Raw genomic sequence first — 56623 nt, 5'->3', positions numbered from 1 at the left:
CCGGGTTCTTGCCGGGACAAACGGTTCGGGAACGGGTGGGGCGGCGGCTTCCGCCGGTGTCACTCGCCGCACGGGCCGGAGTGGTCGCAGTACGGCTGCAGTTGACTGCTCCCGCAGCCGCACAGCACGGCCCTGCTCTCGGGGTGCGTCCCCTCCTGCGCGTCCAGCAACAGTTCGCCGCGCACGAGCAACTGTCCGGCAGGGGTACGGGTGATGCGAGTGGGCCGGTCCGGAGTCTCTCTCCCGCCACCTGTCAGTTCGTACTGCAGCGCGCCGGAAGGGCAGCGGCGCACCACCTCTGCCAGTCGGTCGGCCGGGGCGCCATCGGGCTGAATCCAGGGACGTGTACTCGTGTCGAAGACCTCGGGGAGGCCGCCGAGGCATTCGGCGGCGTGCAGACAGCGCCGCGCCTCGAAGGTCACGGTGATCTCCGGCGCCTGGTACGCCTTCTTCTGGGGCTTGTCGCTCATACCGGTCCTCCTCGCTCGTCTTCGGCCGGCCGGTTCAGTCGCTGACCTTGCTCCGGGCCTGGTACAGCAGATCGGCGTACTCGGGGTGGCGGCCGATCCAGGCTGCGTAGAAGGGACAGGTGGCCAGCACGCGCAGTCCTGCGGTGCGTGCCTCGTCGAGGGAGGTCCGAACCAGCGCCGAACCGACCCCCCGGCCCTCGAACTCCGGAGCCACCTCCGTATGCAGGAAGGCGATCAGCTCCGGTGTGCGGAGGTACTGCGAGAAGCCCGCGACCTCCGACCACCCGTCCACCCTGGCCTCATAGCGGCGGGCCTCGGGAACGTCGACCACCTTGGCTGTCACTTGTCCTCCTTGGAGAATGTTGTTACGTCCACAAAATACCCAAGCTCAAGTTGATGTGTCAACCTATGATTGAGCGGCCTGAGTCGGACGTATTCCTTGCACAGGGCGGGGGCCAACGCTTCGCCGAGCGGATTCGAGTCGTTCGCCGTGGCCGCCTACCGTGCTGCTCAGTCGCAGTCCTTCTCCAACTGCTCGAGGATGCGGTTGGAGATCTGGGCGAGCATGGCTAGCTCTGCCGGCGTGAGCGGGTCAATGAACAGGCGGCGGACCGCTTCGACGTGGCGGGGAGCTGCGGTTGCGAGGGCATCACGGCCGACGGGCGTGACGGCGACGAACGCCACGCGTGCGTCGGTGGGGCAGTCCTCACGGACGATCAGGCCGCGCTTGGCCATCCGGTTGAGGTGGTGGGACATCCGGCTCTTCTCCCACTCCACGGCCCTGGCCAGCTCCAGTACGCGCAGCCTCCCTCCGGGAACCTCGGTGAGGTGGACGAGTACCCCGTAATCGGCGCTGGACAGGCCCGACTCGGCCTGCACCTCGCGGCCCAGCCGGCCGACGAGCTTGTCCTGCACCCGTACGAAGCTGCGCCAGGCGTGTTGCTCCGCGTCGGTGAGCCAGCGTGATGTATCTGCCATATGCGCTACTGTAGTCGACTTGTTGACGCGTCATCTGACAGTCGCCGCGGATGTTCTGCGGCCCGCGCACTGATGACGGTACGTCCGCGCGCTGATTCCGGGAAGCGGTCGAGCATCGCGCGCAGTTCCTCGGCTCTGACGTTGGCGCCGAAGGGCTCTGTGCCCGGTTCCAGCCGTACGCCTTCGCCGAGCGGTCCGGCGATGACAGGGTCGAAGCCGAAGTCGTCGACGAGCCGCGTGACGGTGGCGAGGTCGTCCTGATCGTCACCGGCGATGGCGATCGCCTTGCGTCCCGGCGTACCCGAGGGCCGGGCCCCGTCCTCGAGATCGTGGTAGCCCATGTGATTGAAGGCCTTGACCACGCGTGCTCCGGACAGGTGTTCCTGCACGATCTCGCTCGACGAGGTGTACGGGTCGGTGAGGTCCTCGCGGATACCGTCGACCTCCCACCAGTAGTTCATCGCGTCGATGACGAGTGCGCCCCGTAGCGCTTCGGCCGGAATGGTGCGGTACTTGCCGAGGGGAAGGGCCAGAACGGTGACGTCCGCCTGCGCGGCGGCCTGCGTGGCGGTGACCGGGACCGCGCCGGGGGTGAGCACCTCTGTGGTGAGGGCGATCTTGGCGGGGTCGCCGGATCCGGCGATGAGCACGCGGTAGCCGGCTGCCAGGGCCAGCCGTGCCAGCACGGTGCCGACTTTTCCCGCACCCAGGATGCCGACGGTGCCCGCGGCTGTGGTGTCCATTGTCTTCTCCGTTCGCGGCGTCAGCCGGCGAGGATGTCGCGGACCATCGGGATCACCTTCGTGCCGTACAACTCGACCGCGCGCAGTCGCGGGCCGATCGGCATTGATCCCGAGGTGTAGATGAGGTCGAACCGGCCGACGCCGAGTGCCTGGACGGCGGCGGCGATCTTGCGGGCGACCGTCTCGGGCGAGCCGATGTAGAGGGAGCCGTGTGCGATCTCGCGTTCGTACTCCTCCCGGCGGACCGGCGGCCAGCCGCGCAGCGCGCCGATGCGGTCACGGATGACCCGGTAGCGGGGCCAGTGCCGCTCCCGGGCCTCCTCGTCCGTGTCGGCGATGAACCCCGGCGAGTGCATCCCGACCGGATGAGCGGTCGTGCCGAACTCCGCGGCGGCGCGTTGGTAGAGGTCGACGTAGGGCGCGAAACGTTCCGGGGTGCCGCCGATGATGGCGATCATGAGCGGAAACCCGTAGCGCGCGGTGCGGATCACTGACTGCGGTGAACCGCCGACGCCGACCCAGGTGGTCAGGTGCCCGGACTCGGTCTTCGGGAAGACGTCGGCGTTGTCGAGCGATGCCCGCGTGGTGCCGCTCCAGGTGACGGGCTTCTCCTCAAGCAGTTTCGCGAAGAGCTCGATCTTCTCCTCGAACAGCACGTCGTAGTCGCTCAGGTCGTATCCGAACAGCGGGAACGACTCGGTGAAGGAGCCGCGCCCGAGAATGACCTCGGCCCGGCCGTTGGAGAGGGCGTCCACGGTCGCGAACCGCTGGAACACGCGGACCGGATCGTCGGAACTCAGTACGGTCACGCCCGACGCCAGACGGATACGGCTGGTACGCGTGGCGATGCCGGCGAGCACCGTCTCCGGAGTCGAGATGGCGAACTCCGGACGGTGGTGCTCGCCGAGGGCGAGGACGTCGACGCCGGTCTCATCCGCGAGAACGGCCTCCTCGACGACCTGGCGGATGGCCGTCGCGTCGGACACGAGGGCGCCGGAGTCGTCCTCCGGCACGTCGCCGAAGGTGTCCAGACCGAAGACGAGATCAGACATGGGTGGGTTCCTTCGCGAGTAGTTGGCAAACCAATGGTGGTGGCATGGGGGAGGGGGAGAGGGGAGCGGAACGCGCGGGCTCGGTACGGGTATCCGTCACACCTGTGTGGCGCCCGTGTGTGTGGCGCCCGTGCGTGCGGTACCTACCGGGCGGCCGCTTCCCGCCCGCCTGCTTCCTCGCTCGCGGTGAGGTCGCCGGATCCGGGCGCCCCGTTCGGAGAGGCCGTTCGCGTCGCGCGCACCGGATGCTTGCTCATGATCGAGAGCCGGTTGAACGCGTTCATCGTGATCGCTCCCCAGATCACCGCGGAGATCTGGTCGTCCGTGAGTTCATCGCGAGCGGCCCCGTAGGCGGATTCCTGTGCGAGGGCGTCGGTCGGGTCGGTCGTCGCCTCGGCCAGTGCCAGGGCCGCGCGTTCCAGAGGGGTGAACACCTCGGTGTCCCGCCAGGCGGCCAGTACTCCCAGCCGCTGTGCCGACTCGCCCGCGCGTATGGCCGCCTTGGTGTGGGTGTCGAGGCAGAAGGCGCAGCCGTTCATCTGCGACACACGGAGGTTGACCAGTTCCATGACGGTGCGGTCCAGCCCGGCGTCGGCGGCGACCGCGTGGACCGCTTCAGAGGTCTGCGTCAGAGCGCGGAAGGCCCGGGGGCTCTGCTTGTCGATGAAGATCCTCCGGGGCGCGGCTCCCGGTGTACGGCTGCTCACTCTGGCCTCCTTCAGGGGTCGTCCATGGCTTCCCCCTGCTAGTCATACGCATGCTGTGGCGACTGTCGTACCGTTCATGGCATTGTAGTTGATGTGACAACTGAAGTGGATGGAAGGGTGGTCCCGGTGAGCAGCGTGGAACTCGAGTCTCTGGCGGTGGCGTGTGGAGCGCTGGTCGACGAGAGGCAGCCGGCCGAGGCGCCCCGGGTCGTGGACAGCGGGAACGTCCGCGTGGCCGACACGCTGTTGAGCCCGGCGGAGCTGGGTTATGTCCACCCGGGCATCGACACCCTGACGTTGGTGAACGAGTCGGACGGTCCGGCGCGGACGATCCTGCTCGGCGGCACTCCGTTCGAGGAGGAGATCGTCATGTGGTGGAACTTCATCGGACGCGACCATGAGGACATCGTCCGGGCCCGAGAGGACTGGGAGGCCTCGTCCGAGCGCTTCGGCGGCATCGAGGAATACCCGGGAGGCCGCCTTGCTGCGCCCGCCTTGCCGAATGCCGTCATCAGGCCACGCGCGAATCCCCCGCGTCGCTGACCTCCCTCCAAAAGTTGACGCGTCATCTTGCCTGCGTTAAATTTGTAGACGCATCAACCAAAGTCTTCGGGTAGGAGCACCAGCTATGAGTGAGCAAAAGGTCATCGCAGTCACCGGAGCGACGGGTGCCCAGGGCGGCGGTGCCGCGCGGGCGATCCTCGCCGACCCCGACTCGGGCTTCGCGGTACGCGCGCTGACCCGCGACCCCGCCTCACCCGCCGCCAGGGAACTGGCCGAGCTCGGTGCCGAGGTCGTCCAGGCGGACTTCTACGACGAGCCCAGCGTGCACAAGGCGTTCGAAGGTGCCTACAGCGCCTTCCTGGTCACCAACTTCTGGGCACACGGCTCGGCGGCCAAGGAGATCGAGGAGATCAACGTCCTGGTACGGGCCGCCAAGGCCGCGGAGCTGAAGCATGTCGTGTGGTCGACACTGGAGGACACCCGCGACCTCCTGCCGCTCGACGACGAGCGGATGCCCGTACTCCAGGACGAGTACAACGTGCCGCACTTCGACGCCAAGGGAGAGGCCAACGACCTCTTCAGCCAAGCCGGCGTACCCACCACCTTCCTGAACACCACCTTCTTCTTCCAGGGCTTCCTGACCCAGATGGGTCCCCAGCGCGGTGATGACGGCGTGCTGACGCTGACCCTGCCGCTGGCGGAGGGCAAGCTGCTCTCCGGCGTGGACGCCGAGGACATCGGCCGGACGGCTTTCGGCATCCTCAAGGGCGGCGAGCGGTTCGTCGGCGAGACCGTCGGCCTGGCCGGCGACCATCTGACCGGGGCGCAGTACGCGGCGAAGTTCGAGGCCGCCCTCGGCGAGCCGGTGCGCTTCCAGTCGGTGCCCTACGACGTCTTCCGTTCCCTCGAGTTTCCGGGCGCCGAGGAGATCGGCAACATGTTCCAGTACTACGGCGACTTCGACCAGGAGTTCACCGGCGCCCGCGACCTGGACACGGTGCGGGAACTCAACCCGGCGCTCAAGAGCTTCGACGCCTGGCTGGCCGCCAACGCCGCGAAGATCAAGGCGAGCTGACCGAGACATGCGGTTCGCGCACGTACGCGTGCCCGGCGACCCACTGAACGCCCTGGCCTGGCCGGCCCGCCTCGTGGGACGTACCCCCCCGTCATATGGCCGCGTTCACCCCCAACCGCTGCTGACGTCGACTGCGTTGCAGGATCGGGTCGGGGACGGGCGCGGCCGCCACCAGGCGCCGGGTGTACGCGTGCTGCGGCCGGTCGCACACGTCGGTGCTGCGGCCCTCCTCGACGATGCGTCCGTGCTGCAGTACGAGGGTGCGTGCCGCGAACTCCTTGACTACGGCGAGGTCGTGCGTGATGAACAGGTACGCGCACCCCAGCGTGTGCTGGAGTTCGGCGAGGAGACTCAGCGCGGCGGCCTGGGTGGTGACGTCGAGCGCGCTGGTCGGCTCGTCGCAGATGATGAGCCGGGGTTGCCTGGCGACCGCCCGGGCGATGGCGATGCGCTGGCGCTGACCTCCGCTGAACTGGGCCGGATACCGGTCGGCCGCGTCCTCGGGCAGGCCCACGCGGCGCAGCAGATCGGCGATGTGATCGCGGACTTCCTGGCGTGATCGGGTCGAACCGGAGAGCAGGGGTTCCGCCAGCGTCCGGCCCACGGGCAGCGCCGGGTTGAGCGACCCGTACGGGTTCTGGAAGATCGCCTGCAGATCGTAGGACAGCAGTCGGCGGGCCCGGCCGGTGAGTCGGGTGATGTCCCGCCCGTCGAGCAGTACGCGTCCGCCGCTGACCGGGGTGAGTCCCAGCACCGCCCTGCCGATGGTCGTCTTTCCCGAGCCGGACTCTCCCACGAGGGCAACCGTCTCGGCCTGACCGACCACGAACGACACGTCCTCGATGACGGTGGTCGGGGGCTTGCGGAAGCCACGGGTCGGGTAGACGTCCGGACTGTGCCGCTCACACCGAGCGGGGCGGCCGACGCGGTCCGGGCCTGGCGTGCCATGGGCCCCCCGGTGACCGGCATCTGCGCGTTCAACGACGAGGTCGCCATGGCTGTGCTGGCCGGTGTGCAGTATCTGGGCCTGCAAGCTCCCCGGGACATCGCGGTGATCGGCGTCGACAACAGCCCCGCCTCGGCGGTGGCCTGCCCACCGCTGACCACGGTCGTCCAGGACGTCGCCGCCGTCGCCGAGCACTACGCGGACTCCGTGACCGCCGCGCTCGCCGGTACGCAGGCCTCCGAGGAACTGATCGAGCAGCACATTCGTCTGGAGGTGCGGGAGTCGGCGTGACGGCCTGATCTCCTCGTGGCCGGGGCAACCGGACAGGGACCGGCCACGATCCCGCGCCCCGGCTGACCTTCCTGTGTCCGCGGACCTCACAGAGAGCTGACGACCATGCCCCTGGATCCCTACCTCGCGCAGCGACTGCACCTCATAGCCGACCTCACGTTCGACGACATCGAGGACCCGGAGGCCGCCGAGCGGTTCCGCCAGTTCGCGGAGGATCCCTCGGAGTGGGTCCAACCCGACGTCACCATCGAGAACCGCGAGATCGCCGGACCGCACGGCCCGGTGCCTGTCCGGACGTACACCCCGCAGGATCCCGCCTCCACGGCCGTACTGTGGCTGCACGGCGGCGGCTTCTTCGGCGGCACCCTCAACATGCCCGAGGCACACATGGTGGCCTCCGAACTGGCGGTGCGGGCCCGGGCGGTGGTGGTGTCCGTCGGCTACCGGCTGGCCACAGGCGGTGTCCGCTATCCCGTTCCGTTGGACGACGTGTGCGCCGCGTGGCAGTGGTTGCGAACCGATCTGGCCGCCGACGCCGGGACCCTGGCCCTCGGCGGCGCGAGCGCGGGCGCGGCCCTGGCTCTGGCCGCGGCCCTTCGGGACGGCGACGACGCGGTGCGGCCGGCTGATCTCCTCCTGCTCGCCTATCCGTTCGCGCACTTCCCCGTCCCGGCGCTGGACGCTGCGACAGCCGCCTACATGGCCACTCTGCCGCCGACGATGCGCTTCACCACGGACAGCATCGAGTTCATGGTGAAGAACTACGTCGGCCGGCTCACCGACCTGCCGCGCGACGCACTGCCGGGAGCGGCCGCGCTGCACGGCCTCCCACCGGTACGTCTCCTTCTCTCCGAATACGACGATCTCCGTCCCTCCGGTGCACTCCTGGCGCGGCAGTTGGCGGAATCCGACGTGGCGGTGACGACCCACGTGGCCGCCGGCATGCCTCACGGCCACCTCAACCGGACCCCGGCACTGCCCGGAGTCGAGCAGTCACTCGACTTCTTGGCCGCCGCCCTGCGGTAGCGCCCCCCTACATCCCGTATATGAGGAGCGGCCCGCTGTCGTGTCAGGGAACAGCGGGCCGCGGTCTGTGGGCGAGTGTACGGAACCGGGCGCGACGGCTCAGGCGCCGACAGCCCCCGCGTACACCTCGCTCATCCTCATGAGCTGCTCCAGCACCTCATCGGGAACCGGCGCGGGCAGGAAGCCGGTGAACTGGCGCATCGCCATGGACGACAGCAGGAGCAGCGCGCCGTCGTTTCCCTCCATGGCTCCATCGGCCTGTTCCCTGGTGAGTCCGGATGTCATCGCCGCCGTCAGAGCGGGGCCGACCGTCGGGTGGGCGAACCACTCGCCGGCCGTGGAGTCGAGGGTGAGCGGCCGCAGTACGTTGTCGCCCTTCAGGACAAGGACGGCGGTGCGGGGTGCCCAGGAACCCGGTGGTGATGCGTCCGTCGCGGGCCCGCACCAGACCTGCGAGGGCCTTGCCCACGTCCGCGCGCTCGGTGGCCGGTGCGATGCCGAATTCGAGGGCGAGCGCACAGCCGGTCTGGGTGGTGCGGGCGTGGTCGCCCCACTTGCGCCAGGCGGCCTCGGCGGTACGCCGGTGCAGGTCCGCGTACCGCTCGGCGTCGTCGGCGTGGCCCAGTTCGCGGGCCGCGTCGGAGAGCAGCCGGGCGCTGTGCGCGACGAACGCGGTGGCGACATACCCGGAGTCGGTGGTGGCGCGCGCCGGATCCTCCGGTGGCGCCGCCGGGTCGAGCACCCGAAGGCGTCCAGGAACCCCCGTACCGCCTCCGCCGGGCCCACCGCCGATCCGCCAGGGTCGAACCCGTGCAGATTCACATACAACTGCCCGTCGGGAAAGGCCCGTTGAGCCCGGCGACCCAGTGCACGGCCAACACGGCCTTGCCCACCCCCGCGCACAGCCCGGACCGGCTTGTGGACGTCGTCCAGCAGACGGGAAGGACCATCAGCGCGCGGCTGCGCGGCCGATGAACCTGCGCCCTCCGGATTGCCGGAGGCAAGGCTTTGATACGGACGTGCCGTCGGTGGTCCGGGAACGAACTCACCGCGCAGCCTCGAAACGATTCACGCCTCCTGCAGTGCGGGGGCAGGGAGTTCGCCCGAGCCTCGGGTGATCAGGTGGGTGGGGACGATGATGGTGCGGGCTCGGGAGCGGTCCCCGTCCAGGCGGGCCAGCGCGGTGGTCGCCGCCGTTCTGCCGAGTTCTTCCGCGTCCTGGGCGACGACGGTCAGGGCCGGTTCGAGGGCCTCGGCGAGTGCCACCTCGTCGAAGGCGACGAGGGCGACGTCCTTGCGCTTGCTGCGGGCCAGTTCGGCCACTGTCCCCAGCGCCATGATGTTGTTGCCGGCGAACAGGGCGGTCGGGGGATCGGCCAGATCGAGGAGCTGGGCGGTCGCGGCCTCGGCGCCCTGTTGGTCGTGGGCGTTGGTGACGAGCGCGCGGTCGAAGGGGATATCGGCTTCCTGCAGCGCGGAGCGGTAGCCGGCCAGGCGTTCACGGCGGGTGTACAGCTTCGGGGGCAGGTCACCGACGAAGCCGATGCGCCGGTGCCCGTGGGCGACGAGGTGGGCGACGCCGTCGTGGGCTCCGGCCCGGTTGGAGCTGACGATGCTGTCCGTGGCGAGGCCGACTCCGGGGCGGTCGAGGAAGATCACGGGCAGTCCCGCCGTACGGTGGGACTTGAGGTGGGAGTGGTCGGCGCCGACGGACGGAACGACGATCAGGATGCTGACGCGGCGGGCGAGGAACTTGTCCGTCAGGGCGCGTTCTCGCTCGGGGGCGTCCGCGGAGGAGCCCATGAGGAGGGTCAGCCCGCGTTCGCGGACGGTGTCCTCGATGGCACGGGCCACAGCTCCGAAGAAGGGGTTGCCGAGGTCGGGAATGACCAGGCCGATGGTGGTGTCCGGGCCGCCGACGCGGATGTTGCGGGCCATGAGGTTCGGCTGGAAGCCGAGCTTGGCCACTGCGGCGAGTACCTGTTCCCTGGTCTGCGCGGAGGCCGGTCCGTCCTCGTTGAGGACTCGGGAGACCGTCTTGGCGCTGACGCCGACTTCGCGGGCGACGTCGGCAAGGGTGGGGCGGCGGTTCGCTGCCATGGAGGAAACCGTCTCCTGAGGGCTCTCGGTTCCGGCCGCGGCCTCGGCCGGGAACTGCGAGAGCGGTGTTGAGCTGTCAGGTGGCCTGGACTCCGGCGGCCTTCGCGGCCTCCGAATCCGCTACGACAGTATCTCCGGCCTCGTCGATGCTGAGCGCACCGGTCATGATGGCGACGACCTCGGCCATGGAGTAGTCGGAGGGCTTGATCACGGCGGCGCGCCGGCCGAGGCGGTGCACATGGATCCGGTCGGCGATCTCGAAGACGTGCGGCATGTTGTGGCTGATCAGAACGACCGGCATGCCCTTGTCCCGGACCCGGCGGATCAGGTCGAGAACCTGGCCGGACTCCTTGACGCCGAGGGCGGCGGTGGGTTCGTCCATGACGACGACGCTGCTGGCCCAGGCGACGGAACGGGCGACCGCGACGGCCTGCCGCTGCCCGCCGGACAGTGTCTCCACCGACTGCGTCAGCGAACGCAGGCCGATCTTCAGGTCGGCCATGTGCTCGGCCGCCTCCTGACGCATGCGCTTCTTGTCGAGCATGCGGAAGACGCTGCCGAGGACGCCGGAGCGGCGCAGCTCCCGCCCGAGGAACATGTTCGAGGCGATGTCCATCGAGGCGGCCACGGCGAGGTCCTGATACACCGTCTCGATGCCGTGGGCGCGTGCGCTCTGGGGACCGGAGAAGGCGATGGGTTCGCCGTTGAGACGTATCTCGCCCGCGTCCGGAGTCACCGCGCCGGTGAGGGCCTTGATGAGGCTGGTCTTGCCGGCGCCGTTGTCGCCGATGACGGCGAGGACCTCGCCGGGCAGCAGGTCGAAGTCGGCGCCGTCGATGGCGGTGACCTGGCCGTACCGCTTGACCAGACCGCGGGCCTGCAGCACGGGCGTGGGGGAGGAGGTGGCGGTCATCGGGCCTTCTTCCGGGAGAGCTGGTCGACGGTCACCGCGAGGATCACCAGGACGCCGGTGATCAGGGTCTGGTAGATGGAGGCGACGCCCATCAGCTGGAGGCCGTTGCGGAACACGCCGACGATGAGGACACCGATGAAGGTGCCCAGGACCGAGCCACGGCCACCGAAGAGGCTCGTGCCGCCGAGGACCACGGCGGTGATGCTGTCGAGGTTGTCGGTCTGCCCGGCCTGCGGATCGCCGACTCCGGTGCGCGAGATGAGCAGCAGGGCGGCGATGCCGTACAGCAGGCCGGCCACGGTGTAGATGCCGATGGTGAGGCGGGAGGTACGGATGCCGTTGAGCCGGGCGGCCTCGGCGCTGTTGCCCAGGGCGTACACGTGTCGGCCCCAGCCGGTGCTGCTGAGCGCGTAGGCGAGGAGGAGGAACAGGGCGATGGTGACCAGGGAGCCGTAGGTGATGTCCGTGTGGCCCAGCGGGAAGGTCTCCCCGAGGGCGGTCAGCGAACCGGGCAGGTTGGTGACCGTCTGCTCTTCGGAGTAGATGTGGGTCAGCGCGAACGCCACGTTGAGCATGCCGAGGGTCACGATGAACGGCGGCAGCGGGATCTTCTGCACCAACAGCCCGTTGAGCAGCCCGAAGCCGCCGCAGACCACCAGGCCCAGCGTGATCGCGACAAGCGGGGGGACGGAGCCCTCGGCCGCCATCTTGGCGATCACGATGCTGCCGAACGCCATCACCGCCCCGCACGACAGGTCGATGCCCGCCGTGAGGATGATCAGGGTCTGGCCGATGGCGAGGGTGCCCACGACCATGACCTGCTGCACGATCAGCGAGAAGTTCCCGCCGGTGAGGAACTGGTCGGTCGAGAAGGAGAAGAAGGCGCAGGCCAGGAGGAGGGCGGCCAGGGGTCCGGTGGTCGGCGCCGTGAGCAGTCTGCGGGCCGTTGTCGGTGCTTTGAGCTCCGAGTACGGCGTTGTCGTGGCTGTCATGCGAAGTCCTTGTCGGAAGACAGATGTCCTGGTCGGAGAACGAGAGCTGTGGCCCCGCCGTCGGAGGACGGGGCAGCGGCCTCGCCGCCGGGACAAGAAGGGCGGTCGTCCCTGGTCGGGGCGGGACGACCGCCCCGCTGAGGGGAGTGGCGGTGTCGTACGGACCTGGGGGCGGCTCAGCCCCAGCAGTTCTCCAGGCCGTAGGCGGTGTCCTTCGACGTGACCCCGTCCTGCGCCTTGTCGGTGATCAGCGTGACGCCGGTGTCGGTGTAACCGGACGCCTTCTTGTCGTCCTTGGCGTACGTGACGACGGCCTTGACGCCCTCGGCGGCCATCTTCAGCGGGTACTGCTGTGACGTCGCGGCGATCTTGCCGTCCTTGACGGCCTGGGTGCCGGTGCAGCCGCCGTCGACGGAGACGATGAGGACGTCCTTCTCGCGGCCCTTGGCCTTCAGCGCGGTGTACGCGCCGAGGGCCGCCGGCTCGTTGATGGTGTAGACGACGTTGATGTCGGGCTCCTTCTGGAGACAGTTCTCCATCGCCGTCTGGCCCTTGGCCTGGTCACCACCGGTGTCCTGGGCACACACGACGTCCTTTTCGGCGGCGCCGAAGCCCTTCAGGAAACCGTTGTGCCGCTGGATGCCGACGGAGACGCCCGGCGCGAGGTCGAGGGCGGCTATCTTCGCCGTCTTGCCCTTCATCGCGGCCTTGGCGTACTCGCCGATCAGCTCACCGGCCTTGAGGTTGTCGGTGGCGAACAGCGCGTCGACCGCGCTCTCCGGCTCGGTCGGGGTGTCCAGGGCGATGACCAGAACACCCTTGGCGCGGGCCTTCTCGATCGCGGGCACGATGGCCTTGGAGTCGCTCGGGGTGATCAGGATGCCCTTCACACCAGCGGCGACCATGTTCTCGATGGCGGTGACCTGACCGGCGTTGTCCCCGTCGAACTTGCCCGCCGCGGTGGACAGTTGGGCACCGTTCTCCTTGGCGGCCTTCTCCGCGCCCTCCTTCATCTTCACGAAGAACGGGTTGGTGTCGGTCTTGGTGATCAGACCGACCTTGACCTCGCCCGAGCCGGAGCCCGACGACCCCGAACCGGAGCCGGACCCGCAGGCCGTCAGGGTGAGTGCCGCGACGCCCGTGACCGCGGCGGCTCGGAGGAGGGACGAGGACGGGCGAGTGGTGCGAGACATGATCGACTCCTGTGGGATAGCGGGCGGCACGGGGGTTTGGGATCAGAGCATGCCGCCCGGGGTGTCATCGTTGACTTATGTCATCGTTGACACTGCCTGGCCAGGATGATGGACTCCGGATCCCGGCAACGTCAATGCCTTCCACTTGTCACAAATCGGCAACGTCCCAGCCGTCGTTGCTGAGCAGCCGGTCAGCGGCGGTGTCGCCGCCGCCTGTTTGCCCGGTCTTTCCAAGCTTTCCGAGCCATCCGAGTTCTTCCCAGCCCGTCCAAGCCCGTCCGAGCCCGTCAGAGCCCTTTCGAGAGGGAGCAGCCCATGAGCCCGCGTCAGATCACCGTGCTGGGAGAGTGCGTCGCGGACGCCTTCACCGAACCGGCGGCAAGCGCCTCGAACGAACTCGCCCTGCGGGTGCTGCCGGGCGGCGGACCCGCGAACACGGCGGTGGCCCTGGCCCGGCTCGGTACGCCGGCCCGCTTCCTCGCCCGTCTGTCCGGCGACGTGTTCGGCCGCCTGTTCCGGGCCCACCTGGAGGCGTCCGGCGTCGACCTGTCGTACGCGGTCGCCGCCGCCGAGCCCAGCACGCTGGCCGTGGCCGAGCTGGATGCGGGCGGGCAGGCCGCGTTCTCGTTCCACGCGCAGAACACGGCCGACTGGCAGTGGACTTCGGCGGAACTGGCAAGAGCGGATCTGTCCGGAACGGCGTGTGTCCACACCGGATCGCTCGCACTGGTCCGCGAGCCCGGCGGAGCGGTGGTGGAGGAGTTCCTGCAGACGGCGGCCGAGCGGGCCACCATCAGCATCGATCCCAACGTCCGGCCGCTGCTGGTGCGCCCCGAGGCCTACCGCGCCAGGCTGGCGCACTGGTGCGCTCTCGCCGACATCCTGCGCCTGAGCGAGGACGACCTGGAACTCCTCCTGCCGGGCACCCCGCCGGAGCAGGCGTGCGACACCTGGCATGCCGCGGGTGTACGGCTCGTGGTGATCACGCTCGGCGCCGGCGGCGCACTGGCCTCACTCGACGGCGAACGGCTGCGGGTGCCCGCGGTGGCCACGCGGGTCGTCGACACCGTCGGCGCGGGGGACTCCTTCACCGCCGGCCTGCTGCACCACCTCGGCGCCCTCGGACTCCTCGGCGGACGACTGACCGCCCTTGGCGTCGACGAGGTCGCGGAAGCCTGCCGGTTCGGCACCCAGGTCGCGGCCCTGACCTGCTCGGTCGCCGGTCCCAACCCGCCGTGGCGGAACCAGTTGGCGCAGCTCACGGACGCCGGTGGCGTCTGAGGGTTCGGGCAGCCGCGCCGGGCAATCCCACCCGAACCGTTGACGCACCAACCGGATTCCGCTCATCATCGGGGCCACTCGATGTCATCGATGACACAAGTCAACGTTGACACCTCTGGTGGGCGTCATGGACGATGACGCCGGCCAGGGTGTCACTCGTCGGCCGGTCCACGCATGAGCCGCAGGTTTCGCCCAGTGGACGGCCACAGCACAGGAGACACCATGAGCTCTGGACGTGTATCCCGGCATGCCCGCACACGAATGATCGCGGCGGTGGCCAGCGTTTGCGCCCTGTCCGCCGCCCCGCTCGCCCCCCAGGCCGCAGCCGCCGGCACCCCGCCGTACTCCGAGGCCTACCGGCCCCAGTTCCACTTCACTCCGGAGAAGAACTGGATGAACGACCCCAACGGTCTCGTGTACTACAAGGGCGAGTACCACCTCTTCTACCAGTACAACCCGAACGGCAATTCCTGGGGCGACATGTCCTGGGGGCATGCGGTGAGCAGGGACCTCGTGCACTGGAAGCAGTTGCCGCTCGCCCTCTCGCACGACGACAACGAGATGGTGTTCTCCGGCAGCGCGGTCGTCGACCGGGACAACACCACAGGGTTCGGTACGAAGAAGAACCCGGCCATGGTGGCGATCTACACCAGCGCCTACAAGGACGGCGGCAAGCAGGCCCAGTCGCTCGCCTACAGCACCGACCGCGGGCGCACCTGGACCAAGTACCAGGGTAATCCCGTCATCGACATCGGTTCCAAGGACTTCCGCGACCCCAAGGTCCAGTGGTACGCGCCGACGAAGAGCTGGCTGATGACGGTGTCGATGTCCGCCGAGCACAAGGTGCGGTTCTACTCGTCCAAGAACCTCAAGGACTGGAATCTGCAGAGCGAGTTCGGGCCGTCCGGTGCGACGGGCGGCGTGTGGGAGTGCCCCGACCTGTTCCCCCTCGCGGTCGACGGGAACAAGAAGAAGATCAAGTGGGTCCTGGTCGTCAACATCAACCCCGGTGGTATCGCCGGTGGTTCGGCTGCCCAGTACTTCGTCGGCGACTTCGACGGCAAGAAGTTCACCGCCGACGCCAAGGGCACCTACACCCCGCCCACCGGCCAGGTCGTACAGGACTTCGAGGGCGCCGACTTCGGTTCGTGGACCACCACGGGCACCGCGTTCGGCGCGGCGCCGGCAGCCGGGGCGGTGGAGGGCCAGGGCACGGTCGACGGGTTCGACGGCAAGGGCCTCGCCAACAGCTTCCACGGGGGCGACGCCACCACCGGCACCCTGACCTCGCGCCCCTTCACCGTCGCCGGCAAGTACCTGAACTTCAAGGTGGGCGGAGGTCGGCACCCGCACGTCGACGGCACCGTCATGGAGCAGGGCCCGCCGCCCGCGGGCACGGTCCTCGCCGACTTCGAGGGCGGCACGTACGGCGGCTGGACGACCACCGGGGATGCCTTCGGCGCCGCGCCGGCCGCCGGCACCCTCCCCAACCAGCAGGAGGTCTCCGGCTTCCTGGGCAGCGGCCTGGCCAACAGCTACCTGAACGGCGACGCCACCACCGGCACCCTCACCTCCCCCGAGTTCACCATCGACAGGGACTACGTCAACTTCCTGGTCGGCGGCGGCAATCACCCCGCCGGCTCCGACAACCCGACCGCCGTCGAACTCCTCGTCGACGGCAAGGCGGTCCGCAGCACCACCGGACAGGACGGTGAGGCACTCAACTGGGCCTCCTGGGACGTCAAGGACCTCGTCGGCAAGAAGGCGCAGATCAAGATCGTCGACGACAACAGCGGCGGCTGGGGCCACCTCAACGTCGACCACATCATGCTCTCGGACACCCAGGCCCAGCCCGTCTCCCAGGAGACGTCCGTCAACCTCGTCGTCGACGGCAAGGTGGTCCGCAGCGCCACCGGGTCCAACAGCGAGACCCTGGACTGGGCCTCCTTCGATCTGCGCCCCTACGCCGGCAAGCAGGCGCAGATCCAGATCGTCGACATGAACACCGCCGGCTGGGGCCATCTCCTCGCCGACCGGTTCACCGCCGCCGACACGGCCGCGAAGTCCGTCGTGCAGCGCGCCGACTGGGCCGACTACGGGAAGGACTACTACGCCGCGGTCTCCTGGGAGAACGCGCCGGGCGGCAAGCGGTACATGATCGGCTGGATGAACAACTGGGACTACAGCGGCGCCATCCCCACGTCCCCCTGGCGCGGCGCACAGAGCATCCCCCGGGAGATGGCCCTGCGCACGGTCGACGGTCGCATCCGGTTGACCAGCCGACCCGTGAGCAGCGTGGCGTCGCTGCGGCGGCAACACCCGGCGTCCGCGGCCGGCGTCACCGTCAGGAACACCTCCCGGCCTCTGATCGGCCCCGCGGCCCAGGGCAAGGCACTCGACATCGAGGCGACCTTCTCCCTCAAGGACGCCGACCGGTTCGGTCTGAAGGTGCGCGCGGGCGCGAACGGCCAGGAGACCGTCATCGGCTACGACACCACGACCCAGGAGCTGTACGTCGACCGCACCCACTCCGGCGCCGTCGACTTCAACAGCACCTTCCCCGGCGTCCAGACCGCACCCCTGAAGCCCGAGAACGGCAAGGTGAAGCTGCGGATCCTCGTGGACTGGTCGTCCGTCGAAGTCTTCGGCGGCAGCGGCGAGGTCTCGATCACCGACCAGATCTTCCCCGACCCCGCCGGCCAGGGAGTGCAGGTCTTCGCCGAGAACGGCTCGGTGAAGCTGGACCGGGCCGTCGTCTGGCACCTCGGCTCCGCCCACAAGTGACGCCCAGAGCGTACGACCAAATCCGACGACCACCTCTGATGCCCCCGACCGACAAGGACACATGACCATGAAGAAGACCCTGCTCGCCGAGTTCACCGCCCGCGAGGGAACGCAGGACGAGGTAGCCCGCATGATCGGGGACTACGCCTTGAAGGTGCGCGAGGAGGAAGGCAACATCGCCTTCGACGTCTACACCAAGGCAACCGCCCCACGCGCCTTCTGGATCTTCGAGGTGTACCGGGACGAGGACGCCTTCCAGGCGCACCTGAACGCCCCGTACGGCGGCCCTTTCAACGCCGCCCTCGTTCCGCTGATCGAAGAGGACGCCTCCGTGCTGACGTTCCTGAACCCGCTGGCCACGAATTCGTAGCGAGCCGTTGACATGGGTCCCCACCGGGGCGCAGTCGTATCCCGCACTCACTTGCCAAAACGATTGGGCACCTCATGGGCGGGCGGATCGGGATCAAGGACATGGCGCCAGCCGCCGGAGACGCATCGCCGGGCCCGACCCGGTCGAACCGGGGCAGGTCAGCCGCACCTTCGACCTGACCGCCACCCTGATCCCCGACCCCACGGGGACGACCGGCCTGCGTCTGGTCACCTCCGCGGACGACACCGAGTACCTCGACGTCAGTCTCGACCCCACCGCCGGCCGGCTCACCGTCGACCGCGGCCACGCCTCACTGGACGTACGGGCACGGACAGGCGCGTACAGCCTCGCCTGCCCTGCCGCGAAGGAGCCCGGCACACCGGTCGAACTCCGTGTCGTCGTGGACCGTTCGATCGCCGAGATATACCTCGCCACCGGGCAGGTCCTCACCCTCAGGTTCTACCCGGTCGGCGACAGACCCTGGCGGCTCCAGGCTCACGGCACAGGCTCAGGCGCCGGCGACTTCACCGTCGAGGCGTGGGACCTTGACCCTGGCCGAATCCATCAGCAACCACATCTGTAGTAGAGCCCGGTTTCCGACCGCCCGCCATGAAGCCGGGCCGGATCTCCGCCGAGATCCGGCCCGGCCCGGTGCCGGAGTGGGTCGACTAGCCGATGACCCGGCCCAGTTCGATCCGGTCGATGTTCGGGGCCCACGTGCTGGCGTTCCCGAACGTCACCTTGTTGGAGCCCGCCTTGAGGTCGACGGGGACGCCCAGCGTCCAGTAGTCGTCCCAGCCCCAGGTGTTCTTGAAGGTGAGCTTCCGGGGGGCGGCCGTCCCCACCGTGAGGTCCGCCGTACGGGACATGATGTCGGTGTTGTAGGAGTGGCCGTTGTCGCGCCGCTCGTTGTGTGCGTAGCTGACGACCAGCATGTAGCGGCCCGACTTGGGCGCGTCCACCGTGAACTCGGCGGTGCTGGCGGCGCTGTTGCCGAGCCAGCCGATGTAGGAACCGGCGGAGGCGTAGGCGGAGTCGACGAGCTTGGCGCCGCCCGAGAGGGTGGCCGAGGCGCCCTCGTAGGAGAGGGTGCCGGCGGTCGAGCCGTTGCCCGAGACGTCGAGGGAGCGGACCGAGGCGCCCTTGGCCGTCATCGCGACGCGGTTGTTGCCCGCGACCAGGTACAGACGCAGGGCCTTGCCGGGCACCGCCGTCACCTTCTGGCCGTGCAACTCCAGCCGCACCGGCGCCGAAGCTCGCGACACCACCGAGTAGTAGCCGTCGCGCGGTGCGTAGGCGTCGAAGACCGCCTTGTCGCCGGAGCGCAGGACGAGGGAGCCCGTGCCGACCCCGGCGGACGAGGAGTAGTCGTAGGACGGCCGGCCGCTGATGTCGGCGAGCGTGGCCTCGTACGACGCCGAGGGGACGGCGCTCGTGCGGGCGGTCAGGTCGATGCGGTCGAGGGTGACCTCGGTGTCGCCCTTGGCCAGCGTCAGCACGTGCTTCCCGGCCGGGAGGTCGACGGTGACGTCTTTCTTGGCGCGGTAGGTCCAGTTCTCGGTCGAGGGATAGGAGACCGTGAGCGGGGCCTGGCCGTCGATCGAGAGCTTCTGCGTGGCCGGCGTCCCGGACTGGTTGCCGTACAGGATCGCCAGGTCGTAGGTCCCGGCCGCGGGCACGTCCACCGTGAAGTCGACCTTGCTGGTGGCCTGGTTCAGCGAGCCGACGTCCTTCGTCCCGGAGGCCGCGTAGCCGTTGGCGTTGCTGACCGTGCCCTGGGTGTAGACCTGGCCGTCGGTGATGGCCGCGTCCTCGGCCTCGTACGACGCCGACCAGGGGACGGACACGGCGGACGGGGTGCCGGAGCCGCCGGGGGTGAGGACGATCCGGTACGCGGACATCTTGTGCAGGCCGCGCAGCGGGACGGTCACCGTGCCGTCGGCCGCGACCTTCACCTTCGTACGGGCGAGGACGCGGGGCGTCGCGTGCTGTCCCTCGTAGCCGGACCAGGCGGCCTCGGCGACGGTCGCGGTGACCGTGCGGCCGAAGGCGGACCGGGAGACGTTCTGTACGACGACGTCGGCGTCACCGGCCGAGCCGCCGAGCAGGACCTGCGCCTGGCGGCGCTTCTTGTCGTAGGAGGCCAGACCCTGAAGGGTGTCGATGGTGTTGGCCTGCGGCGGGGTCACCTGGACCGTGTTGCCGGTCAGTCCCGCGTACCAACGGAAGAACCACCAGCCGCCGTTGGGGATGTTGCTGCGCACGACATTGCCGTCGAGGTTGCCGGCCGCGTCCCAGTACGCCTGGTTGGCGTACACCTTGTTCCGCTCGAACATCGAGACCCACTGGGCGAGTTGGCCAGGAACGGACAGGTCGCGGCGGTTGGCGTACTCATCGATGTTGATCTTCAGAGGTGCTATGCCGAGTTGGCGTTCGATCGATCGGTAATTGTCGTAGTTTCCCTGGAAGTTCTTCAGCGAGCTGGAGTCCAACTCGTGCCAGGTCATCACCTGGGGCAGGACGTTCTCCCGCTTGGCGAAGGCGAGGAAGTCGGTCAGCAGACGCGGGTGGTAACCGGACTCGTTCGGGCCGGCGATCCTGGCGTCCGGGTCGATCGCGCGGATGCGCTGGTACACCGTCTTCCAGTCCTTGAGGAACCGGTCGCGGTTGACCTCGTACTGAGCCTGGTTGGAGGTGCCCAGGTTGTACCAGATCTGATCGGGCTCGTTGAAGGGGATGTAGACGAAGTGCTCGCTGTTCGGGTCGGCGGCGACCTCCTTGACGATCTTGTCGACCTTGGGGAGGTAGTCCTCGATGCCGAGATCCTCGTACGGCCACTTCGCGTAGATGTCCTGCATCATCACGTTGATCTCGCCGCCACCGTTGCGGAAGAACGACTTGGAGACGGTGAGCGCGTCCCCGTTGGGATGCTGGGCGCCGCCCTCCGGCTTCTGCGAGATGCTGGTGATCTTCAAGGGGGCCAGCATGGCGTCGCTGGGCACGCCGTCGTCGCTGAGCCCGTACAGGGTGCCGTTGGCGCCGAGCGTCACCGGGCCCTCGGACGCGGCGAGGTCGACGGTGACGCGCTGTGGGTCGGCGGCGGCCGCGGGCCCCGCGGCGGGGAGGGTGCCTGCCATGGCGGCTGCTCCAAGTACGGCTGTGGCAAGGACAGTTGCGGTACGTGATCTCGTGCGGGCTCGTGTGGGGGTGGGGGTGGGGGTGCTCACGCTGAGGGACCTGAAGGTCATTTGACGGCTCCACTGGTGATTCCGGACACGATCTTTCGCTGGGCCACCAGGAAGATGGCGACCATGGGCAGGCTCATCACCACGACGTACGCGAAGACGAGATGCCAGTTGTTGAGGTAGAGCTGGGCGCTGGCGACCTTGTAGAGGTTGAGCGGCAGGGTCGCCTTGTCTCCGCCGCCGAGGACGAAGAAGGCGTAGAAGATGTCACTCCAGGCGTAGAGCATCACCATGATCGTCGCGGTGGCGATGACCGGCCTGAGCAGCGGCAGAATGATCTGCCGGAAGATCCGCAGCGGCGACGCGCCGTCCATCCGCGCGGCCTCCTCCAGCTCCACCGGGATGGCCCGGATGAAGCCGGTCATGAAGAAGATCGACGTGGACAGGTACATCCCGGTGTAGACGGCGATCATCCCGGGCCGGGTGCCCGCGAGCCCCAGCTGCCGGAGCTCCATGACGATGGTGATGACGGCCGGCGGCAACAGCAGTCCGCTGATGCAGAGCGCGTACGCCGCCGAGACCAGCTTCGACTTGCGGCGCGCGAAGACCCAGGCGGCGCCGGCCCCCAGGATGAGGACGAGAGCGACCGAAGGCACCACGACGAGCAGGGAGTTGAGGAAGCCGTGCAGCATCTCGCCCTGGTTGACGGCCTCTTCGTAGTTGCTGCCCGGCTGCCAGTGCCGCGGCAGGTCCAGGTTCGGGGTGATCGCCTCGGCCTGCGGCTTGGCGGAGGTGACGGCGACCAGCCACAGCGGGACGCCGACGGCGAGCCCGGCGAGCAGCAGGACGAGCGCCGGACGGCCGTACCGCCAGACGGGGTTCACGGCGGACACGCGATTTACGGCGGACGCGGGATGTGCGGCGGTACTCAAAGCAGTTGCTCCCTTCGGCGCAGTCCGATGACGAGGGGGATCGCGACGGCGACCACGACCAGGAAGAGGACGAGGCTCATCGCGGAGGCCTGGGCGTACAGGCCCTGTCCGAAGATCCGGAACATGTAGATGTTGAAGACCTCCGTGGAGCCCGCGGGCCCGCCGCCCGTCGTGGCCTGCACGATGTCGAAGGTGTTCATCGAGCCGATCAGCGCCGTGGTGACGTTGAAGGTGAGGGCGGGCGCCAGCATCGGCCAGCGCACCGACCAGAAGGTCCGCCACGGCCCGGCGCCGTCGCACTTCGCGGCCTCCAGCATCTCGCCGGGGATGCCTTTGAGGCCGGCGAGATAGATCAGCATGGACAGGCCCATCCACTTCCAGCCGTGGATGACGGTGACCAGGATCAGCGTCCAGCTCGTCGAGCCGAGCCACGGGATGTCCGTACCGAGCAGGCCGTTGACGGCGCCGTCCTGGTTGAACAGGGACTGGAAGACATAGCCGGTGGCGAGCGCGGAGATGAGCACGGGCAGGAAGAAGACGGCGCGGAAGAACCGGTTGAACCGGCTGTCCGCCTCCAGCAACAGCGCCAGCCCCAGCCCGAAGCCGTTCTGGAAGACCGCCGCCAGCAGGGCGTAGAGCAGGGTCGTGCGGATCGCCCGCAGCAGTGAGCCGTCGTGGGCGATGGTCGTGAAGTTGTCGAGGCCGGTGAAGGCGATGTCCGGGTGGTACGAGGACCAGTTGGTGAACGGGTAGTAGAAGTTGAGCAGGTTCGGCACCAGGAAGAACGCCGCGAAGACGACGATCGCGGGGAGGGCGAACCACCAGGGGTGATGGACGGCGGCGCGGGGCAGCCGTCCCACCTTTCCCGCCCGGCCCTTGGCGGGCGCCGGTTTCTGCGTGCGCGTGCGTATGGCCGTGTCCGCCATCGGAAAATCCTTGCCGGTCGGGTCGGTCGATCCAGAAGCCGATCTAGAGGCCGATCGAGAAACTGATCCAGAGGCCGGTCTAGAAGCCGGTCTAGAAGCCGGTCTAGAAGCCGGGCGCGGCCTGGGCCTTGGCCACCTGTGCGAACTGGTCCTGGATTGCCTGCGCGACCTGCTGGGGACTCTTCTTGCCGTAGAGCATGTCGGCGAGGTACAGGTGGGTGTCGGGCGCGACGATCGCCTTGGCCTGGAAGACACCGATGGCCGTGGGCAGCGCTTTGACCTGGGCCATCGACGCCTCGGGAAGGCCGGCGGGGGTCGGGACGGACGGCTCCACGGACGGGATCTTCATCGCCTTGATGTAGTCGGCGTAGTCCGGGCCGAGCCAGAAGGCCAGGAACTGACGGGAGGCGTTCTGCCGCTTCTCGTCACCGGTCTTGAAGGCGACGACGCCGTTGGTCTGGTCGGGCGAGTACAGGCCGGTGGCGGAGGAGTTGGCGACCGGGAACCAGCCGATCTTCTTGTCGATCTCGGCTGTGGAGTACTTGGCCTGCAACTGGCTCTGGAACGAGGTGACGTTGAGGACCATGCCCGACTCGCCCTTCCAGAGTGAGTCGGCCTGCCCGGTGAACGTGCCGGTCTTGTAGTTCTTCTGCGCGAGCCCGGCGTCGAGCAGCTTCTCCTTGTACTTCTTGATGGCGCCGACGACGACCGGGTCGGTCCACTTCACCTTGTTCTGGTTGAGGTCGGCCCACCACTGCTTGTCGAGGTCGGTGAGCTGGACCTGCATCTGCCACTGCAGCGGCCACTTGTCGCCGCCGGCCTCGTAGAAGCCGGCCGCGTCGGTCTTGTCCGTGACGGTCTTGCCGAGGGCCAGCAACTCGTCGTACGACTTGGGGAAGTCGGCCTCGCTCAGCCCGGCTTTCTTGAAGACGTCCTTGTTGTAGTAGACGCCGAGCATGGCGGGGCTGGTGACGATCGCGGCGTACCGCTTGTTGTCGATCGTGCCGAGCGACCTCTCGGTGTCGCCCAGCTTCGACACCCACTCCTCCCCGTCGAGGGTGAGGAGGTTCTGCTTCGGCTGGATGAAGGGCAGCGTGGAGATGGACGGCTGCCAGAACATCAGGTCGGGCTTGTCGCCGGAGGCGAGCTTGGTCGGCACGTTCTGCTCGTACAGGTCGGGAATCGCCTGCGTCTCGACCTTGGCTCCGGTGGCCTTCTCGAACGCGTCGATGACCTGCTTGGGAGCGTTGAGGGTGTTCTGCGCGGTCCACATGGTCAGCTTCACGCCGTCCAGGCGGGCGGTCGGGTCGACCTTGGTCTGCTTGGCGCCCGAGTCGGCGGACGAACCGGAGTCGCCGGCGGTGGGGTCACTGCAGGCGGTGGCGGACAAGGCGGCGGCGCATATGAACGCCAGCGCGGGGAGAACTCTTCTCGTCATGACGTGCCTTTCGCGAACGGGCTCGGACAGGCGGATCGGGAGGCGGTCCGGCTGAGGAGGTGCGAGTGGTCGGTGCGGGTGGAGCAAGTGGGCGAGCGGTGCAGGTGGAGCGGGAGGGGGTTCAGCCGCGTTCGGGCGGTGGCCCCGAGCTCTCCCGCACCACCAGTTCCGGTACGGAGACGGGGTGCGGGGCGATCTGCGCCGACTCCTCCAGTACGCCGTGCAGCAGGGCGAACGCCGACCGCCCGAGACCGGTGAAGTCCAGGCGTACGGTCGTCAGCGACGGGGTGAGATAGGCGGAGTGCGGGGCGTCGTCGAACCCGGCCACGCTCACCTCGCCGGGAACCGCGCGGCCCGTCTCGTGGAGGGCGCGGATCACCCCGAGCGCCAGGTCGTCGTTGCCGCACAGGATCGCGGTGACGCCGGCGTCCTTCGCGAGTTTCAGGCCCGCCGCGTGACCGCCCGCCGGGCCCCAACTCCCTTGTACGGGGCGGGGTTCCGGTGCTCCCGCCTCCCTGAGCGCCTGCCGCCAGCCGATCGTTCGGGCGCTGGTGCGGCGGGTGCTGGACGGGATGGCGACGTAGTGCACGGTTTCGTGGCCGAGGGAGAGCAGATGGCGGGTCGCCTCGTAGGCGGCCTCGCGGTCGTCGGCCCACACCCAGGGGCGGTCGCCGTCGGGTGGGCTCGCGGGGGTCTCGACCACGCCGACGACCGGCAGTTCGGCGGGGACGGCGCCCAGGGCCCGTACACCGGCCGGATCGTATGCGATCACGATCAGTCCGCCGCCCGCGTCCGCCGCCCGCTGCACCTGGGCCGCGATGGCGGCTTCGTCGGCTTCGTCGGTCGATTCGAGCACCCCGACCCCGACGCTGTACGCGGCGGCGCGGGCGGCCTCCTCGATGCCCTGGAGGATCGAGGCGTAGCCGTAGTGCGTGGTGTTGGAGGTGAGCACGGTCACGGCACGGCTGCGTCCGCTGGCGAGGGCGAGAGCGGTGGAGTTCCGCCGGAATCCCAGTTCGTCGATGGCGGCGAGCACCCTGTCGCGGGTCGACGGCTTGACGCTGGGGTGGTTGTTGATCACCCGGGAGACGGTCTGGTAGGAGACTCCGGCCGCGGTGGCGACATCCCGGATGCTCACTGAGCGTCTTGTGTGACCGGTCACATTCATGCCAGGATTGTGACCGGTCACATGAAAGTCGTCAAGAGACCGTAACCATCAATTCACGCGGCAGAAGCAGACCGTCGGCCCAGACGGCATCGGGAGGGGAAGACGTTGACCGGTACGTCCGATTCGGCGGGCACGGCCCTCCGCACCACCACTGAGCAGCACTTTCTCTGGGGTCATCGCGCCCTGGAGGCCGAGTTCGCCACCGGCGCCGACGGGGCCCTGCGGCTGATCCGGCTGACCCGCCCCCACACCCAACCCCGTTCCGACGGGGGAGCCGGCGCAGGCGAACCCGGGCCCGAACCCGGACCCGGACCGGACGCCCCCCTCCACCTGGTTGAGCTAACCGCCCTCGGTCACGGCAGCGGCTGGTCGGGCCCCCGCTTCACCGGTACGGCGTTCGGCGCCCGGCTGCGGCACCGGGGTCACACCACCCGGGAGGCCGACGGCTGGACGTACCTGACCGTCGAACTCCACGATCCCGTCAGCGCGTTGACCGCCTTCGTCGAGCTGTCCTCGCCCGTCGGACTGCCCGTGCTGCGATCCCGTGTCCGCCTGCGCAACGAGGGGGAGGAGCCCCTCGTCGTCCAGTCCGTCAGCAGTCTGGTGCTCGGTGCCCTCCCTTCTCCCGACGGCCTCGACGTCCACCGTGCCCGCAACGACTGGCTGGCGGAGTGCCGCTGGCACGCCGAGCCGCTGCGCGACACCGTCACCGACATCCACGTGGACGTGCACCAGCACGACAGCCGGGCGGCACTGACCCTCACCGGACGCGGCAGCTGGCCCACTGACGGGCACCTTCCGATGGGCGCCCTCACCGAACGCGACGGCGACCGGGCCTGGTTGTGGCAGATCGAATCCCCGGCCGGCTGGCGCTGGGACCTGGGCGAACGCGACCACGGCACGTATCTGGCGCTGAACGGACCCACGGACGCGGAACACCAGTGGCGGATCCGCCTCACGCCCGGCTCCGAGTTCACCACCGTGCCCGGCGTCCTGGCCCTCGGCCGCGGCCTGGACGACGCCTTCGCCGCCCTGACCTCGTACCGACGCGCCGTACGCCGCCCGCACCCGGACCACACCACCCTGCCGGTCGTCTTCAACGACTACATGAACACCCTGATGGGCGACCCGACGACGGAGAAACTGCTGCCGCTGATCGACGCGGCAGCCGCGGCCGGGTCCGAGTACTTCTGCATCGACTCCGGCTGGTACGACGACAGCACCGAGGGCTGGTGGGACAGCGTCGGCGAGTGGCTGCCCTCACCGCGCCGCTTCCCCGACGGCGGGATCCGGGCGGTCCTGGACCGGATCAGGGAGCGCGGCATGGTGCCCGGCCTCTGGCTGGAACCGGAGGTCGTGGGAGTGCGCAGCCCGGTCGCCGCCGAACTTCCCCCGGAGGCCTTCTTCCAGCGGGACGGCGTACGCATCGCCGAACAGGGCCGCCACCAGCTGGACCTGCGGCACCCGGCCGCCCGCGCGCACCTCGACAAGACGGTGGACCGCATCGTCGGCGACTGGGGCGTCGGATATCTCAAGCTGGACTACAACATCGTGGTCGACCCCGGAACCTGCGCGCCCGGGGACATCGCGCCGGGAGCCGGCCTCCTCGGCCACGCCCAGGCATACCTGGACTGGCTGTCCGAGGTGCTGGACCGGCACCCGGGTCTGGTGATCGAGAACTGCGCCTCGGGCGGGATGCGGATGGACGGGGCCACGCTGGCCGTCACCCAGCTCCAGTCCATCAGCGACCAGCAGGACCCCCTGAACTGCCCGCCGATCGCCGCCGCCGCGCCGACAGCGGTCCCGCCCGAGCAAGGCGCCGTATGGGCCTATCCGCAGCCTGGGTTCGACGACGACCTGATCACCTTCACCCTGGGCGGGGCGCTGCTCGGCCGGATCCATCTGTCGGGCCACCTGGACCGGATGTCGGAGCACCAGCTCGCCCTCGTACGGGACGCGGTGACCGTGTACAAGACACTCCGCGGCGATCTCACGGAGGCCGTCCCCTTCTGGCCGCTCGGTCTGCCGGGGTGGACGGACGAGTGGCTGGCCCTCGGCATGCGGGTGCCCGATTCCCGTACGTCGTACCTCTCGGTCTGGCGCCGCGGCGGAGAGACGGAACTCCGCCTGCCGATGGGCGACTTGGCGGGCCAAGAGGTCCGTACGGAGATCATGCACCCGTCCGCTGCGACCGCCGGCTCGGCGGTCTGGGACGGGGCCGGACTGCGGGTGTCGCTGCCGCGTACGCCCGCGGTTCTGCTGATCCGGCTCACTTCGGGGTCGGGGTCGGGGGCATAGGGATGGCATGCCGTATGGACGTGATCCGCGCCGGCCTCGGCGAACAGCGGATCAGCGCCGAACTGCCGCGCGGCCGGCCGCAGGTCACCTGAAGCCCCGTGAACCGCTCCCGGACCCAGCGTGTCCACGGGGCTGTGACGTATGACGTGATGGCACCGAGGGCGGCTCGTGCCGCGGGTGTCAGGTGGAGGAGAGGGTCCAGAGCGTGGCGTGGTACGGGCCGTTGGGCGTCGAGGGGTCGGTCGCTGCCGTGGCGCTGCTGCCGGTGACGGAGCCGTGCCGGTCGACATCGCCCGCCGTGGCGTAGAGGCCGCCCAGGGTGGGCAGTTGCGTGAGGCGGCGGGTGTCGATGCGGTAGACGTAGCAGTAGGGGCCGGGGAAGGCTTCCCCGACGACGAACTGGCCGCCGACACCGTCGATGCCGGTTCTGCCGGGCCCTGGGCCGAAGGGCGTCATGGTCTGGGTGTTGAGGTCGTAGGCGTATGCGGCAGGGCGGTTACTGGCGACGACGGTGTGCCCGGTGACGAGCGGTTGGTAGGACATCTGCGCGCCGAGGTCGGTCCAGGTCCGGGTGCGGATGTCGTAGGCGAAGCCATGGGTGGGAGGCAACTCGCCGGTGTCGCTGCTCGGTTTCGGCTGGGTGATGCCGACGATCGTGTGTCCGTTGAACGAGGTGGCCTTGCTGTAGACGCCGCCGTGGGCGCCGACGTCCGTCATGACGCGGGTGCGCAGGTCGTAGACGAAGGGCTGGCCTCCGTCGTACATGGCCCCGGGTACATTCCAGGTTCCCGCGACGAAGCGGCCCTGGGAGATCCCGATCGGGCTGCTGACCCCCGCCGGGCCGGCCGGGGTGCCGAGGTCCGTCATGACGTCGGTGCGTATGTCGTACACGAAGGCGTGCGTGCTCTGGTTGCCGGGTGTCCTGGCTTCGCCCACCACGATATGGCCGCTGATGGCCCTGACCTGGCTGTCGGTGCCGCCGAAGGTGCCCAGCGCCCGCATGTGGCCGGTGCGCAGGTCGTAGACGAACCCGCGCCGGTTGCCGTCGGCCAGCGTGGCATTGCCGATGACATAGCGGCCCTGGACGGCGACCGCGCTGCTCGAACTGCCTCCGAGTGTGCCGAGGTCGGTCATGACGTGCGTGGAGCGGTCGTACGCGAAGGCGTGCCAGTCGGTGCCGCCGGCGGCGGTCTCGGAATTGCCGACCACCGTGTCGCGATCGAGTGCGACTCCGCGGCTGCCGCTCCCGCCGAGGGTGCCGAGGTCGACGGCCGTGTACTGCGGTGGTGACGGTGGCTCGGCGGTGTGCGCGAACGCCTGGCCCGAGCCGAGTACGAGCAGTGCGAGCGTGACAGCGGTGGCTACGGCACGGGTACGTAATCGTCTGGATCTCATGGAGCCCCCTGCGATCGGAATGCGTGGACATGCGAACTCGCGGCCACGGGGAACGGGCGAAGGCCGTCGCCGTTCACCCCGTGATCTTGTCCTTGCTACCGTCCGGCTGATTCGGGCAATCATCGGACCGCTGAATGTACGGAAATACTCATCCGCACGACGATCGGCCGCACCTGTCCCGGACGTATGTTCGGTACCAGTCGGCTGCGACGCCACCTGGACGCAGGCTCGCGTCCGTCGGCCGGCGACGAACTCTGTCTGCGTGACGACACAGGCGACGGCCACTGCCTCACCGGCAACTCGCAAGCGGTATGCGGAGTCCGTCCTGAAATGGGAACCTGCCCTCGGGAATGCTCTCCGGGGGAGGCGGCCGCAGTGGCTGTCCGCGGCGGCCGCCTCCCGGGAGTGTGACGTCAGCTGATGCGGTGCACTCGCTGGCTCGTCAGCTCATAGCGGGCGCCCACGATGGACAGGGCGCCCGAGTCCACCTTGGCGGCGAGGTCGGGCTCCGCGGCGAGGCGGGACCGGATGAGCCGTATGTTGGCATCGATCGTCGCGTCGATGCGGGCGTCGCCGTCCTTGCTGTGATCGATGGCCGGGCTGATCTGGTCGGCCAGGTACTGGATGTGGGCGGGCAGTTTCTCGCCCGACCCGTCCGCCTGGACCGTGGCCTTCACGGCTCCGCACGACTGGTGGCCGACCACCATGAGCAGTGGGATCCCCAGTTCGAGCACGCCGTACGCGAGGCTGCCGAGCACGGCCTCGTCGAGGACCTGGCCCGCGCTGCGTATGGTCATCAGGTCGCCGAGGCCCTGGTCGAAGACCAGCTCCGGAGGTACCCGGGAGTCGATGCAGCCGAGAATGAGGGCGAAGGGGTGCTGACTGGTCGTCAGTGCCTGCCGGACGGCGGGGGACTGGTCGGGATGCTGCTGCCGAAAGGTGCGCCAGCGGCGGTTGCCGGCCGACAGCTCCCGCAGAGCCTCCTCGGCAGTGGTCGGCCGCTTTCGCGGAGTGGCGAGGTGGGGTGCGGCGGCCGCTGGTTCGGCGCCGATGGCCAGGCCGGCGCCGAGTGCGGCGGTCCCGGTGAGCGCGGCGCGGAGGAGGGAGCGCCGGGCGGGGGGTGTCGCGCCGGAGACCGGGGCGACGGGTGCTGTCCGCTGCGGGCGGACGGCTCTGTGGGGTGTGGGGTCAGAGTTCACGGAAGGGAACGTATGTCCGACCCGACGCTCCCCTGTTCTGGTTGCTGAATCATGATCGATTGTTGAATCATTCTTGGCGGCTCCAAGGGCAGCTCTTGGGTGGCGCTCAAGTGCTGTTGGTGCATTGATGATTGACGATCCAGCAGCCTTCGTACGAACGAGTTGATTCGTCAGGCGGGGCGATCAGGCGCTTTTCGCCGCGTTCGGCCTCGACGTCCGTCCAGCGGTCCGTGGGCGGGACCGGGGTCCATCCCTCGGCGACCAGTCGGCGGGGCCCCGAGTGCCGGCGTCGAGGTCGCCGCGCACGCCGCTGATGGTGAGCGGGTCATCCCGGTACTCCACCACCAGGACAGTTTCACCTGCCGCCCGTTCGTCCCGGGGTCGCAGGAGCCAGGCGAACCTGTGCTGACGCAGGCCGTCCTCGCCGAGCGTCTCGTCGCACAGATCGAGTACGTATGCCTCGTCGCTGTCGCCTCTGGCCGTGCCGCTCGATGATGCCAGGCGAGGCGGGACCGGCCCGACTTCCTTCGCGAGTGGCACCGACTACCGCCAGGGGTGAGGGTGCCCTGTTGATCGCGCAGTGCGCGACAGCGCAGCGGTGTGTACCGCTCGCACTTCACCCTCACCACCGGGAACGCCGGCAGCCGACGACTACGGGCCCGCTGTGTCACAACGTGACGGACCAGAGGAGACGGCCGCGCCAATCACCTTTGGCGGCGGCTCCTCGTCGTCGGCTGCTCTGCATGGCCGGCTCCTCCAGGAGCCGGCCATAGCGCAGCGTCAGTACTGCTCGGTCTCCACGAAGCTCCCGTCCGCGTCGTTCTCCGCGCCGAAGGCGTCGGCGGCGGCGGTCGGGTTGAATCCGGGCGGGCTGTCCTTCAGGGCCAGGCCCATGTCGGCGAGCTTCGCCTTGACCTCGTCGATCGACTTCGCACCGAAGTTGCGGATGTCGAGCAGGTCGGCCTCGGAGCGGGCGACGAGCTCGCCCACGGAGTGGACGCCCTCACGCTTGAGGCAGTTGTACGACCGGACGGTGAGGTCGAGCTCCTCGATCGGCAGTACCAGATCGGCGGCGAGGGCGGCGTCCGTGGGGGACGGGCCCATGTCGATGCCTTCGGCGTCGATGTTGAGCTCACGGGCAAGCCCGAACAGCTCGACAAGCGTCTTACCGGCAGAAGCCATGGCGTCCCGGGGGCGCATGGCCTGCTTGGTCTCGACGTCGACGATCAGCTTGTCGAAGTCGGTGCGCTGCTCGACACGCGTGGCCTCGACCTTGTACGTGACCTTGAGAACCGGCGAGTAGATCGAGTCGACCGGGATACGCCCGATCTCCTGGCCCACCTGCTTGTTCTGCACTGCGGAGACATAGCCGCGACCGCGCTCGACGGTCAGCTCGATCTCCAGCTTGCCCTTGCCGTTGAGCGTGGCGAGGACGAGGTCGGGGTTGTGCACCTCGACACCGGCCGGCGGCGCGATGTCGGCGGCGGTGACGAGACCAGGGCCCTGCTTGCGCAGGTACATGACCACGGGCTCGTCGTGCTCGCTGCTCACGACGAGCTGCTTGATGTTGAGGATGAGGTCGGTGACGTCTTCCTTGACGCCCGGCACGGTGGTGAACTCGTGCAGAACGCCGTCGACGCGGATGGACGTGACAGCCGCACCCGGAATCGAGGACAGAAGAGTCCGACGAAGGGAGTTGCCAAGGGTGTAGCCGAAGCCCGGCTCCAGCGGCTCGATGACGAACCGGGAGCGGAACTCGTCGACGACTTCTTCGGTCAGGGACGGACGCTGAGCGATCAGCACGGGGTGTTGCCTCCAGTGGTTTGGCGCCCGCTATGTGACGCCGTAGACCCTACGAAGGGTACGCGCGATACAAACGATACGGCCGCCGAAGGGGTCGAACCGACCCTGAGAGCTGTTGCGCCACCTGTTCGGACCGACGGCCGTTTGCCACGAGCGGAGGAACATGGTGGGAGAGCGGAGGCGCCGTGCTGCAGAGCTTGCGTCGCCGTGGAGGGTGAAACTCGCCTACACGGTGTCCCTGAGGCGCAGACTGCACACCAGGCCCGAGCTGGGCGGCCTGGAGATCGACACCGCACGTCTCATCGCCGCCGCCTGCCGGTACGGGCCCGTTTCGTCGTCGGTACGACCAGTCCGGTCGCCTCTGTGGGTGGTGAGGTACCGGGCATCCTGGTGCGGGCGGAGAAGGACGGCACCGAGTTGACGGAGGAGACCGGAGTCCCCTGCGCGTCGGTGAACGGCCGGATGCGCGCCTGTGGCCACGACGGGCACCGCGCGGCGCCGGCAGCGCTGACCTGTGCGGCACATCACCCTGTCCGACGGCCTGCTCAGCCCACTGATCGCAGACGGCGGTTCCGCTTCTGCCGGCCTTTTGGGCGGCGGGGGCTACCGGACGTCGACGTAGTCGGTGACCCGGGTGCTCCTCAGGTACCGGTCTCCGGTCTGGCGGTCGAAGGCGACGGCCCAGGTGCCGTCCTGTTCGGCGGTCTCCATGCCGACGAGGTGGCCGTGTCTGTCGACGCCGAGATCGCTGACGAAGCGGTACGTCGTGGAGCCGCGGGGCCGGAAATAGAGGGCGGGGGAGCCGTTGCTGAGCGGCTTCCAGGTGGTGCCGTCCTTGTACTGGAGGGTGCCGGCGAAAGTGATCGGACGCGACTTGCGGACCGGGTCGGGAGAGGCGCGGAAGCCGGTGATGCGCGTGGCGTAGCGGTAGAGGTGTTCCGGTTTGGTGGCGCTGGTCGCCAGGTCGGGGTTGCCGTTGAAGCGGGCGCGCCAGTAGGCGTTGTTGACCGGTGTGGTGAACGTGCGGGCGAACGTCTCCGGGAGTTGGGGCTTGTTGTAGCGGATCTTGACGGGGAGGGTGACGGCGTCCTTCCACCCGCTCTTGCCGTCCTTGGAGTACTGCAGGGTGACGGTCGGCCTGGTGGGCCAGTGCGCCCGTGGATCTTCGTAGGAGACGGAGCCGAAGACCTTGAGAGACGAGTCGTCGTTGAGGAACGCACTCATCTCGATCTGGGTGATATGGGCGACGTGGAGGCTGAAGGGCTGGGTGGTGACCTGCTGGAAGGGCAAGCCGCTGCTGCCGGCCACGAGTTGGGCGGCCGGTGCGGCGTTGGCCGACGAGACACGCAGTGTGTAGGAGCCATGGCTGTCGGTGGTGGTCTGGCCGGCTACGAGGTCGGCGAGACCACCCGAGCCGAGACCGAAGAGTGTGATCGTGGTGTGTGCCAGCGGTTGCCACCCGGAGGCGGTCTGGATCTCCGCGCGGCCGGTGACGGTGCCGGTGGTGTCCTGTCTCAGGTCCAGGGCGTGAGTGCTGGCCGAGAAGCGGATTGGCGCCTGCGTGGTGTGCAGGTGCTGCTTGGGCGTTACCACGTCGATCGCCCCCGGGTAGGCGGAGGCGGCCAGGGGGGACGCGGACAGCTCGATGGACGGCTGGGCGGGGACGAAAGCGGCTCTGAAACGGCCGTCGGCCGCAGCGGTCGCCGTCAGCCGGCCGCGCCCGGTCTCGATGTCGACGGGCATGCCGGCGGCGGGAGCGGGGGCGTCGGGCTGACGGGGATCCTCGGCGAGAACGGTGCCGTTGACTGAGACCACTTGGTGGAGGTAGCTCGGCACGCTGGGGGTGGCCGTCAGGTCGGGGATCGTGACGACGGTCCGGTACTCCAGGGCGTACGGGGACAGGGCGCCGGTCACTGTGGCGCCGGAGGCGTCCTGCAGGTCGACGGTCACCCGGTAGTCGCCGAGATCCGCCAGGTGGACAGGCGCCCGCCAGGTGCCGGATCGCGCGTCCTGTCCGGAGTACTGGGTGAAGTCCTCGGTCGACCCGGATTCCGGGTCCCCGGCCGGTGCGTCGAGCGGATAGAAGTGGGCCGTGATGCGAGTGAGGGGACTGTCCGAATGCGCGGTGACGAAGAGCATCCCTGGCTGGCTGTACCAGCCGTCCGCACCGGACAGGACGGGACCGCCGTCCGCGCTGTCCGCCTGGGCCGGGAAGGGGCCCGCGAACAAGGAGGCGGACAGCGCGGTTGCCGTCGCTGCCGCCAAAAAGGTGCTGCGTCTCATGATGGTCCCTCAGAGCCCGGATGACCGGCGGCGATGATGTTCGCTTCGATACGAAAAAATACACAGGAAATACCAAGATCAATCAGGCGTTTGTCATGGAAACGGTAAAACGTCCGAGTGTGGAAATCGCCGCCCGGTCCGGTGCAGCACCTGGGTGGAGCGTGAGAAGCGTGTGTTGCTGGTTGTCCCGTCCCCTAACCTCGTACCTGGAAACGTCAGATGTGATGTGGATCCACGTTGAGGAGTCGATGGTGTTCGGAAGGGTCACGCGGTTGCTCGCGGGCGCCATGACCGTGGCCTGCATGGTGCTCCTCGGTCCCAGTGCGCCAAGCGATGCCCTGTTCGGCAGGTCGCTGCCCGTGAGTGCCGTCAGAGACGTCGTACCGAACCGGGTCATGACGTGGAACATCTGCAACCCCTGCGACGTGAGCAACGTTGACCGGGCAGCGGAGATTGCCGTGCTCGCGCCCCAGGTCATCGGCCTGCAGGAGGCGTGCGTGCGTGACGTCGAGAGGATTCGGGAGTATCTGGAGAGCCTCTACGGGCTGGTCTACCACGTCGAGTACGGGTCGGTTCTGCGCAATTGGAACCGCTGCGGAGGAGTGCCGTGGAGTCCGGGAGCCTTCGGGCAGGCGGTCCTCTCGGCGGCGCCGATGACAGACCGCGTCAACGTGGAATATCCCGACGGCGGATCCGAAGACCGTGGGTACATGGCGGTCACGACCATGGTGGGCGGCAGACCCGTCCGGGTCTTCAACACCCACCTCGCCCAACGACGTCAAGAAACAGTCAGAGCAGACCAGGTGCGCGTACTCGCCGCGGAAGTCGCCCGGCACGATCGCGCCATCGTTCTCGGCGACTTCAACGCGGTGCCGGACTCTCCCGAACTGACCCGGATGTGGACGCTGGCCGCGGACACGGACCCCCAGTGTCGTCCTTCGCCCGCCGACACCTGTGAGCCGACCACCGACTGGCAAAGCAAGTTCGACTACGTCTTCCTGCGGGGCATCGCCCCGCTCAGGCACCGCGTGCAGCTCACCCCGTACTCGGACCACGATCTGCTGTACACCGACCTGGGCCCGATCTAGGCCGTGTGTCGAAAGTGGATCTTGGGCTGTGAATGATCACGGTTCATGGGTCGGGGAGATCTCACGGACGAGCAGTGGGCGGCGCTGTAGCCGTTGTTGCCGAAGGGTGCCAGGGCGGGGCGGCCGCCCGTCTGGCCTCGGCGGCAGTTGATCGACGGCATACGGTTCCGGGGCCGGACCGGTGTGCCGTGGCGGGACGTGCCCGTCGAGTACCGACCCTGGGGCCGGGTGTATGACCTGTTCCGCCGGTGGCAGCGGAACGGTACCTGGCAGCGGATCCTCACCCAGCTCCAGTCCCTGGCCGACGCGAAGGGCGCGGTCGTATGGGACTTGAGCGTCGACTCCACGGTGTGCCGTGCCCATCAGCATGCGGCCGGGGCCCGCAACTAGGGCGACCTGCAGAAGGAACCGCCGGGCGGCATCTTCACCGAGCCCCGTGATCATGGGCTGGGAAGGTCGCGTGATGGGTTCACCACCAAGCTTCACCTGGCAGTTGAGCAGGGTCAGAAGCCCATGTCGATCGTGGTGACGGCAGGGCGGCGCGGCGACTCGCCGCAGTTCGAACCCGTGTTGGAGAAGGTCCGCGTGCCCCGCCTCGGGCCGGGCCGGCCACGCGTCCGCCCCGATGCGGGGCTCGTCTGGTGGGCGTCGAGGCTGGTCACGGCGTAGACGGTCGTACGAGTCTCTCGCTGGCCGGCGGATCGTCGGTGGCGGTGCAGGTGCAGGTGCAGGTGCAGGTGTGCAGGTGCAGGCGCAGGGTGAGGCGGGCGAGGGGGAAGTTGATGCCGCCGAGGTTGTCGGCGATGGCACAGGACTTGATAGAGCGGGACTCGCGTCGGCCGTGGGCGGCGGTGGAGGCGGTGTGCTGCACCGGGATCGCGTTCCAGGGCAGGGCGGCGAGCTGCCGGTGGGTCGTGGGCGAGGAACCGCCCGAGGTGAACGCGCAGGTCAGCGACCCGGCCCTTGTTCAGCGTACCCAGGCTCTCCAGCACGGCAGGGATAGGGGAAGATGCAGCAGCAGGCACGGGACACTCTCATGATCATCGGGCTTGGACACCGCCCAATATCCTGCGCGAAGTATGGACTGGAGGTTCCGGTCGGCGGCGGAGGCCCAACACCAATGATCAGCGGAGTCACCAGGGAGCCCGCAGCATGACCGGCACCACGGAGGCCCTTGGCGGGTCGGCTGTAGTCGACGATGCAGCACGAAGTGTCACGCGCCCGTTCTACGTATACGCCGTGCTCGCCAACACGCTGTTCCAGCGCGGCGTATTCGTCCTCTTCCTTTATCAGCGAGGTTTCTCCGCCGGGCAAGTGGCCCTACTGCAGACACTGCTCTACCTGGTCAGCGGACTTGCGGAGTTGCCGACGGGAGTCGTCGCCGACCGAATCGGCAGGCGTGCCAGCATCGTGATCGGCCAGGTGCTGATAGCTGGATGTCTGCTCGGGCAGGTGGCGTTCTCCAACTACTGGGTGTTCCTGGCGCTGTTCATCGGGCAGGGCGTGGGCATGGCATGTGTGTCCGGTTCGGACACCGCCTTGTTGTACGACCTGCTCGTGCGTCGTGGTGCAACGGCCGGCTACGTCAAGATCAAGTCCCGGTTCACCATGCTCGGGACGGTCACCTCGGGAGCTGCCATCGCCCTCGGCGGCCGACTGCAGCAGATTTCCTGGGGAGTCGTCTACGTCGGCTCGGCGGCGTGCCTCGTCCTGGCCGTGGTGGTGCTGATGTCACGGGTGCCCGAGATCCGCGGCGCGGACGCGGTGGACGAGCAGGAGGGAGTCGAGGAGGAGTACGGCGACGCCACAGCGTGGCGGGCGATGCTTCGGGTCGCCACGCCGGCGCTCGTGACGCTTGTCGTGGTGTCCGGATTGATGCATGCGACTTTGACGCCGTACATCATTTTTACGCAGAAGACCCTCTCCGATCAGGGAGCGGGCACCGCATTGGTCAGCGTGGTCATATCGGCGGGATTCTTCGCAGGCGGGCTCATTCCGCTGCTGTCGGACCGCGCGGACCGGCGCATCGGGTATCGGGCCATCGTCCCGGTGTCCCTCCTGACGCTCGCCGCGGCACTCGGCCTGAGCGGCCTCGGCCTTGTCTGGGTCACCATCGCCGCGTTCCTGGCCCTGGTCGGGATTCCCGAGATCACCGCCGTGATCGTGGACAACGTGTTCAACGAGGCCGTGCCGTCGCGCCACCGGGCGAGCCTGCTGTCGATGATCGCATTCGTGGAGTCGGTGCTCATCGGCATCGGCTATCTCGTCCTCGGCGCGCTCATGGACGGGCTGGGCTCCAGTGTGGGCATGGCCACCTACGCCGCGGTCCCCCTGCTGGCATGTCTCCTGTGGCTCCCGGTGCTCTTCCGGGGGGCACGGGTGACCACCGAGATCGAGAAGCCCGCCGACCAAAAGGCATCCTGAAACAGACCATCTAGAGCAACTCCCTGCCCGATGGCAGGGGCGTTGCTCGTTGACATGTCGCTCCCAGTCGGCGACGGAGCTGTCATCGCGACGATCAGCGCCCAACGGGATGGGAAGAATCGCGCCACTGCGGCAGCTGTTCAGCGGCAGCGCGTTGGTGATGGGGTTTTTGAAATCCGCACCCTGTACTCAGGCACGGGACGGACCTGCTCGCCTCGTTTCACCACTCGCTGCTCGCGGGCAGGTCGCGATCCGTCTCGCTCGTCTGAGCCCCATCCGACCGGCGGAATGGTGATCGCCTTGCCCGGCCGCGCTGGACGCAGCCACCATCGTCTGCCGCCTCGGCAGGGCAGCGGCACAAGGTCTGAAAGCTCGTCCCGACCGACGCTCTCTTGTCAGGTTCAACGGCTTTGCGACGATGGTGAGTTCCCGATAGGCATGTGACGTTTCGCCCAACCCGTTGACCTGTCGCAGCACACCGTGACGGCCCCATACTCCGGGACCTGAGGAACCGACGGGTGAAGGAGCACGGTGAGCGCAGCAGCGCCAACAGGGACCTGGAAGCTCGGGGACCTGGAGGTGAATCGCATCGGCTATGGCGCGATGCGGCTGACGGGCAACGGCATGATGGGCAACTCCGACGGCATGCCGATCGACCGCGATGTCGCCGTCGGCCTGCTGCACAGCGCGTTCGAGCAGGGTGTCAACCACATCGACACGGCCGCCTTCTACTTCTCACCACTGCGGTCCGCGAACGAGCTCATCAACCGCGCACTCTCGTCCTGGTCCGGCGATGTGGTCGTGGTGACCAAGGTCGGCCCGGCGCGCGATCCCTCCGGCGAGTGGCTCTACATGCTCCGTCCCGACCAGTTGCGTGGCCAGGTCGAGGAGAACCTGCGCCAGCTCGGCCGGGACTGCCTAGACGTGGTGAATCTGCGCGTCGGCGGCCCTCGCACGGCCTCGATCGCCGAGCACTTCGGCGCCCTCGCTGAGCTGCGCGAGGCGGGCCTGGTCAGGCACCTCGGGCTCTCCGGTGTCCTGTTAAAGCACGTGGCCGAGGTCCAGAAGATCGGCGGACACGGCGGCCACGGCCGGCGTGAGCACGGCGAGCGCCGACAGCAACGTGCCGCGGCTCGTCGACGGGCCCGACGGGCCGCCCCGGGCAGCCGCCCGCAGGGCGAGGTAGACGGCGTACTCCCGCCCAGCCGCCGCCGTGATCTCGTCGGCGGCGTCGAGGCCCGCTTCCGCACACGGACCGCTGTCTGTCCGGTGGGGTCGGCGAGCAGGGCCTTTCCGATGTGGGCGCCGCTCGTCGACAGCCGCAGTATCGCTTCGAAGTCCGGTCGGTCCTCCGGGCGGAGGCGAGTCGGGTCGGCCACATGGTCTCCCAGTGGGTCAGCCACCGGACCCGCCCCTTGGGAGGGGAGGCCCGGCAGTGCGCGTCGGCCTGGGTCAGATGTTGACGCCGAAGTCGGAGGCGATCCCGGACAGCCCGGAGGCGTATCCCTGGCCGACCGCGCGGAACTTCCACTCGGCGCCGTTGCGGTACAACTCGCCGAAGACCATCGCGGTTTCGGAGGAGGCGTCCTCGGACAGGTCGTAGCGCGCGATCTCCTGCCCGCCCGCCTGGTTGACGACCCGGATGAAGGCGCCCCGGACCTGGCCGAAGCTCTGGCCGCGGTTGTCGGCGTCGTGGATGGAGACCGGGAAGACGATCCGGTCGACCTCGACGGGTACGCCCGCCAGGTTCACCTTGATCGCCTCGTCGTCGCCCTCGCCCTCGCCGGTGCGGTTGTCCCCCGTGTGCTCGACGGACCCGTCCGGGCTGGTGAGGTTGTTGTAGAAGACGAAGTGCCCGTCCGAGAGAACCTTGCCGGAGGCGTCCAGAAGCAGGGCGGAGGCGTCGAGGTCGAAGTCGGTGCCGGTGGTCGTCCGCACGTCCCAGCCCAGGCCGACCAGGACAGCGGTCAAGCCCGGGGCCTCCTTGCTGAGCGAGACGTTGCCGCCCTTGGACAGGGAAACTCCCATTGCTTTCCTCCTGGTTGAGATCCTGCGGTGCGGTTGTGCCCGAAGATAATCTACATCGCTGTAGAAAAAGAGTGGGGTGTGATGCGGGCGCGCGGCCCCGGGTGTCCTTACGATGGAGCGCCCGTGAAGTACGCGGCAGCGGAAGGGAGACAGGGCGTGACGGATCACCGACAGCGTCCCCGGCGAAGGGGACAGGGGGAGCTGGAGGCGCTGGTGCTGTCCGTGCTGCGGGAGGCGGACGGGCCCGCGACGGCTGGATGGGTGCAGGAGCGCCTGGGGAGTGACCTCGCCTATACCACCGTCATCACGATCCTGACCCGGCTGCTGGCCAAGGGAGCGGTCACCCGCGAACGGGCCGGCCGGTCCTTCGCCTGGCTGCCCGTGGCGGACCAGGCCGGCCTGGCCGCCCACAAGATGCGCCGGGTGCTGGACAACGAGGGAGACCGGCAGGCCGTGCTGGCCAGTTTCGTCACCGGTCTCGGCCCCGACGACGAACGGCTGCTGCGCGAACTTCTGGGCCGGTCCCGCGACGGATCTCACGACGGATCTCACGTCGGATCTCGCGACGGAGGGGAAGACTGACGCCCCATGGGGGTCTTCGTTTTTCTGCCGCTGACACTGCCGTTGACGGCGTGGCCGGTCTCCCGCCTCGCCGAACAGCATCTCCACCCGCGGACCGCGACCCGGCTGCTGACCGGCGTGGCCGCGGTGATGGCCGTGTGCAGCACGGTGTGCCTGGCGCTGCTCATGGTGGTCGGCACCGCCCAACTCCCCGGCAACCCGCTGCCCGACGGCTGGTCGGACCCCGAGGTGCGCGAGGCCGTCCCCTATGACGAGGTCGCCGGCAAGGCGGCCATCCCCGCCCTGTGCGCGTTGGCCCTGGTGTGCGGCCGGACGCTGTGGCGGCACCGCCGGGTACGTCGCCGAGCTCACCGGGCCCTTGCCGGACTGCCGGGTACACAGGTCGCGGTCCTGCCCGACGAGTTGCCCTACGCGTACGCGCTGCCCGGCGGCCGTCGCGACCGGATCGTGGTGACCACCGCGCTCCTCGACTCCCTGGAACCTGCCGAGCGCCGCGCCCTGTTCGCCCACGAGCGCGCCCACCTTGCCGCCCGCCACCACCGCCACCTGCTCGCCGTACAACTGGCCGCCCGCGCCAACCCGTTCCTGCGGCCCCTGTGTACGGCGGTGTCGTACACGGCGGAGCGCTGGGCCGACGAGGACGCGGCCCACGTGGTCGGCAGCCGTCGTACCGTGGCGCGGGCGATCGGCAAGGCCGCGCTGGTCTCCCGCGGCGCGCCACTGGCCGCGCTCGCCGGTTTCGCCGCGCCGGGGCCGGTCCCACGCAGGGTGGCGGCCCTGCTCGGACCCGCGCCGACCGGGCGCCGCTGGCCGTCGGTGTTCACCACGGTCGGACTGGCGACATGGGGTGCGGCGGCGGGTACGGCCGTGTCGGCGATGTCGTCCGCGAACGCCGCCGTGACCATGATCTTCATCCTCCACGCGGCCACGCCCCTCTGACCCGCCGGGCGGCGGCGGGTCAGGCGCTGTCGGCGGAGGAGCGCACCTGCCGGGTGTGGTCCGTGCGGCTCAGAGGTCGAACTCGTGCGGCGGCAGGTCCAGGGTGAAGCACGCCTCGCGTACGACGGCCTGCTCGGTCTTGTCGAAGTCGCCGTCCGCGCCGCCGATGACGATGCCGATCTGGATGACGGCACGGGCCTCGGCGGGCTTCTTCTTCGCCTTGGCGACCTCCTGCAACACGCTCACCTTGCCGAAGGCGAAGTCGGCCGTCAGCTTGTTGAGGTTCTCGTCGAAGCGCCGCTGGAGGTCCATGGCGTCGAAGTTCTGCAGCACCTCGTTGGTGGCGATCAGCTGGGCCACCCGCTGCCGCTCCGCGGGGTCGATGCTGCCGTCGGCGGCGGCGACCAGCGCACACATCGCCATGCTCGCGTCGCGGAAGGCACCGCTCTTGAGGTCGTTCTTCTTCGCCACGAGCTGAGTCTGCATCGTCGATGCGGACTCCTTGAAGCGGTCCCACAGGGCCATGAGTACTCCAGAAAGTCGAAATACGAAACGGATCAAGGTCTACAGCAACGTAGAAACTACCCGCCGGGCGGATTAGTTCCGCCAAGCCCCGTCACTCCTCTTCCTGTTCGTCTTCGTCGTTGCCCTCGAAGAAGTCCCCGACCTCGTCCACGACTTCGGCCGCGACCATGGGCCGCCCCCGCCGCGACGACGGTCCCCATACCTGGACCGGAACGGCGGCCTTCGTGGTGGTCGTCGTCGTACCCGTGGTGCCCGCCGTGACCGTGGTTGTGACCGGCGCATAGGTCGCCGCCGCCGCCCGCGGCGAGGACTGCCTGCTGCGCGCGGGGCGGGACCGGCCGGGGGGCGGGAATGCTCGGTGCGGGCAGATGGAAAAGCATTGGCCTCTGATCATGGACCAGGCGACGATGACTCCGTGAAACCGTTGAGGATCGTTGCGGGCGACGCGACCAACCCCCAGGCGAAGGGCCCGAAGGTGATCGCCCATATCTGCAATGATCTCGGCGGATGGGGCAAGGGATTCGTCCTGGCGATCTCACGCCACTGGCCCGAACCGGAGCGCGAGTACCGCCGCTGGCACCGCGAGCGCGCAGGTAACGACTTCGCCCTCGGAGCAGTACAGATGGTCCGCGTCCGATCCGACATCTGGGTCGCAAACATGGTCGCGCAGCGCGGGATGAAAGTGGGAAGCGGCGGTCCGCCCATCCGCTACGACGCCGTCGAACACTGCCTGCGCGCCGTCGCTGAGCACGCCCTTGCCAACAAGGCCTCTGTGCACATGCCCCGCATCGGGTGCGGCCTCGCCGGCGGCAAGTGGGAACGCATCGAGCCGATCATCAGCAAAACCTTGAGTGCCCGCGACATCGCCGTCACCGTCTACGACTACGCATAAAACCGCCTGTCCGTCTGGTCTCAGGGCCGCAGGTTCATTGTCAACTTACGGGTGCATCCTCGAGCGCGGGCCGGCGCGCAACGCGCCCGAGCCACGGCACTACACTCTCGACGGCCGGATGCCGCTGTGGCACGTCGATGACCAGGACGCCTACGTCACGCGGGAGTACGAACGGTGGCCGCTCATCCGGGTCGCCGAATTCCTCGGCTTCAGCGGCGCCTCGGCGAACGGGAGCGCCCGCAAGCAGCTCTCGCGGTGGGGCCTTCACTCCGTGGGCCAGCCCTTGGTGGTGGCGGGGTGCCCGCACCGACGTGGCGAAGTAGCGGGGGACCGGCTGCACCGCCTTCGAGGCGCACTCGCCGGGCAGGTGTCGCCATGCGTCGTACCGGCGCTGCTTCTGCTGCCCTCCCTTGAACTCCCCGTCGCAGCTGGCGCACTTCTTCGCCGACTTCCCCGACTCCCGGAGCTTGGCGCGGGCGGGTCGTACGAGCCCCGGGACAGCCGCGGGGCAGGTCCGCACGGATCCGAGGTGGGCGACTGTGAGGCCGACGGTTTGCAGCGGCTGGTAGCCAGAACGGGAATGTCCGAAACAAGACGCTCGTCGCCTCCAACCATTTCGCTTTCCTCTTTGTCTCACATGGCACAGATGCGTAATACGCAGGGAAACGGAAGGGATGTGCTCGCCGATGAGGAGCTGGGTAACGGTGCTGGCAGCGCTGGCACTGGTATTGACGGGAGCAGGCGCGGCGTCGACTGCCGCTGCCGCGCCGCAGGCCGAGGTTTGCGCGACCGGCTGGGGGAGTATGGCGAAGGCCGCGCCGGGGTCGATGGCGATGACCGGTTCCGTGACGGATGTCAGGACCGGCCGGCACGCCTGCTACGACCGGATGGTTTTCGATATTCCGGGCGTGACGACGGCCCACCCGGCCGGGTACTGGGTCCAGTACGTTCCCAGTTTTGCGCATCCCCCGTCGCAGACCGGTATCCCGGTCGCGGGAGGTGCGGTCATCGAGATCGATATCACCGCGTCGGTCGACGACTCGCAGTACCACGTCAGGCTCGCGGACCCGCTGCCCGGGCTTGACCTCGGCGGCTACCGCACCTTCCGGGACGCGAAATTCGGCGGCTACTACGACGGAGCCACCCACATCGGACTCGGTGTCCGGGCCACGCTGCCGTTCCGGGTGATGGTGCTGCCCGACCGGCTGGTGGTGGACGTGGCGCACAGCTGGTAGCCGAGCAACCGCGAACATCCGCGTGCCGGGCCAGCGCTGGGGTCCAGCAGTCTGGACGCCCGCGCCCATGAAGCAGGTCAGCCGCGCCGTCGACCCGGGGCCGACCGGTCCGCTCAGAAAGCCCTGGATCGGCAAGGCATCCCCAGCATCTGCCGGCTCTTCTGCGTCAACTCGAGGGGGGGCAGGACACCTGGTGCACGGCCAGCGCCGTCACCAGCGGCAACCGCTCAGTGATCATGGCCGCCGCCCACTGCGTACGCCTCGGCTCCTCGCCGGCCAACACCTACAGCGACATCGTCTTCGTCCCCGACTACGCCAAGGGCAAGGCGCAGCACGGCCGCTACGCCGTCAAGGCGACCATGACACCGCGCTCCTGGGCCGAGGACACGGTCAATGACGTAGCGGCGATGGTCGTCGCCACCCCGGCGAACGGGAAGCGGCTCACCGACGCGGTGGGGGCCCGGCTTACCCGTTCCCCGCGTACGGCAGCAGCCCGCCGGTGCTGGCCGCTGGGTGCGGGGCCCCAGACCGAGGGCCGTCCGAGCGTCCTGACGCCGCAGGCGGTGGCCGACATCATGTCGGCCACCGCCTGCGGGGAGAGTGGCGTGGCGTCAGGTGGTTGGGCTGCCCGCGGCCCACACGCTCCACGCCATGTTCCAATCGCTGAGGCCGTTGTCCGGGGCCAACATGGTCTTGTCCTCGGAGTTCTTGACGACCACGACGTCACCGGTCATCGAGTGGTCGAAGAACCACGCGGCGGGCTGGCTGCCGTCACTGCCGCCCCTGACATCCTTCAGGCCTACGCAGCCGTGGCTGGTGTTGACCTTGCCGAAGACCGAGTCGGCACCCCAGTAGTTGCCGTGGATGAACGTGCCCGAGTCGGTCAGGCGCATGGCGTGCGGTACGGCCTTGATGTTGTACGAGGGCTTGCCGTCCTTCTCCGTGAGGCCGACGCTCGCACCGTTCATACGGATCTGCGTGAACTTCTCGGAGATCACCATCTGGCCGTTGTACGTCGGGTGCTCGGGGCTGCCCGACGAGATCGGGATGGTCTTGATCGTCTTGCCGTCCCGGACGACGGTCATCTGCTTCGTCTTTGCGTCCACGGTGCTGATCTGGCTCCGGCCGATCTTGAACGTGACCGTCTTCTGGATGCCGTGGCGGTTGAGCGTGACGGTGGCGGTGGAGCCGGGCTTCCAGTAATTCTCGGGGCGGAAGTCCAGGCGGTGGTCGTTGAACCAGTGGCCGACGACCGGCTGGCCGCTGCTGGAGCTGACCTGGATCTCCGACTCCACAGCGGCCTTGTCGCTGATCGCCATGTCGAAGTTGACCGTCACCGGCATGCCCACGCCGACGGTCGAGCCGTCCCCGGGGGAGACGTGTCCGATGAAGTCGTTGGCGGGGGAGACCGTGGTGATTGTGGCGTTGCCGGTGGCGGAGCGGGCCTTGGCATCCTCGGCCTCTGCGGCGATCTGATACTTGGTGGCACGCTCCAGTCGACCGTTTGGCTTCCAGGAGGTGCCGTCCGCGGACAGAGTGCCCGGGATCTCGGCACCGGTCGTGACGGCGGTCATGGTCACCCTGGTGAGCTTGCCATTACTGACGGTGACACCAACCGGGTCGTTGATCCCCACGTTGTAGGCACTTTGCCCGGGCGTGATCTCTATTCGGGCGTCGGAGGCTTCCTGGACGCCCGCCTGATCTACCCGCGCCTGCGATTTCGGGTGGTTCCCGGCGCTGTTGCCGCTGGTGGCAGCGTTGCTTGTGCCGCTGAGGGCCGTGACTGCGAGTATGCCCCCGAGTGCGCCGGCCGTAGCCACCAGCCCGGTGCGTCGTCTATAGAGCGTGATCAAACGCTTCTCCATGCCGCTGGTCCTTGCATCCCTGTGCTGATCGCCGAAGGAGTGCAACCAGCCTTGAGACCACTTATAGGCATCCCTATGTCCATAAATGGGTAAATTGTGGCGAAGGCCACGCATTGTCGAGCGCGTCGCCGAGGTTGCAGACCTGGACCTGGGAGCCGATGGCGGTCCGCACACGGATCTTGGTGCAGTTCCGCTCCCCCTTGCTCGTGGCCCCGTTCACGCTGTGGGCCGAAGCGTCGCCGACCTCGGCACCGCGGCCGCCGTCCCGGCCTCCCGTTCTGCTCGTTCCTCAGGGGCCCGGCGCAGGGCGGCCGCGTGGGCGGTGTCGGCTTCGCGGCGGCGCTGGAGGCGGGCCACCTCGATCGGGGCCGGCGCATCGTCCGGGACGACTTCGGGTTCGGGGAACGCGCGGCGGCTGAATTCGCGCATCGCCCGGTTCTGCCGCTCCACCGCTTCCGCGACGAGCCGGAACAACCACGGGAACCGTGGACCTCGGCGACCATCCGGCGCGAGAGTTGGGCATCAGCTGCCCGGATCGCGAAATCCCCACCGCCTCCAGCCCAAAGGGTCCGTCAGTAAACTGATGGACCCCTCACGAACGATCGAGGCTAGAGCGCTTCCGCGACCGAGGCCTGCCGTAGGTCATATGTGGCGGGGATCACGTCGGCGGGAAAACCTGCGGCCCGGCCCGGGCGTCTAGCCGGTGTGAGATCAGTCAAGGCAGCGCCGCACGAGTTGGACGAGGAGCGTCTCGTCCGGCTGGTGGCAAAAGGCGACCGTGCCGCGTTCGAGGAGTTGTACCGGCGTACGTCGCCGTGGATGGCGGTCCGGCTGCGCCGCCGGTGTGTGGACGAGCAGATCGTCGCGGAGGTCATGCAGGAGACGTACCTGGCGGTTTGGCGCGCCGCGGGTGCGTTCGCGGGGGCCTCGGTCGGAGGGTCGGCCACCGGTTGGCTGTGGACGATCGCGGCGCGCCGCCTGGTCGATGCCTTCCGGCGCAGGGCTCACCACGCGGAGCCGCCGCCGGCCGCCGCTGTGCCCGACGCGGCGCCCGCCGCCGAGGAGGAGGCGCTCGCGGCGACCGTCGGCGGCGACGTCGGGGACGCGCTGCGATGCCTCGCGCCGGAGCTGAGACAGGTACTGCAGGCCATGGTGCTCGACGGGCTGTCCGTCCGGGAGACCGCGGTCCTGCTCGGGCTGCCCGAGGGCACGGTCAAGACCCGTGCCCGCCGGGCCCGGATCGCGATGCGGAGGGCGCTGACGTGAGTGTGGAACACGCGTCGATGCGGATCATCGAGGGTTACGCGCGCGGCGGCACGGACCTCGCCGCCGACGAGGTGTGGGCCGTGGAGGCCCATCTGGAGGCCTGCCGGATATGCCGTGACCGGCTGTGCGCCGCAGTCGGTGCCGAGGCGCCCGCCGTGGCGTCGCTGGTCGACACCGTGTGGTCGGCCCTCGAACCCCAGTTGGCGGTCGTCCCCACGATGCCGACCGGACGGCGCTGGTCGGCGCGGCTGTCGAGGTGGATGACGCCCACGATGGTGCCGTGGCTGGCCATGGTGGTGGGCGTGACGCTGCTGGCGCTGCTGCTCGACCTGGCCGACACCGGCCCCGGTTCCGGGCAGGTGTCCCTGGTGCTGCTGTTCGCGCCGGTCCTGCCCGTGTTCGGGGTCGCGGCGTCCTGGTCGCGCGGTCTGGACCCGGCGTACGAACTGACGGCCTCGGTGCCCAGGGCCGGGCTCCAGCTGGTGCTGCGGCGTACCGCGTCCGTACTCGGCGTGGTCGTCCCCGCGCTGCTGGTGGGCGGATGGGTGACCGGGGTGATGGTGGCTCAGTGGCTGCTGCCCTGTCTGGCCTTCACAGCGGCGACGCTGGCGCTCGGCGGTGTCGTCGGTGTGACCCGCGCCGCCGTCGTGCTGGCCGCCGTGTGGGCCGCCGTGGTCGTGGCGCCGACCCTGGCCACCAGCCGTACGGCCTTCGCCCTGCAGGCGGGCGGACTGCCCGCGTGGGGACTGATCCTCGCGCTCGGCACCGGTGTCGTGATCGCCCGCAGAGGCGCGTACTCCGTGCTGGGAGCCCATTGATGACGAACAGAAAGGCAGAACACCACATGACGTCCGCGGTGAACGCGGCCGACATCGCACCGACGGCCTACGCCTGGGAGATCCAGGCCACCGGGCTGAAGGTCAGAGTCGGCAGGAAACGGATGGCCGTCGACGGGCTCGACCTGGCGCTGGGCACCGGCGTACACGGTCTCCTGGGACCCAACGGGGCGGGCAAGACCACACTCATCCGGGCGCTGGCCACTGTGCTGCGCCCCACCGAGGGCACCCTGGAGCTGCTCGGCGAGTCCGTGGGCGGTATGGGCGAGCATCGTGCGGTGCGCCGCCGGATCGGGTACCTGCCGCAGGAGTTCGGCTACTACAAGCGCTTCACGGTACGCGAGTTCGTCGAGTACATGGCGTGGCTGAAGGAGGTGCCCAAGGCGGACATCCCCGCGGCGGTGCAGCGCGCGGTGGAGCGGGTGGGTCTGGCGGACCGCGCCGACGAGAAGATGAAGGCACTCTCCGGCGGCATGGTACGCAGGGCCGGCATCGCCCAGGCCATCGTCAACGACCCGACGATCCTGCTTCTTGACGAGCCGACGGTCGGCCTGGACCCGGTGCAGCGGCTGCGCTTTCGCGAACTGCTGCAGGAGTTGGGTACGGACACCTGTGTGCTCGTCTCGACCCATCTGGTGGAGGATGTCGCCGCCGCCTGCACCGACGTGGTGCTCTTCGCCGAGGGGCGACTGATCTTCCAGGGCCCTCCGGACGAGCTGGCGTCGGTGGGTGGCCCGGAGCATGTCGGTGACAGCCCTCTGGAGCGCGGCTACTCCGCTCTGTTGCTCAACCCCGAGCAGACAAGGGGCACTTGGTGAACGTCAGTGTCCTGCGCATCGAGTTGAAGCGCTCCATCGCCCCGTGGGCCGGCGCCGTGGTCCTGACGGCCGCGCTGGCTTTCCTGTACCTGGTGAACGCCGAGTGGTGGAGGGGCACCACGGCGTGGACGGCCCAGTGGACGCCCATGGCCCTGTGGACCCGCTCCCTGCTGTTCTACCTGTGGCCGATCGCCGTGGGACTCGGGGCGCTGCAGGGTCTGCGCGACCACCGCTCGAAGATGTCCGAGCTGCTGACGAGCACGCCGCGGCCCGCCTGGCACCGCGCGGCCACGCTGGCGGGCACCACGGCGATCACGCTGGCCTCGGCCTTTGCGCTCCTCGTCCTCGTGGGCGGGGTCCAGGTGCTCGCCCACACCGGGTACAACCACCTGGGGTGGCTGCCGATATCGCTGGTGGGGGCACTCTCGCTCGTCGCGGGGGCCGTGCTGGGCATGGGGGCCGGGCGAGCCCTGCCGTCGATGCTCACCCCGCCCGCGCTGGCCATGGGTGCCTTCGTGTTCACGATCCTCATGCACATGTCCTTGGGCCGGACGCAGACGGTCACCGCGGACGGGTTTCCGAGCACGGAGCCGAACCGCGTCTCCCTGCTGTCACCGACGGTTGAAGAGGCGCGAGAGGCGTTCGTCACGCTCTCCGCCTCCGTGCACGTCGGACAGACGGTCTGGCTGCTCGGCATGGCCGTGACCGGCTTCGCACTGCTGGTCGCCGCGACCCCGCGGGCCCGGCTGATCGCCCTGACGCCCGTCCTGGCGGGCGCGGTGATCGCCCTGCTCGTCCTCCCCAACGACCCGCGCCGGATGTACGTCGTGGACGAGGCCGCCGCAGAGTCGGTGTGCGACGGCCCGGTGTGCGTGACCAGGACAGAGCAGGCACGACTCGCCGGCCTCGCGGATCCCGGCAGGAAGGCGCTGCGTCTGATGCAGGGCGCCCTGGGCAGCCAGGCGCCGGTCTCGGTCCGGGAGAACGTCACCGTACTGCCGGACGGCTCCACGCCGCAGTGGTCCCGTGAGGCGGTACTCCTCGACTTCGACGACGACACCATCGCCGCTGCGAAGGGTGAGGAGCTGACCCGGGCCCTGATCGCCAAAGGCATGGTGCCAGGGTGCGCCCCCGTCGGCTGGCAGATGTTCGATACCCATGAGGCCGCCGCGCAGAGCATCGCGGCCGGCTGGGTCCTCGGGGGCCTCAAGCCGCTCGACAGCCCCTCCCTCGCTTCGAGTGACGTGATTGCCCTGGCCCGCCCGGCGTGGAAGAAACTGAAGGCGATGTCGCCGGCCGAACAGCTCTCGCGGATCAACGCCCTGCACACCGCCGCGCTTTCCTGCAAGGGCGATCCGTTCGACGCGCTGTCCGGCGGTGCGTCCCGGTGAGATGGCTGACGCTGTACGCGCGCTCACGTCAGGTACCCGCGTCGCTCGCCGCGGTGGTGATCAGCGCGGTGGCGGTGTGGGCGCTCGTCCCGGACGGGGGCGCGGGGTCGGGCGATCCGCGGCTGTCGGTGCTCGTCCTCGCTACGGGGGCGATGGCAGCCTCGATCGGGCTCAGCGGGCAGGACCTCGCGCTGGACCGGACGTCCGCGATCCGCTGGGTGCCCCGCAGAGCGGCGCACGTGCTGCTCGCCGGCGTGGTCGTCGCCGCGGTGCTGCTGACAGTGCAGGCCATGGGCAAGACCACGGCCACCACCGCGTTCGTCGTCCGGGACAGCGCGGGCCTGATGGGACTGGTCGCCCTGGGGGCGGCTCTCTCGGGCGGCCAGTACGCATGGACGCTGCCGTTCGCCTGGCTCTCGTTCGCGTTCTTCGCCCCGCCCCCGACGAGTGCGCCGATGCAGGTGGCGACCTGGATGCTGCTGCCATCCGGCACGGCAGCGGGCACCTGGACGGCCCTGGCCCTCGCGGTCGCAGGCACCTCGACCTACGCCGCCACGGGACCGAGACGGTGACCGGACCGGAACGGGGGAACCGGATCGGGCCGCCGTGACCGTGTGTGACCCTGCCGAGGTGCTCACGGGCGCGGCGGGTCAGGCCCGTCCGCCATGCCGACCGAGACCTGAGGGGCGGGCCACTGGTCATCAACCCACTCACGGGACAGCCAGAGTATGCGGTGGTCGGTTGCCGTTACTGTTCGGCGCATGGCCTCGAGGAAGTCACGTCCCCTGGACGTCGGTTCGGCCCATGTGATCGTGACCGGTGGGTCGAGCGGCATCGGCCTGGCCACCGCCCGGCTGCTCGCGGAGCGAGGCGCGAAGGTGTCGCTGATCGCTCGTGGCCGGGACCGTCTGGAGTCGGCGGCGAAGGACCTGTCGGCCGCCGCGCGGGCGGCCGACGTGGCCGATCAGCCAGCCCTGGCCCTCGCGATCACTGAGCTCGAGCAGGAACAGGGACAGCCCTGCGACATCCTGATCACGTCGGCGGGGCTCGCCCGGCCGGGACACTTTCTGGAGCTGCCGGACGAGGTCTTCCGAGAGATGATCGAGGTCGACTACTTCGGGACGCTCCACGCGCTCAGGGCCGTGACCCCCGGCATGGTCGAGCGCGGGCGGGGCAGCGTGGTCGCCGTGTCCTCCGCCGCCGGGTTGATCGGGATGTTCGGTTACAGCGCCTACGGGCCGGCCAAGTTCGCCGTACGCGGGCTGATGGAGTCGGTACGGGCCGAACTGACCCCGCACGGGGTGCATGTCGGCGTCGTTTTTCCGCCGGACGTGGACACTCCGCAACTCGCCGAGGAGAACCGGTGGAAGCCGGCGGAGACCAGGGCAGTCGGCGGGTCGATCAAACCGTTGACCGCGGAGAAGGTCGCGACGGCGATCGTGGCCGGTATCGACCGCCGGCGTTTCGTGATCTGCCCGGACACGGGCACTCGGGCGCTGGCACGCTTCGGCAGTGTGCTGATGCCGCTGCTCAACTGGGAGTTCGACCGCAGGGCGAGATCGATCGCCAAGGCGGCCAAGGGGGCGTGAACCATGCAATTCTGCCCGACCTGCGCCTCGTTGCCGACCGCGTCCAGCTCGTGAACCCATCACCACACCGACTCCACAGCCTCGGCCAACTGCGAGATGGCCGCCGGATCGGGCAGGCTACGCAGCGAAGCGACGACCTGGTTGCTTGCGAATTCTCGCTGCGCGGCGGTTACGCCCGGATCGATGGCGCACTCGGCCTGTACATATATGTAGTTCAAGTCGGTCGCGAAAAGCATCGAGAATGACTGCGGGCCTTTGATGGCGGCGCGGCCTCCGGTGCTCCGATAGGACCGTACCAACCGCCGGGCCGAATCAAGGTCGGCGTGGTTGTGGCCCGCCCATACGTACACGGCGCGGGCGAGTTCTCGTTCCGCCGAGACAGGTCCCGCGTTGTCCCAGTCGAGAAGAACCGGACCGTTCGGACCGACCAGAACATTCTGCGGCTGCAGGTCGAGATGCGACGTCACCAGACCGTGGGGGCCGGCCGGAGTCACCCATTGCGCCAGCTCTGCCGCGGAAGTGTCGATGAACTGGCCCAGCGCCTCTGACCACGGGAGCCCGGCCTGGTGAATCTTCTTGTGGAGGCCTTTCCAGTCGGCGTCCCGAGGGCACTGCTCGTACCAGGAGTTCGGTGCCTCGCTCGCGCCCTCTCCCGCCTCGTGGAGGAGTGCCATGGCCCGGCCGACCCAGTCCAGGACGTCTGGGTCGGAGACGTCCGCCGCCGTGCCGTCGATCCAGTCGTACAGCTTGATGCAGGACCCGCCAAGAGCAGGCGGAAGGCGTGAGACGTATGCGCCGTGGCGATCGGGGATGAGCCGCGGTGATGCGATTCCCAGGTTCTCCGCGGCCTGCCGTAACGCGGCCTCCCTGCCGATCTGTGCTTCGTCGCAGCCGAAAAGGAGTTCCTTGATCGCCCACGAGGAGCCATTTCCGGACAGCTTCCAGATCTGGCCCAACGCACCGCGGGTGACGGGCGTCGCCGTCCACGGACCGGCTTCGAGGGCGTAGGTCTCCGCTATGAAGTCGACCGCGTCGTCCATGCAGGTGCCTTTCCGAAGGTCAAGGTGTGGAACCGCCGCCCACGCCCACGCCACGGTGGTGGTGTGCGTGACCAGCTGCGGGGGCGAACAGCCCGGGACGTCGGCCGTACACGGAAAGCGACTGAGTGTCAGCGCCCGGTCTCGTCACGGCGGCAGTGCAGGAAGAGGTGGGGTTCGGGCGTGGCGCTGGGGTGGTCCGGGGCGAAGGTGGTGCTGTGCCGGGACAGCACCGTCAGCCCTGCCGCCTCCACCATGCCGGTGAAGTCCTCCTCGGAGAAGCTCGTCGCGCGGACCGGCTGGCCCATGAAGGTCACCTCGATGTCCTCCACGTCCGCCGGCACGGTGGCCAGCACCAGATGCCCGCCGGGCTTCAGGGCCAGGGCGAGGCGCCGCATCAGAGCCGACTGTTCGGCGCGGGGCATCTGCAGCAGCGAGAAGAACACGCACACACCGTCGAACGAGTCCGCCTCGAAGGGGAGGTCCCGGATGTCGCCGCAGTGGAACTCGGCCTCCGGGACCTGACGGGTGGCGAGTTCGACCATGACGGGTGAGACGTCGACCCCCAGCACCGTGTGCCCTGCCTCGATGAGCGCGGCCGCGGTGGGTCGCCCGGTGCCGCTGCCGACGTCCAGTGCCCGCGCGGTGGGCGGCAGCCGCTCGATCAGCCACTCCAGAGCGGACAGGTGCGCGGGGGCGTGGGCGAACGCCTTCTCGTAGTCGGCGCCCAGCGCGTCGAACAGCACGGCAGCGGGCGGCCGTTGGTCCTCGTGCCTCACGTCGGTGTCCCTTCGCTAGCCGACCCGCATCGTCGCATCCGCCGGACCGTTGCCACAACGGCCGCCCGGTGCGCGTCCCGGTGGGCCGGGCGGGGGAGAATGAGGGCCGTACCCAACGGTCGGCCATTGCGGAGGAGCGGGAAATGCAGGACGCGCGAGCAGGGCAGGTCGCCGGACCCGAGGACCTCATCGATGTGGCCCGCCTGGTCACGGCGTACTACGCACTGCACCCCGACCCGGCCGAGCCCGGGCAACGGGTGGCTTTCGGCACCTCGGGACACCGGGGTTCGTCCCTCGCCGCGGCGTTCAACGAGGACCACATCGCGGCCACCAGCCAGGCCATCTGCGAGTACCGCACCGCCCAGGGCACCGACGGCCCCCTCTTCCTCGGCGCCGACACGCACGCCCTGTCGGAGCCCGCGCGGATCACGGCTCTTGAGGTGTTCGCCGCCAACGACGTGAGCGTCCTCATCGACCAGGCCGACGGCTACACACCCACACCGGCGGTCTCGCACGCCATCCTCACCCACAACCGCAGCCGCACGTCCGGCCTGGCCGACGGCGTGGTGGTCACCCCCTCGCACAACCCGCCCGCCGACGGCGGCTTCAAGTACAACCCGCCGAACGGCGGCCCCGCCGGTTCCGAGGCGACCTCCTGGATCCAGGACCGCGCCAACGAGATCATCACCGGCGGTCTGAAGGACGTACGGCGCATCCCCTACACCCGCGCCCTGGCCGCACCCGGTACCGGCCGCCACGACTTCCTCGGCACCTATGTCGCCGACCTGCCGAACGTGCTGGACCTGGAGGCGATCCGGTCCGCCGGAGTACGCATCGGCGCCGATCCGCTCGGCGGCGCCTCTGTCGCCTACTGGGGCCGGATCGCCGAACAGCACAGGCTCGACCTCACCGTGGTGAACCCGCTCACCGACCCCACCTGGCGTTTCATGACGCTGGACTGGGACGGCAAGATCCGTATGGACTGCTCCTCGCCGTACGCCATGGCCTCGCTCATCGAGCAGCGCGACCGGTTCGACATCGCCACCGGCAACGACGCCGACGCCGACCGGCACGGCATCGTCACGCCGGACGGGGGCCTGATGAACCCCAACCACTACCTGGCCGTGGCCATTTCGTACCTGTTCTCGCACCGGGAGCAGTGGCCCGCGGGCGCCGGGATCGGCAAGACCCTGGTGTCGTCCAGCATGATCGACCGGGTCGCGGCGGACGTCGGCCGGCAGCTGGTCGAAGTCCCGGTCGGATTCAAGTGGTTCGTGGACGGCCTGTCCGACGGAACGCTCGGCTTCGGCGGCGAGGAGTCGGCGGGCGCGTCCTTCCTGCGCCGCGACGGCTCGGTGTGGACTACCGACAAGGACGGCATCATCCTGGCCCTGCTCGCCTCCGAGATCACGGCCGTCACCGGCCAGACTCCGTCGCAGCACTATGCGCGGCTCACCGACCGCTTCGGTGCCCCCGCCTACGCACGCGTCGACGCCCCGGCCTCCCGCGAGGAGAAGTCGCTGCTCGCCAAGCTCTCCCCCCGCCAGGTCACCGCCGACACCCTCGCCGGTGAGGCGGTAACCACGGTGCTCACCGAGGCCCCTGGCAACGGCGCCGCCCTCGGCGGCATCAAGGTCGCCACCGCCAACGCCTGGTTCGCGGCCCGTCCTTCGGGCACCGAGGACGTGTACAAGATCTACGCGGAGTCCTTCCTCGGCCCCGACCATCTGAGCCGGATCCAGGAGGAGGCCAAGTCCGTGGTGCTCACGGCGCTGGGCACCTGACGCGGACGAGACCCTCGTGAGGGCGCCGCCGCCGGGGCTGCGATCGGCGGCGCGCTCTGACCACGGGGTGTTCACCCTGCCGGACCCGGCCCAGGCCCGGCAGGATCCGGTCGAGCCCGATCACCAGCCGGGTGTCGACATCGACGACCACCCGCCGTCGCGCCGTCGCGTTGCCGCGTTGTGTCAGGTGACCAGCAGGCGGTTGAAGAACGAACGGTAGTGGCGCAGCGCCAGCCGCAAGTCCTCGGTGTCCGCCTGTTCGCCCCTGTTCCACTGTCCTTCCAACTCTTGTTTGTGGTCGGCGAATGTGGCGGCCAGTTTCTGCATCACGTCGGCGACGAGGGCGTCGGCGGTGTGCACGGCGTCGCGCGGGTCGTCCACGAATTCGTTCTGCACCTCCTGCCAGCGTGTGCGGAATCCTTCCTCGTCCTCCGGGGTGAGGAGCTGAGGGGCCTCGTCCTCGGTGCGGGCGGCAGGGTCTGTTGCTTGGTGCTGCGTGCCCGACTCGGCGCCCATCGGCTCGTCCTGAGTATCCGGGTCGGCTCCCGCGGGCTCGTCCTCGGCGGGCCCGCTCGGCGTCTTCGTGCTCTCGCCAGGGAAGGTCGGTACCTCGGCCGAGGTACCGACCGGGTCCTTCTGTGTGGACGTGTCGCGAGGGTGGGCGAGGTCGTCGGTGGACAGGCCGCTCGCGTTGTCCGGTGTGTCTTCGCGTTGCATAACTTCTCCGTTCCCGAATGCCCGGGCTTCCCGGACCGGGGCGACGGGCTGGTCACTGAGCCGTTCAGGCCCGCGCGTGACGGGGCTCGCCGCCGTCGGAGAGCAGCTCGTCGAACAGGGTCCGGTAGTGCACCATGGCACCCCGCAATTGTTCAGTGGTCGCCTCGTGACGGGTGCTCAGCACATCGACATCGTGGGCGGCCTGGTAGTGCTCGAGCGTGCGGCCGTGCTCGACCGACAGGTCCTTGAGCTGTTGCTCAAAGTCCTGGGTCGGGTAGCCGCGCTCGTGCATCAGGGAGGTCACCAGGCGATCCGCGTCGTGCACGGCATCCTCTGGGCGGTCCACGAACTCGTCCTGCACGCTGGTCCAGTCCTGGGTGTATCGATCCCTGGCCCTGCCGTCCAGCGGCTTGATGTCCAGTGAGTCATGCCGCTTCTCACGGGCCCTGAGCTCGCGCTCCCCGGCCATGCGGCTGTCGGCATCCTCCATCGTTCGTCCATACTCCGGGCCGAAGCGCTCGCGCAGCTTCTGGCGGCGCATGAGCAGCCAGGCCGCCACGGCCACCAAGGCGATCACCACCACGATGGGAATGATGATCGCTAGAAGTGTCCCTGTTGACATCGGGCAGACCTCCTGATGTGTGACCCATATGTACCTGTCTGTGTGAGTTACCAGTGGTTTGCCGACTGAAACGAGGATGCCGGGACGAATTGCTGCGGTCAGGTACCGGCCGCGCAGGAGCCCGCGATGCCGAGCTGCCCATTCCGGGCCGCCG

The 56623-nt window shown here is 68.9% G+C and carries 51 protein-coding genes and 6 pseudogenes; 25 read left to right on the top strand and 32 right to left on the bottom strand.

Annotation, left to right across the window (positions count from 1 at the left end; genetic code table 11):
- Positions 1–59 precede the first annotated feature (59 nt).
- The 6 genes from OG734_RS02005 to OG734_RS01980 all read right to left on the bottom strand — a co-directional run bounded on the left by OG734_RS02005 (position 60) and on the right by OG734_RS01980 (position 3950).
- Positions 60–470 (bottom strand): (4Fe-4S)-binding protein, encoded by a 411-nt coding sequence (locus OG734_RS02005; RefSeq protein WP_330285716.1) that lies wholly within the window; start codon positions 468–470, stop codon positions 60–62.
- Between the two features lie 34 nt (positions 471–504).
- Positions 505–813 carry a GNAT family N-acetyltransferase gene (locus OG734_RS02000; protein WP_330285715.1) on the bottom strand — a complete coding sequence of 103 codons (309 nt, stop codon included), beginning with the start codon at positions 811–813 and terminating at the stop codon, positions 505–507.
- Between the two features lie 167 nt (positions 814–980).
- On the bottom strand, positions 981–1448 hold the full coding sequence (locus tag OG734_RS01995; RefSeq protein WP_330285714.1) for a MarR family winged helix-turn-helix transcriptional regulator: 468 nt from the start codon (positions 1446–1448) through the stop codon (positions 981–983).
- Positions 1449–1453: 5 nt separating this feature from the next.
- Positions 1454–2191, bottom strand: a complete 738-nt coding sequence (locus tag OG734_RS01990; protein WP_330285713.1) for an NADPH-dependent F420 reductase — start codon at positions 2189–2191, stop codon at positions 1454–1456.
- Positions 2192–2211: 20 nt separating this feature from the next.
- Positions 2212–3243 carry an LLM class flavin-dependent oxidoreductase gene (locus OG734_RS01985; RefSeq protein ID WP_330285712.1) on the bottom strand — a complete coding sequence of 344 codons (1032 nt, stop codon included), beginning with the start codon at positions 3241–3243 and terminating at the stop codon, positions 2212–2214.
- Positions 3244–3386: 143 nt separating this feature from the next.
- Positions 3387–3950: a carboxymuconolactone decarboxylase family protein gene (locus tag OG734_RS01980; RefSeq protein WP_330285711.1), complete on the bottom strand. Its 564-nt coding sequence runs from the start codon at positions 3948–3950 to the stop codon at positions 3387–3389.
- Positions 3951–4157: 207 nt separating this feature from the next.
- Here OG734_RS01980 and OG734_RS01975 point away from each other — a divergent pair.
- A pseudogene (locus OG734_RS01975) lies at positions 4158–4493 on the top strand (pirin-like C-terminal cupin domain-containing protein); the annotation flags it as partial.
- A gap of 85 nt (positions 4494–4578) precedes the next feature.
- Positions 4579–5529 (top strand): NmrA/HSCARG family protein, encoded by a 951-nt coding sequence (locus OG734_RS01970; protein WP_330285710.1) that lies wholly within the window; start codon positions 4579–4581, stop codon positions 5527–5529.
- 91 nt (positions 5530–5620) lie between these two features.
- On the opposite strand, the gene OG734_RS01965 is transcribed toward OG734_RS01970, so the two are convergent.
- Entirely contained in the window at positions 5621–6364 is a 744-nt protein-coding gene (locus OG734_RS01965; protein ID WP_330285709.1) for an ABC transporter ATP-binding protein, read from the bottom strand.
- Here OG734_RS01965 and OG734_RS01960 point away from each other — a divergent pair.
- Both OG734_RS01960 and OG734_RS01955 read left to right on the top strand, forming a co-directional pair.
- The gene (locus OG734_RS01960; RefSeq protein WP_443065057.1) at positions 6344–6766 is read left to right on the top strand and encodes a substrate-binding domain-containing protein; all 423 of its coding nucleotides are present in this window, start codon (positions 6344–6346) and stop codon (positions 6764–6766) included. The two genes, OG734_RS01965 and OG734_RS01960, sit on opposite strands and share 21 nt — an antisense overlap.
- Before the next feature lie 105 nt (positions 6767–6871).
- Positions 6872–7792: an alpha/beta hydrolase gene (locus OG734_RS01955; protein ID WP_330285707.1), complete on the top strand. Its 921-nt coding sequence runs from the start codon at positions 6872–6874 to the stop codon at positions 7790–7792.
- Between the two features lie 99 nt (positions 7793–7891).
- On the opposite strand, the gene OG734_RS01950 is transcribed toward OG734_RS01955, so the two are convergent.
- The 6 genes and pseudogenes from OG734_RS01950 to OG734_RS01925 form a co-directional block, all read right to left on the bottom strand.
- Positions 7892–8038 carry a hypothetical protein gene (locus OG734_RS01950; RefSeq protein WP_330294035.1) on the bottom strand — a complete coding sequence of 49 codons (147 nt, stop codon included), beginning with the start codon at positions 8036–8038 and terminating at the stop codon, positions 7892–7894.
- A 208-nt stretch (positions 8039–8246) separates the two neighbouring features.
- Positions 8247–8534 (bottom strand): annotated as a pseudogene (locus OG734_RS01945) (alpha-L-rhamnosidase-related protein); the annotation flags it as partial.
- 326 nt (positions 8535–8860) lie between these two features.
- Positions 8861–9892, bottom strand: a complete 1032-nt coding sequence (locus OG734_RS01940; protein WP_330285706.1) for a LacI family DNA-binding transcriptional regulator — start codon at positions 9890–9892, stop codon at positions 8861–8863.
- A 76-nt stretch (positions 9893–9968) separates the two neighbouring features.
- Positions 9969–10805, bottom strand: coding sequence for an ATP-binding cassette domain-containing protein (locus OG734_RS01935; protein ID WP_330285705.1), 837 nt, complete (start codon positions 10803–10805; stop codon positions 9969–9971).
- Positions 10802–11797, bottom strand: coding sequence for an ABC transporter permease (locus OG734_RS01930; protein WP_330285704.1), 996 nt, complete (start codon positions 11795–11797; stop codon positions 10802–10804). The genes OG734_RS01935 and OG734_RS01930 overlap by 4 nt, the downstream gene beginning before the upstream one ends.
- A 176-nt stretch (positions 11798–11973) precedes the next feature.
- Positions 11974–12990, bottom strand: a complete 1017-nt coding sequence (locus tag OG734_RS01925) for a sugar ABC transporter substrate-binding protein (protein ID WP_330285703.1) — start codon at positions 12988–12990, stop codon at positions 11974–11976.
- Between the two features lie 315 nt (positions 12991–13305).
- On the opposite strand from OG734_RS01925, the gene OG734_RS01920 reads away from it, so the two are divergent.
- The 4 genes from OG734_RS01920 (at position 13306) to OG734_RS01905 (ending at position 18008) form a co-directional block, all read left to right on the top strand.
- Positions 13306–14271 (top strand): carbohydrate kinase family protein, encoded by a 966-nt coding sequence (locus OG734_RS01920; protein ID WP_330285702.1) that lies wholly within the window; start codon positions 13306–13308, stop codon positions 14269–14271.
- A 222-nt stretch (positions 14272–14493) separates the two neighbouring features.
- The gene (locus OG734_RS01915; RefSeq protein ID WP_330285701.1) at positions 14494–17055 is read left to right on the top strand and encodes a GH32 C-terminal domain-containing protein; all 2562 of its coding nucleotides are present in this window, start codon (positions 14494–14496) and stop codon (positions 17053–17055) included.
- A 67-nt stretch (positions 17056–17122) separates the two neighbouring features.
- A complete protein-coding gene (locus OG734_RS01910; protein ID WP_330285700.1) occupies positions 17123–17425 on the top strand; it encodes a putative quinol monooxygenase in 303 nt (100 codons plus the stop codon).
- A 7-nt stretch (positions 17426–17432) separates the two neighbouring features.
- Positions 17433–18008, top strand: a complete 576-nt coding sequence (locus OG734_RS01905) for a GH32 C-terminal domain-containing protein (protein ID WP_330285699.1) — start codon at positions 17433–17435, stop codon at positions 18006–18008.
- A gap of 85 nt (positions 18009–18093) precedes the next feature.
- On the opposite strand, the gene OG734_RS01900 is transcribed toward OG734_RS01905, so the two are convergent.
- From OG734_RS01900 to OG734_RS01880, 5 genes are all read right to left on the bottom strand, one after another.
- On the bottom strand, positions 18094–20562 hold the full coding sequence (locus OG734_RS01900; RefSeq protein ID WP_330285698.1) for a CBM35 domain-containing protein: 2469 nt from the start codon (positions 20560–20562) through the stop codon (positions 18094–18096).
- Positions 20563–20669: 107 nt separating this feature from the next.
- On the bottom strand, positions 20670–21494 hold the full coding sequence (locus OG734_RS01895; protein ID WP_443065056.1) for a carbohydrate ABC transporter permease: 825 nt from the start codon (positions 21492–21494) through the stop codon (positions 20670–20672).
- Between the two features lie 44 nt (positions 21495–21538).
- Entirely contained in the window at positions 21539–22468 is a 930-nt protein-coding gene (locus OG734_RS01890) for a carbohydrate ABC transporter permease (RefSeq protein ID WP_330285697.1), read from the bottom strand.
- A gap of 103 nt (positions 22469–22571) precedes the next feature.
- Entirely contained in the window at positions 22572–23906 is a 1335-nt protein-coding gene (locus OG734_RS01885) for an ABC transporter substrate-binding protein (protein WP_330285696.1), read from the bottom strand.
- 121 nt (positions 23907–24027) lie between these two features.
- Positions 24028–25074 (bottom strand): LacI family DNA-binding transcriptional regulator, encoded by a 1047-nt coding sequence (locus OG734_RS01880; protein WP_330285695.1) that lies wholly within the window; start codon positions 25072–25074, stop codon positions 24028–24030.
- A gap of 105 nt (positions 25075–25179) precedes the next feature.
- Between OG734_RS01880 and OG734_RS01875 the strand changes: the two genes are divergently transcribed.
- A complete protein-coding gene (locus OG734_RS01875) occupies positions 25180–27372 on the top strand; it encodes a glycoside hydrolase family 36 protein (protein WP_330285694.1) in 2193 nt (730 codons plus the stop codon).
- Positions 27373–27552: 180 nt separating this feature from the next.
- On the opposite strand, the gene OG734_RS01870 is transcribed toward OG734_RS01875, so the two are convergent.
- The 4 genes from OG734_RS01870 to OG734_RS01855 all read right to left on the bottom strand — a co-directional run bounded on the left by OG734_RS01870 (position 27553) and on the right by OG734_RS01855 (position 34052).
- On the bottom strand, positions 27553–28767 hold the full coding sequence (locus tag OG734_RS01870) for a hypothetical protein (RefSeq protein WP_330285693.1): 1215 nt from the start codon (positions 28765–28767) through the stop codon (positions 27553–27555).
- A 413-nt stretch (positions 28768–29180) separates the two neighbouring features.
- Positions 29181–29966 (bottom strand): carbonic anhydrase, encoded by a 786-nt coding sequence (locus OG734_RS01865; RefSeq protein WP_330285692.1) that lies wholly within the window; start codon positions 29964–29966, stop codon positions 29181–29183.
- Between the two features lie 780 nt (positions 29967–30746).
- Positions 30747–31769 (bottom strand): DNA-directed RNA polymerase subunit alpha, encoded by a 1023-nt coding sequence (locus tag OG734_RS01860; protein WP_330285691.1) that lies wholly within the window; start codon positions 31767–31769, stop codon positions 30747–30749.
- A gap of 603 nt (positions 31770–32372) precedes the next feature.
- On the bottom strand, positions 32373–34052 hold the full coding sequence (locus OG734_RS01855) for a hypothetical protein (protein WP_330285690.1): 1680 nt from the start codon (positions 34050–34052) through the stop codon (positions 32373–32375).
- 248 nt (positions 34053–34300) lie between these two features.
- Between OG734_RS01855 and OG734_RS01850 the strand changes: the two genes are divergently transcribed.
- Complete coding sequence (locus OG734_RS01850) at positions 34301–35140, top strand: endonuclease/exonuclease/phosphatase family protein (protein WP_330293530.1); 840 nt, start codon at positions 34301–34303, stop codon at positions 35138–35140.
- A gap of 93 nt (positions 35141–35233) precedes the next feature.
- A pseudogene (locus OG734_RS47845) lies at positions 35234–35767 on the top strand (IS5 family transposase); the annotation flags it as partial.
- A gap of 31 nt (positions 35768–35798) precedes the next feature.
- Here OG734_RS47845 and OG734_RS01835 read toward each other — a convergent pair.
- Positions 35799–36011, bottom strand: a complete 213-nt coding sequence (locus OG734_RS01835; protein ID WP_330285687.1) for a hypothetical protein — start codon at positions 36009–36011, stop codon at positions 35799–35801.
- Between the two features lie 281 nt (positions 36012–36292).
- Here OG734_RS01835 and OG734_RS01830 point away from each other — a divergent pair, with 281 nt between their 5' ends.
- Together OG734_RS01830 and OG734_RS01825 are read left to right on the top strand one after the other, a co-directional pair.
- Positions 36293–37564 carry an MFS transporter gene (locus OG734_RS01830; protein ID WP_330285686.1) on the top strand — a complete coding sequence of 424 codons (1272 nt, stop codon included), beginning with the start codon at positions 36293–36295 and terminating at the stop codon, positions 37562–37564.
- Positions 37565–38095: 531 nt separating this feature from the next.
- Positions 38096–38635, top strand: a pseudogene (locus OG734_RS01825) (aldo/keto reductase); the annotation flags it as partial.
- A 381-nt stretch (positions 38636–39016) separates the two neighbouring features.
- On the opposite strand, the gene OG734_RS01820 reads toward OG734_RS01825, so the two are convergent.
- Positions 39017–39592: a TerD family protein gene (locus tag OG734_RS01820; RefSeq protein ID WP_330285685.1), complete on the bottom strand. Its 576-nt coding sequence runs from the start codon at positions 39590–39592 to the stop codon at positions 39017–39019.
- 156 nt (positions 39593–39748) lie between these two features.
- Here OG734_RS01820 and OG734_RS01815 point away from each other — a divergent pair, with 156 nt between their 5' ends.
- On the top strand, positions 39749–40174 hold the full coding sequence (locus OG734_RS01815) for a BlaI/MecI/CopY family transcriptional regulator (RefSeq protein ID WP_330285684.1): 426 nt from the start codon (positions 39749–39751) through the stop codon (positions 40172–40174).
- 6 nt (positions 40175–40180) lie between these two features.
- Entirely contained in the window at positions 40181–41113 is a 933-nt protein-coding gene (locus OG734_RS01810; protein WP_330285683.1) for a M56 family metallopeptidase, read from the top strand.
- 69 nt (positions 41114–41182) lie between these two features.
- On the opposite strand, the gene OG734_RS01805 is transcribed toward OG734_RS01810, so the two are convergent.
- Both OG734_RS01805 and OG734_RS01800 read right to left on the bottom strand, forming a co-directional pair.
- A complete protein-coding gene (locus OG734_RS01805; RefSeq protein WP_330285682.1) occupies positions 41183–41638 on the bottom strand; it encodes a tellurite resistance TerB family protein in 456 nt (151 codons plus the stop codon).
- 91 nt (positions 41639–41729) lie between these two features.
- A pseudogene (locus OG734_RS01800) lies at positions 41730–42009 on the bottom strand (hypothetical protein); the annotation flags it as partial.
- Positions 42010–42053: 44 nt separating this feature from the next.
- Here OG734_RS01800 and OG734_RS01795 point away from each other — a divergent pair.
- The 3 genes and pseudogenes from OG734_RS01795 to OG734_RS47840 all read left to right on the top strand — a co-directional run.
- Positions 42054–42530, top strand: coding sequence for a macro domain-containing protein (locus tag OG734_RS01795; protein WP_330285680.1), 477 nt, complete (start codon positions 42054–42056; stop codon positions 42528–42530).
- 686 nt (positions 42531–43216) lie between these two features.
- Positions 43217–43765, top strand: coding sequence for an AMIN-like domain-containing (lipo)protein (locus OG734_RS01790; RefSeq protein ID WP_330285679.1), 549 nt, complete (start codon positions 43217–43219; stop codon positions 43763–43765).
- A 236-nt stretch (positions 43766–44001) separates the two neighbouring features.
- Positions 44002–44307: pseudogene (locus tag OG734_RS47840) on the top strand (hypothetical protein); the annotation flags it as partial.
- 69 nt (positions 44308–44376) lie between these two features.
- On the opposite strand, the gene OG734_RS01780 reads toward OG734_RS47840, so the two are convergent.
- Positions 44377–45630, bottom strand: a complete 1254-nt coding sequence (locus OG734_RS01780) for a L,D-transpeptidase (protein ID WP_330285677.1) — start codon at positions 45628–45630, stop codon at positions 44377–44379.
- Positions 45631–45846: 216 nt separating this feature from the next.
- Positions 45847–46104, bottom strand: coding sequence for a hypothetical protein (locus OG734_RS01775; RefSeq protein WP_443064815.1), 258 nt, complete (start codon positions 46102–46104; stop codon positions 45847–45849).
- Positions 46105–46335: 231 nt separating this feature from the next.
- Here OG734_RS01775 and OG734_RS01770 point away from each other — a divergent pair, with 231 nt between their 5' ends.
- The 6 genes from OG734_RS01770 (at position 46336) to OG734_RS01745 (ending at position 51530) form a co-directional block, all read left to right on the top strand.
- A complete protein-coding gene (locus tag OG734_RS01770; protein ID WP_330285676.1) occupies positions 46336–46896 on the top strand; it encodes an RNA polymerase sigma factor in 561 nt (186 codons plus the stop codon).
- Positions 46893–47714 (top strand): zf-HC2 domain-containing protein, encoded by an 822-nt coding sequence (locus OG734_RS01765; RefSeq protein WP_330285675.1) that lies wholly within the window; start codon positions 46893–46895, stop codon positions 47712–47714. Before OG734_RS01770 ends, OG734_RS01765 begins: the two co-directional genes overlap by 4 nt.
- Complete coding sequence (locus OG734_RS01760) at positions 47714–48550, top strand: ABC transporter ATP-binding protein (protein ID WP_330285674.1); 837 nt, start codon at positions 47714–47716, stop codon at positions 48548–48550. The genes OG734_RS01765 and OG734_RS01760 overlap by 1 nt, the downstream gene beginning before the upstream one ends.
- Entirely contained in the window at positions 48547–49941 is a 1395-nt protein-coding gene (locus OG734_RS01755) for a hypothetical protein (RefSeq protein WP_330285673.1), read from the top strand. The genes OG734_RS01760 and OG734_RS01755 overlap by 4 nt, the downstream gene beginning before the upstream one ends.
- Complete coding sequence (locus OG734_RS01750) at positions 49938–50513, top strand: hypothetical protein (protein ID WP_330285672.1); 576 nt, start codon at positions 49938–49940, stop codon at positions 50511–50513. The genes OG734_RS01755 and OG734_RS01750 overlap by 4 nt, the downstream gene beginning before the upstream one ends.
- A gap of 189 nt (positions 50514–50702) precedes the next feature.
- A complete protein-coding gene (locus tag OG734_RS01745; RefSeq protein WP_330285671.1) occupies positions 50703–51530 on the top strand; it encodes an SDR family oxidoreductase in 828 nt (275 codons plus the stop codon).
- A gap of 59 nt (positions 51531–51589) precedes the next feature.
- Here the strand turns inward: OG734_RS01745 and OG734_RS01740 are convergent, their stop codons facing one another.
- Positions 51590–52570, bottom strand: coding sequence for a phosphotransferase enzyme family protein (locus OG734_RS01740; RefSeq protein ID WP_330285670.1), 981 nt, complete (start codon positions 52568–52570; stop codon positions 51590–51592).
- A 128-nt stretch (positions 52571–52698) separates the two neighbouring features.
- Positions 52699–53346 (bottom strand): class I SAM-dependent methyltransferase, encoded by a 648-nt coding sequence (locus OG734_RS01735; RefSeq protein WP_330285669.1) that lies wholly within the window; start codon positions 53344–53346, stop codon positions 52699–52701.
- Positions 53347–53489: 143 nt separating this feature from the next.
- On the opposite strand from OG734_RS01735, the gene pgm reads away from it, so the two are divergent.
- The gene (gene pgm / locus OG734_RS01730) at positions 53490–55130 is read left to right on the top strand and encodes a phosphoglucomutase (alpha-D-glucose-1,6-bisphosphate-dependent) (protein ID WP_330285668.1); all 1641 of its coding nucleotides are present in this window, start codon (positions 53490–53492) and stop codon (positions 55128–55130) included.
- A gap of 183 nt (positions 55131–55313) precedes the next feature.
- Here pgm and OG734_RS01725 read toward each other — a convergent pair whose 3' ends face one another.
- Both OG734_RS01725 and OG734_RS01720 read right to left on the bottom strand, forming a co-directional pair.
- On the bottom strand, positions 55314–55847 hold the full coding sequence (locus tag OG734_RS01725; RefSeq protein WP_330285667.1) for a hypothetical protein: 534 nt from the start codon (positions 55845–55847) through the stop codon (positions 55314–55316).
- Between the two features lie 64 nt (positions 55848–55911).
- Entirely contained in the window at positions 55912–56469 is a 558-nt protein-coding gene (locus OG734_RS01720; RefSeq protein WP_330285666.1) for a hypothetical protein, read from the bottom strand.
- Between the last annotated feature and the right edge of the window lie 154 nt (positions 56470–56623).

Source organism: Streptomyces sp. NBC_00576, from assembly GCF_036345175.1.
Taxonomy (GTDB): Bacteria; Actinomycetota; Actinomycetes; order Streptomycetales; family Streptomycetaceae; genus Streptomyces.
This window is presented reverse-complemented; position numbering and strand designations above follow the sequence as displayed.

What these genes read in the sequence shown, in the direction of transcription:
- OG734_RS02005 (WP_330285716.1), bottom strand. Translation starts at nt 470, where the DNA reads ATGAGCGACAAGCCCCAGAAGAAGGCGTACCAGGCGCCGGAGATCACC.
- OG734_RS01995 (WP_330285714.1), bottom strand. Translation starts at nt 1,448, where the DNA reads ATGGCAGATACATCACGCTGGCTCACCGACGCGGAGCAACACGCCTGG.
- OG734_RS01990 (WP_330285713.1), bottom strand. Translation starts at nt 2,191, where the DNA reads ATGGACACCACAGCCGCGGGCACCGTCGGCATCCTGGGTGCGGGAAAA.
- OG734_RS01985 (WP_330285712.1), bottom strand. Translation starts at nt 3,243, where the DNA reads ATGTCTGATCTCGTCTTCGGTCTGGACACCTTCGGCGACGTGCCGGAG.
- OG734_RS01970 (WP_330285710.1), top strand. Translation starts at nt 4,579, where the DNA reads ATGAGTGAGCAAAAGGTCATCGCAGTCACCGGAGCGACGGGTGCCCAG.
- OG734_RS01955 (WP_330285707.1), top strand. Translation starts at nt 6,872, where the DNA reads ATGCCCCTGGATCCCTACCTCGCGCAGCGACTGCACCTCATAGCCGAC.
- OG734_RS01950 (WP_330294035.1), bottom strand. Translation starts at nt 8,038, where the DNA reads ATGGAGGGAAACGACGGCGCGCTGCTCCTGCTGTCGTCCATGGCGATG.
- OG734_RS01940 (WP_330285706.1), bottom strand. Translation starts at nt 9,892, where the DNA reads ATGGCAGCGAACCGCCGCCCCACCCTTGCCGACGTCGCCCGCGAAGTC.
- OG734_RS01935 (WP_330285705.1), bottom strand. Translation starts at nt 10,805, where the DNA reads ATGACCGCCACCTCCTCCCCCACGCCCGTGCTGCAGGCCCGCGGTCTG.
- OG734_RS01930 (WP_330285704.1), bottom strand. Translation starts at nt 11,797, where the DNA reads ATGACAGCCACGACAACGCCGTACTCGGAGCTCAAAGCACCGACAACG.
- OG734_RS01925 (WP_330285703.1), bottom strand. Translation starts at nt 12,990, where the DNA reads ATGTCTCGCACCACTCGCCCGTCCTCGTCCCTCCTCCGAGCCGCCGCG.
- OG734_RS01920 (WP_330285702.1), top strand. Translation starts at nt 13,306, where the DNA reads ATGAGCCCGCGTCAGATCACCGTGCTGGGAGAGTGCGTCGCGGACGCC.
- OG734_RS01915 (WP_330285701.1), top strand. Translation starts at nt 14,494, where the DNA reads ATGAGCTCTGGACGTGTATCCCGGCATGCCCGCACACGAATGATCGCG.
- OG734_RS01910 (WP_330285700.1), top strand. Translation starts at nt 17,123, where the DNA reads ATGAAGAAGACCCTGCTCGCCGAGTTCACCGCCCGCGAGGGAACGCAG.
- OG734_RS01900 (WP_330285698.1), bottom strand. Translation starts at nt 20,562, where the DNA reads ATGGCAGGCACCCTCCCCGCCGCGGGGCCCGCGGCCGCCGCCGACCCA.
- OG734_RS01890 (WP_330285697.1), bottom strand. Translation starts at nt 22,468, where the DNA reads ATGGCGGACACGGCCATACGCACGCGCACGCAGAAACCGGCGCCCGCC.
- OG734_RS01885 (WP_330285696.1), bottom strand. Translation starts at nt 23,906, where the DNA reads ATGACGAGAAGAGTTCTCCCCGCGCTGGCGTTCATATGCGCCGCCGCC.
- OG734_RS01880 (WP_330285695.1), bottom strand. Translation starts at nt 25,074, where the DNA reads ATGAATGTGACCGGTCACACAAGACGCTCAGTGAGCATCCGGGATGTC.
- OG734_RS01870 (WP_330285693.1), bottom strand. Translation starts at nt 28,767, where the DNA reads ATGAGATCCAGACGATTACGTACCCGTGCCGTAGCCACCGCTGTCACG.
- OG734_RS01855 (WP_330285690.1), bottom strand. Translation starts at nt 34,052, where the DNA reads ATGAGACGCAGCACCTTTTTGGCGGCAGCGACGGCAACCGCGCTGTCC.
- OG734_RS01850 (WP_330293530.1), top strand. Translation starts at nt 34,301, where the DNA reads ATGGTGTTCGGAAGGGTCACGCGGTTGCTCGCGGGCGCCATGACCGTG.
- OG734_RS01830 (WP_330285686.1), top strand. Translation starts at nt 36,293, where the DNA reads ATGACCGGCACCACGGAGGCCCTTGGCGGGTCGGCTGTAGTCGACGAT.
- OG734_RS01820 (WP_330285685.1), bottom strand. Translation starts at nt 39,592, where the DNA reads ATGGGAGTTTCCCTGTCCAAGGGCGGCAACGTCTCGCTCAGCAAGGAG.
- OG734_RS01810 (WP_330285683.1), top strand. Translation starts at nt 40,181, where the DNA reads ATGGGGGTCTTCGTTTTTCTGCCGCTGACACTGCCGTTGACGGCGTGG.
- OG734_RS01805 (WP_330285682.1), bottom strand. Translation starts at nt 41,638, where the DNA reads ATGGCCCTGTGGGACCGCTTCAAGGAGTCCGCATCGACGATGCAGACT.
- OG734_RS01790 (WP_330285679.1), top strand. Translation starts at nt 43,217, where the DNA reads ATGAGGAGCTGGGTAACGGTGCTGGCAGCGCTGGCACTGGTATTGACG.
- OG734_RS01780 (WP_330285677.1), bottom strand. Translation starts at nt 45,630, where the DNA reads ATGGAGAAGCGTTTGATCACGCTCTATAGACGACGCACCGGGCTGGTG.
- OG734_RS01760 (WP_330285674.1), top strand. Translation starts at nt 47,714, where the DNA reads ATGACGAACAGAAAGGCAGAACACCACATGACGTCCGCGGTGAACGCG.
- OG734_RS01745 (WP_330285671.1), top strand. Translation starts at nt 50,703, where the DNA reads ATGGCCTCGAGGAAGTCACGTCCCCTGGACGTCGGTTCGGCCCATGTG.
- OG734_RS01740 (WP_330285670.1), bottom strand. Translation starts at nt 52,570, where the DNA reads ATGGACGACGCGGTCGACTTCATAGCGGAGACCTACGCCCTCGAAGCC.
- pgm (WP_330285668.1), top strand. Translation starts at nt 53,490, where the DNA reads ATGCAGGACGCGCGAGCAGGGCAGGTCGCCGGACCCGAGGACCTCATC.
- OG734_RS01725 (WP_330285667.1), bottom strand. Translation starts at nt 55,847, where the DNA reads ATGCAACGCGAAGACACACCGGACAACGCGAGCGGCCTGTCCACCGAC.
- OG734_RS01720 (WP_330285666.1), bottom strand. Translation starts at nt 56,469, where the DNA reads ATGTCAACAGGGACACTTCTAGCGATCATCATTCCCATCGTGGTGGTG.